The sequence below is a fragment of the Streptacidiphilus anmyonensis genome (assembly GCF_000787855.1).
In the GTDB taxonomy this organism is placed as follows: Bacteria; Actinomycetota; Actinomycetes; order Streptomycetales; family Streptomycetaceae; genus Streptacidiphilus; species Streptacidiphilus anmyonensis.
Map to the genome: position 1 here is coordinate 1 of NZ_BBPQ01000034.1, position 57,437 is coordinate 57,437.

The following is a 57,437-nucleotide window of genomic DNA, read 5'->3' on the forward strand; positions in this document are numbered from 1 at the left end:
CCGGTCTCACCGCCTCCTGACACCCGGAGTGATCAGGTCCCGCCTCTGAGCGGCTCCTGACCGCACCAGTACAGCAAGGCAGCAACCGCAGGGCCCGCCAGGTCTCCACCTGGCGGGCCCTGCCCCATGGGCGGCCCCCGCTGGAGCGGTCCTGGTCGCCCGACGCGGCCGACGGGCAGAGAATGAGCCCGGGGGCACCGCGCAAGGAGGCGACCGTGCCGGTCTGGCACCTGCGGGACTTCCACGACGACGACCTGGACCAGGCGATCCAGCTGTGGGACCAGGGCCGACAGGACGACCTCTCCCTGCCCGTCTTCCCGGTCTCCGAGGTCGTCGCCGCGGCCCGCGGCGGCCAGCCCGCGGTGGTCGCGCTGGTCGGGGACGAGCTGGTGGGCATGGCGGTGGCCCGTGCGGAGGGCGACCGGGGGTGGATCATGATCGTGGCCCGGTCCGCCGCCTGGCGCAACCGCGGTCTGGGCAGCTCCCTGATCGCCCAGATCGAGCAGCGGCTGCGCGCAAAGGGCGTCCGGCGGATCAGCGCGATCCTCACCCCTGGCTCCACCGGCACGACCGCCCTGGAGAACTCCGGCTACCGCACGGTGGACGGTCTGGTCTACTACGAGAAGCTCGAGCATCTCGGCGCGGGGGACGCGGGGCTGCTCGCCGAACTCGGCGGCCGGGTCCTGCCCCGCGGCCTGTGGGAGCAGCTGGCCGGGATGCAGGAGGCCAAGGACACCATCGAGAAGCGGATCGTGCTCCCGCTCGCCGAACCGGACGTGGCCGAGCGCTACGGGGTCCGTCCGCCGAAGGCGGTCATCCTCTTCGGGCCGCCGGGCACCGGGAAGACCAGCTTCGCCAAGGCGGTCGCCTCCCGGCTGGGCTGGCCGTTCGTGGAGCTGTTCCCCTCACGCCTCGCCGCGGACGCGGCCGGGGGGCTCGCCGCCTCGCTGCGCGAGGCATTCGCGGACCTGGCCGAACTCGAAAGCGTGCTGCTCTTCATCGACGAGGTCGAGGAGATCGCAGCCGCCCGTTCCGGCACGGCCGTCGACCCCGGGCACGGCGTCACCAACGAACTGCTGAAGCTCATCCCCGCCTTCCGCGACCACGACAACCGCCTGCTCATCTGCGCGACCAACTCGCTGCGCACCCTCGATCCGGCGTTCCTGCGCCCCGGTCGCTTCGACTACCTCATCCCCGTGGGGCCGCCGGACCCGGCAGCGCGGGAGGCGATCTGGCGCCGCTATCTGGGGCTCGCCGCGGACCGGGTGGACCTCGGCAGGCTGGTCGCGGCCAGCGAGAGGTTCACGCCGGCCGACATCGAGTACGCCGCCCGCAACGGCTCCCAGCGGGCCTTCGAGCGCGAGATCACCCACCGGACCGGCGCGCCCGCGGACACCGAGGACTTCCTGGCCGCGGTCGCCGACACCCGTCCCACCCTCACCGAACAGGCCCTGGCCGGGTTCGGCGAGGACATCGAGCGGCATCTGCGGATCTGACCCACGCCCGGGAAGGGGGAGCGTCAACGGGGCTGCTGTCTACAAGCCCTGAATGCGCGACAGGTGCAACCGGCGAGTACGCCACAGAGTATTGACGGGAGCATGGTGTCCCCGCGATAGTTTCGAGCGGTCTACACCAATCGTGCATCCGCGGTGGGGACGCGGGTACGCCTCAGCCCTTGGAGGCTCCTTGCTCTCACGACGCACGTTCCTCACCGCCGCGGCCACGGCCTCGGCGGCCGCGCTCAGCGCGCCCGCGTGGCTGCCGGGCCTGGCCGCCACCGCGTCCGCCGCGGCCTCGCTGCCCGTCACCCTGCAGAACAACTCCGGTGCGAGCACGGCCGTCTACGCCTACATCTCCGGTGCCGACTCCACCGGATGGCCCGGATTCGTCGGTCCGGACGGGGCCTTCCACCGTCTGCCCAACCCCTCCGCGACCCTCACGCCCGCCCCCGACTACGCCATCGCGCTGGGCGGTTCGGGCACCTCGACCACCGTCACGCTCACCGACTACGTCATCGGCGGCCGGGTCTGGTTCTCCGTGGGCAAGAAGATCCAGTTCTTCGTCAACCCCGGTACCGTCCCGGGGCTCGTCCAGCCCGGGTTCACCACGTCCGACCCCAACTGGCTGACCGACTGGACCTTCTGCGAGTTCACCTACAACAGCACCAACCTCTACGCGAACATCAGCTACGTCGACCTGGTCGCCTCGCCCATCTCCATGCAGACGACCGGCAGTTCGGGAACCCAGACGGTCAGTCCGCTGCCCGCGGGGGCACTCGCCTCCATCGCCTCGGGGCTCGTCGCGCAGCACGCGAGCGACGGCGCGCCCTGGGACACCCTGGTGGCCACCGACAGCTCGGGCGCGGTGCTCCGGGTCATGTCGCCGGTCCACTCCGCCACCGACTTCGGCGGCTACTGGAACGCCTACCTCGACCAGGTGTGGAGCCGCTTCGCCGGCACGCCGCTGACCGTCGACACGCAGTCCTTCGGCACCTTCACCGGCACGGTCTCCGGCGGGGTGCTCACCTTCTCCGGCCTGAACGACGACGGCGTCGCCTTCACCCGTCCCAGCGCCAGCGACATCTTCAGCTGCAACAGCGGCCCGCTGTACAACTCCGGCGGCGACGCCCGGGGCGCGGTGGCCGCGCGGCTGGGAGCGGCGCTGAACCGCAGCACGCTGCTGCTGGCGGGCGGCGAGAACCAGCCGGGCGGCGTCACCGCCTCGCAGTACTACACAGGCGCCGTCACCAACCACTACGCCCGGCTGGTCCACCAGTACGCGTCGATCGGCTACGCCTTCCCGTACGACGACGTCGGCCCCACCGGCAGCGCGCCGGTCGACGGGCACCTCCAGGACTACGCGCCGACCTCCTGGACGATCGCGCTGGGCAGCGGCGTCACCGGATCGGGCGGCAGCGGCGGCGGGGGCGGCGGCGGTGGGACGGGCGTCAGCGCCTACTCCACCATCCAGGCCTCCAGTTACTCCGCGCAGAGCGGAACGGGCACCGAGTCCTGCTCGGACACCGGCGGCGGGCTCGACGTCGGCTGGATCTCCTCCGGCGACTGGCTGCGGTACCAGGGCGTCGACTTCGGCAGCTCCTCACCGCGGCGCGTCCTGGCCCGCCTGGCTTCCGGCGCCGCGGCCGGGGTCAGCGGCGCCGTCCAGTTCCGGCTCGACAGCACCACCGGCCCCGTGATCGCCGAGATCGACATCGCGAACACCGGCGGCTGGCAGAGCTGGCAGACCATCCCGATGAACCTCGGCGGCACCGCCACCGGCGTCCACGACCTCTACCTCACCTTCGGCACCGGCAGCACCAGCGACTTCGTCAACGTCCACTGGTTCAGCTTCTCCGCGACCTGATCGCCTCCAACTCCTCCACCGGGTACGGGGTCTGACGACTCCGGCGCTGGAAGGAGAGGTTGAAGCCGGACATCGCCGCGGCGACCGGCGCGTGCCGCGCCAGGATCGCCGCGACGGTGTCCGGGACCCCCGTGGGCGCTTGCCCTTCCGCGAGGGCGCGCACCAGCGCGTAGCGGCCCTCGCGGTCCTCCCTGCGGTAGCCGTACAGGGCGGTGACGAGCCAGTTCACCAGGTAGGTGGAGGTGTAGCAGCGGTCGTAGGCCCGGTGCCGCTCGAGGAAGGAGGCCTCGTCCGCCGAAAGCTCGAAGGCGGAGGAGAGCGCGAGGCCGTAGTCCGCGAAGTAGAGGCGCCGGCCGTCGGTCAGGATGTTCTCGAAGTGTGCGTCCAGATGGAGCAGCCCGCGCCCGGCCATGAACGAGGCGCCGGCCGCCAGTTCCCGCTCCACCATGGCGCAGGCCCGGTCGGCCGCCTCGTCTCCCGCCTCGACCTGGGCGCCCAGCCACTGGTGCAGGTTCTGCGGGATGTACTCGAGGAACAGCGCGACGCTCGCCGTGGAGTCGCGCAGCGCCTCGATCCGGCGGCGGACCTGCGGTGCGTCGTCCCAGTAGGCGACGGCCCGGTCGACGTCGGCCAACTCGTCGGGCAGCGGCGTCGAGTCCGGCAGGACGCGCCAGTGGTGCATCAGCGGGAAACCCTCGTGGTCGCCGGTGAGCACCCAGTTCGTCGTCATGGCGTGCAGGGCGAGCTCTCGCCAGGCCCCGAAGCCCGGCCCGCCGACGAGGCCGACGCCGTAGTGGCAGAAGACCGGCACATCGAAGAGGTTCGCCGTGGAGCGGACGTGCTCGGGCTGCCGCTCCAGATCGGTGAGGGGCACCCGCTTCACGAAGACCGGGTTTCCGGCGACCTCCAGCAGGGCCGCCTTCCCGCCGATGCCGGCTCCGATCGGCGCGGCCGCGTCGACGAGTGCGTGCAGAGCGCGGTCACTGAGCAGGGCCAGGGCGGTGGAGACGTCGCCGTGGGCGGCCAGGCGCGCCTCGCGCGTCAGGTCGGGGTGCTCCACTGCCGCGGCGTCCACTCGTGCTTCCACTCGTGCTTCCACTCGGGGCCGACCTCGATTCCACGTCCGACGGGTTGGATGGTTGGTGTGCGTGCCGAGCGTAGCGGGGGCTCGCCGGACCCGTTCAAGAAGTGGACGGAGCCGACGAGCGGGCGGGCGGAAGGTGGTCCACCCGCCCCTCACCCCTTACGTCCCATTTATCAGGTATCCGTACCTTGGCCGACCCGTATTGTTCGCGGCGGGCCCGGAGCCGACCGTGGAAGACAGAGGCCGTGTTCCCCCAGATCAGGAGCCCGCATGGATACCACGCTCGCCGTCGGCCCCCGTCACTCCCGGGAGAGGGCCGCGTGCCGGTTCGCAGCCGCGTGCGTCCTGCCGGCCACGGCGGCCTCGGTGCCCGCGCTGCGCCGCCTCACGCGCCACACGGCCCGTCGCTGGGGGCTGCCGGGCGACACCGCCGAGGCGTCCGGTCTCATCGTGACGGAGCTCGTCACCAACGCCGTGCGGCACAGCGGCAGCCCCGACGTGACGCTGCTGCTGTGCGTCGCGCGGGACACGCTGACCCTGCGGGTCAAGGACTCCGGCCGGTGGCGTCCCCGGATCGCACCGCCGGCCGACGGGGACCGCGACGGGGCGGGCGGCACGGCCTGCGGCGGGCGCGGACTGCTGCTGGTGGAGGCGTATGCCGCGAGCTGCCTCGTGCGTCCCTCGGAGGGCGGCACCACGGTGACGGCCGAGCTGCTCTTCCGCCCGCCGACCCTCCCCGGGCGGTCCGACCCGGTGCGGCCGTCCCTCGACTGACCCGTCCGACGCCGGGCGCCGGTGCGGGCAGGAGTGCCACGCGGGCGGCCGTTTGCCGCCGACCCTGGGCGGATCTAGCGTGGTCAGCCAGGGAAGGTGATCGCGTGGCACGTGTGCTCGACCAGGGCGCCGAGGCCGGCGGCGGTGGCTTCGCGTTCGTCGGCCGGCAGCGGGAGCTGGGCCTGCTGCTCGCGGCGGTCCACAACCTGCCCGCGGTGGTCCTGATCGAGGGCGAGGCCGGCATCGGCAAGTCCCGCCTCGCGCACGAGGCCGCGGCGGTCCTGGCGGCCGAGGGCCGACCGGTCCTCACCGGCTTCTGTCATCCGCTGCGCGAGCCCTTTCCGTACGGGCCGGTCGTGGACGCGCTGCGCCGCGCCGGACCCTGGCTCCCCGCCGACGGCGTCGCCCCGACGGCCGGTGCGCTGGCGCCGCTCCTGCCCGATCTGGCCGACCGGCTCCCGCCCCCGCCCCCGCTGCCCGAGGGGGACCAGGCGCGCAGGCACCAACTGGTCATGGCCGTGCACTCCTTCCTCACCGCGCTCGGACCGGCCGTGCTCGTCGTCGAGGACCTGCACTGGGCCGACGAGGCCACCCGCGAACTGCTCCTGCTGCTCGCCCGCGACCTGCCCCGCACGCTCGGGCTCGTGATCACCTACCGGGCCGAGGACCTGCCGCCCGACACCGCCGTCCTCGGCGCGGCCTACCGCAGGCCCCCGGGCACCCACGGCACGGTGATCAGGCTGTCCCGGCTCGCCCGCCGGCACGTCCAGGAGCTGGCGGTCGCGGCCCTCGGCGGCCAGGCCACGGCCGAACTGGGGGCGGCGCTGTTCGAGCGCAGCGAGGGCCTGGCTCTGGTGGCCGAGGAGGACCTGCTCACCCTGCGCGAGCAGGGTCGGCAGCACGCCCTCGGGGACGCCAGGGAGGAGCTGGAGCGGGCGGGCGTGCCCAGGGGACTGCGCGAGGCGGTCACCGAACGCCTCGCGTCCCTCACGGCGGTCGGCGCCGCGATCGTCGACGCGGCCGCCGTGCTCGCGGTCCCGGCGCAAGAGTCGCTGCTGGCCCGGCTCGCCGGTCTCGGCCCGGAGGAGGGCGCCGAAGGGCTCGTCGAGGCGCTGCGGTCGGCCCTGCTGGGGGAGACCGACGGGGCGCGGTACGTCTTCCGGCACGTCCTGGCGCAGCAGGTCGCCTACCAGCACATCCCCGGGCCGCACCGGACCCGGCTGCACCGGCGGGCGGTCGAGGAGCTGGAGCGGCAGACGCCGGTCCCGCTCGTGCAGATCGCCCACCACACCCTCGCGCTCGGCGACCGCGCCGGCTGGCTGCGCCGCGCGGAACAGGCCGTGGCCCAGGCCATCGCCGTGGGGGACGCGGGGACCGCCGCCGGACTGCTGCACCGGATCCTGGAACAGCCGCAGCTCGACGACGACGCGCGCTCCAGGGCCGCCCTCGCGTTGGCCAGGATCGCCGTCATCGGCGCCGACCACACCCGCAACGCCGCCCTGCTGCGCCGCATCCTGGCCGACCCGCGGCTGCCTCCGGCCACCCGCGGCGAGATCCGGCTCGCGCTCGGCCTGCTGATGGTCAACCACGCCGGAGAGCGGACCGGCTACGGCGAGCTCGAACGCTCCGTCGAGGAGCTCCTCGCGGAGCGCCCGGAACGCGCGGCGCGGGCGATGCTCGCGCTGGCCATGCACGAGCGCGACGGCTCCACCCCGCAGGGCTGGGCCTGGCTGGAACGCGCCGAGCAGACGGTCGCCCGAGGCGATGACGACGCGGTGCGGGCCGCGGTGCGGGCGACCCGGCTGAGCATGCTGGCCCGCGAGGGGGATCCGGGCGTGTGGGAGCAGCTCGACCGGTTGCCGCGCGAGGCGGACGACGTCGAGGTGCTGCGGCAGACCACGCGGGCGCTCTACAACCTCGGCGAACTCGCGGTCGAACTCGGCCATGACCGGCGCGGCGCGAGGCTGCTGGCCGAGAGCCGGGAGCTGGCGCACCGCGCGTGGATCCCGCACCTGGAGTGCTACAGCCGCATCGCGCTGCTGCGCCTGGAGGCGCTGGCCGGGCGCTGGGAGGGCCTGGAGGACCGCTTCGCCGCGCTCGGCACGGAGTTCCCCGAGATCGCCATGTTCGGTGAGGAGCAGGCCCTGATGTTCGGCCGGTTGGCGACCGCCCGGGGCCAGCGGGCCCGCGCGCAGGAGCAGTTCGCCACGGCCGTCGAGTGCGGCACGCACGGCTCACAGGTGACGGTGGCCCTGCGCGCCGCCGCCGGGCTCGCCGGGCTGCGGCTGCTCCAGCACGCGCCGGACGACGCGTGGGCCCTCGCGGCTCCCGCCGTGGAGATGCTGCGGCAGGCCGCCGCCTGGGCGAGGGCCACCGGGCTGCTGCCCGTCGCCGTCGAAGCCGCGCTCGGCAGCGGCAGGCGCCGCGTCGCCGAACAGCTCGCCCTGGACGCCGAGCGCGAGCTGGCGAACCGGGACTCGCCCGGCGCGCGCGCCGAACTCGCTTACTCGCTGGGGTTGTTGGCACTTCATGACGGCTCCGGCCGACCGGGCCGCGCTGCCGGGCACTTCGAGGACAGTCACCGCGCCTGGCGGGAGATCGGACGCCCCTACGAGGCCGCCCGCGCGGCCGAAGGCGGCGGACAGGCGCTCGGCGCGGACCGGCCCGAGGAGGCCGCGGGGTGGCTCACGTCGGCCGTCGACGCCTACACCGGCCTGGGCGCGACCGCCGACGCGGCGCGCTGCCAGCAGGCGCTGCGCGACCTCGGCCTGGACCGTCCCGCCGCACGCGGCCGCCGCGGCTACGGCGGACAGCTGTCGCCGCGCGAGCGGCAGGTCGCCGAGCTGCTGGCCACGGGGGCGACGAACCAGGACATCGCCGAGGCTCTGTTCCTGTCGCCGCGCACCATCGAACAGCACGTCGCCAACGTCCTGAAGAAGCTGGGGACCACGCGCAAGGCCGTCGGCACGGCCCTCGCCGGCTCGGACGGCTGACCCCGCGCGAAGGCGCCCGCGACGCCGCGCACGAACGCTCGGGCGGCGCACGACCTTTGGTGCCACCCGGTGCCGGGGTGACGGAGGAGCATTTCGCCTACGCCACCCGCGTAGACGGGCGTGGGTCCGACGGCGGTCCGGCTTCGGTCGCGGGGCCGATGGCGTCGGCACCGTGCGCTTCCGAAGGATCAGGACATGTCAACTCCGCCGCAGGTCAGCCCTGCTGCGCGAAGTGTTGACACGCCGTCAGGTGCATGCAAATCTCAACGCCGTCGTCACGGTGTTTTTGCACAACTCTGGCGTCACGTACACGAGTTCATTGCACCTTCTTCACCTCGACCCGCATGCGTCCGGGGCCACCGCCCCGCCCCTGTTCTCCCGGGAACCCCCGGGGGCCCGGCCGCGACCCGCGTCCGGGACGGTGTCACGAGCTCTAAGGAGAGCACCATGAAGAAGATCACCGTGCGCAAGGCCGGCACCGTCCGGCTCACCTCCGCCGCGTCCGCCTGCTACTGCGGCGGCGGCCCGGTCCTCGCCTGACGAGGAACCGCTCCTTTGTGAGACACCGGTAAGACCGGTCCGGGCCGCGCGCAATGCGGCCCGGACCGGGGCCCGTAGAGCCGACCCGAACAGGTGGCAGGTGGTTGTCCGTGGACGGAACCGCAGTGGATCTGGACAGGCCTTTGAGACTGTACCCCCTCACCTATCTCGAAGAGGGTGAGGAGGTGACGGTCGGCCGGGCCGACATCGACAGCTACGGTCTCTTCCCCGCCGACGGCGCCGCGCTGCTGCGACGACTGGAGGCGGGCGACAGCCCCAACCAGGCCGCAAGCTGGTACCAGGAGCAGTACGGCGAGACCGTCGACATGCTCGAATTCCTGGAAGTCCTGGAGGAGTTCGAACTGCTGGTGCCCGAGGGCGAGCAGGTCGCCGAAGCTCCGGTGATCCGCTGGAGACGCCTGGCGCAGGCGGTCTTCTCCTGGCCCGCCTGGTGCCTGTACGCGGCGGTGACCATCGCCGGCGTCGTCGTCATGGCGGCCGACCCGCACGTCACGCCCCAGTACCAGAACCTGTTCTTCACCACCTCCTCGCTCGTCGCGCTCACCGCCGGGAACGTGCTCGGGCAACTGCCCTGGATCCTGCTGCACGAGGGCGCGCACGCGCTGGCCGGCCGCAGGCTCGGCCTCAACTCCACGCTGCGGATCGGCCGCCGCTTCTACTACCTGGTCTTCCTCACCTCGCTCGACGGCCTGGTCGCCGTGCCGCGCCGCAAGCGCTACCTGCCGATGCTCTCCGGGATGGGCGTCGACGTGGTCGTGGTCTGCGGACTCAGCCTCGCCGCCGCGCCCCTGGTCGGCCACGGCGGCGCGACCGGCCTGCTCGGACGGTTCCTGCTGGCCATGGCCTTCGGCGCGCTGATGCGGCTCGCCTGGCAGTTCTACTTCTTCCTCCGCACCGACCTGTACTTCCTGGCCACGACCGTCCTCGGCTGCAACGACCTGCAGACCGTCTCCCGGCAGTTGCTGCAGAACCGGATCCGGGCGCTGCTCGGCCGCCGCGAGGGCATGGTCGACCCGGAGAGCTGGACCCCGCGCGACCGCAGCGTTGCCCGCTGGTACGTCTGGCTGATGGTGGGCGGCTACACGCTGCTGACGGTGCTGGCGTTCACCGTCATGCTGCCCGCCGCCATCCGCATCACCGAGCTCGCGCTGCACAAGCTGGTGCGGGACACCTCGTTCCTCAACGTCACGGACGTGTGCGTCTTCCTGGTGCTCAACTTCGGCGAGCTCGCCCTGGCGGGGTTCCTCGCGTTCCGCGGCTGGCGACGCCGCCGCGGCGAGCCGGGCTCCACGAGCGCGGCAGCGCCCGCGTCCGTGTGAAGCCCGTCCCCGTCCGGCCACCCTCCGCCGCCCCAGGGAGAATCGCATGAACCAGTCCCCGCCTGCGCACTACTGGCTCCGTGGCGGCCTGCGCCGGGACCGCGGCCGCGCCCTGCTCGACCTCGGCATCTCGCTCGACGCGCCCGGCACGCTCGTCGTCGACGCCCACCGCCGACTGCGCGGACCGTTCACCGCCGCCGGCACCCTGGCCCGCCGCCTGGTGCCGGGAACGCTGCGCCGCGACGCCGACCTGGTGCGCCGCTACGACATCGAACTCCTATCGGCGGCACCGGAGTTGCGCACCTCGGTGCCGAGCTCCCGGGAGACCCTGACCTCGATGGCGATCCCGGCCGAGCGGACCCGCTACTACGCCCGCCTGCGCACCGTCCGGATCGGCAACGGACTGGTCGAGTTCGTCCGCGACGCGGCGGCCGGGGAGGGGCTGCGCCGCGTGGTCGTCGAGCAGGTGGACCAGGCCGACCCGACCGACCTCGAGTTCCTGGCCAACCTGGTGCGCCGGGTCGACCCTGGCCTGCTCCAGGTCGTGGTCTGCATGCCCGGCACGCTGCCGGACGACGAGAACCTGCTCGCGGTGCTGCGCGAACACGCCACGGCGGTGGACGTGCTGCCGGCCTCGGAGGCCACCGTGCTCGACCCGGCCGCGTACGTGATGGGCGACTGCGTCAGCGACGAGCCGGCCGACCTGGCCGCCTACCTCGCCCTCGACCCCGCCGACCGGGCCAGGCTGCACGACCGCCGCGCCGAGCAGATCGAGGCGCTCGACCAGGACTCCCTGCGCATCGGCGCGTTGGCCCACCACCGCGAGCACGGCTCCGACCCGGGCGAGGCCGGGGTACGGGCGGTCTTCCACGCCATGGACCACTGTCTGTGCCTGGGCTTCTACACCGCCTGCGTCGAGTACGGCCTGCGCGGCCTCGCCCTGGTGGACCCCGCCGCCGAACACGACCGCTGGTGGGCCTTCGCCAAGGGGGCCACCCTCGCCCTGTCCATCCTCGGTCGCACCGAGGAAGCGGAACTGATGGACGATCAGGCCCGCTACTTCTCTGTCAAGCCGGGCGTCCACATGAACGCCGCCTACTCGACGGCCATGCTCTACACCCGCCACAACGATCCGGAGCGGCGCGACCAGCGCAAGGCCAAGTCGTGGCTCAACTCCGCCATCGCGACGGCCTCGCTGATCGAGGACCCGCACGAGCGGGCGTTCCAGAGCGCGTTCTACCGCAACGGCCTCGCACTGGTGGAAGTCAACCTCGGCGCGCCCGAGGAGGCGCTGCGCCTGGTCGACGAGTGCATCGAGATGCTGGACCGGCTGCTGCCGCCCGACTCGCACGTGCTGCACCGCTCGGTGCTGAAGAACAACCGCGCCCGCGTCTACCTCGCCCTCGGCCGCCTCGACGACGCCCTGGCCGACTACCAGGTGGTGATCCGCGAGGATCCCAACCACGCCGAGCACTACCTCGAACGCGGCACGATCCTGCGGCGCCTGGGCCGCACCGAGGAGGCGCTGGCCGACTACGCCCGCGCCATGCGCCTCTCCCCGCCCTTCCCGGAGATCTACTACAACCGCGGTGACCTGCGGTTCGGTGAGGGGGACGTCGACGGCGCGCTGGCCGACTTCAGCTACGTGCTGGACCTTCAGCCCGACTTCGTCGACGCCTACGTCAACCGGGCCGGCCTGTACCTGGACGCGGGCGCGCTGGAGGAGGCCCGCGAGGACGCGCTGGCCGGGCTGCGCCAGGACCCGGAGAACCCCTATCTGCACGCCGTCCTCGGCCAGTACCACGTCGAGACCGAGGACCTCGTCGCCGCCCGCGTCGCCTTCGACCGTGCGCTGAAGGCCGATCCCGACCTGGTGACCGCCCTGTCCGGCCGGGCCGGCGTCGCCTACGCGGCGGGCGATCTGGCCCTGGCGGGCGAGGACCTGGCGCGCGCGGTGTCGCAGGACCCGAAGGACGCGGCGCTGCGCTACAACCTCGCCCTCGTCCACCGCGACGCGGGCCGCCGCGAGGAGGCCCTCGCCGAACTGCGCCGCGCGGCCGAACTGGCCCCGGACGACGAGGACATCGCCGAGGAGATCACCGTCCTCGCGGCGGCGTCCTGACCGGGCGGCAGCCCGGACGTCGGAAGGCCGGGGAGTCCGCTCCCCGGCCTTCCGGCGATCCCGCGCAAGGTCACGCGGACGCGCCGACGGCCGGCGCCGTCGCGAACTGGTTGCCGGGGCGCGGCAGTCCGTAGTGCTCCCGCAGCGTGGCCCCCTCGTACTCGGTGCGGAACAGGCCGCGCTCGCGCAGGATCGGCAGCACCTTCGCGACGAACACCTCCAGTCCGGACGGCAGCACCGCGGGCATCACGTTGAACCCGTCGGCCGCGCCGTGCTCGAACCAGTGCGCGATGGTGTCCGCCACCTGCACGGGCGTTCCGGCGAAGGTGCGGTGGCCGCGACCGCCGCCGAGGCGTCCGATGAGTTGACGTACCGTCAGGTGCTCGCGCCGGGCGAGCTCGACGATCAGCGTGTAGCGGCTCTTGGCCCCCTCGACCTCGTCCTCGGCGGGGAGGTCGTCGGGCAGTGGCGCGTCCAGGTCGAGCCGCTCCGGCTCCACCCGCAGCAGTACCGCCAACTGCTCGCGCGCGAACTCCGGCTGGATCAGCCGGTCCAGCTCGGCCTCCAACGCGCGGGCCTCCGCCTCGGTGTCGCCGATCAGCGGGACGATGCCGGGCAGGATCTTGACGTGCTCGGGGTTCCGTCCGAGGGCCCTCGCCCGCTGCTTGACGTCCGCGTAGAACGCCTGACCCTCCGCGAACGTGGGCTGCGCGGTGAACACGGCCTCCGCCCACCGGGCGGCGAACGCCTTGCCGCTCTCCGACGAGCCTGCCTGCACCAGCAGCGGGTAGCCCTGCGGCGAGCGGCGCACGTTCAACGGGCCCTCGACGTTGAAGAAGCGGCCGCGATGCCCGGCGGGACGCACCCGGTCCGCCCGCGCGTGCACGCCGGCGTCCTTGTCCGCGACCAGCGCCTCGTCCGCCCAACTGTCCCAGAGCTTGGTGGACACCTCCAGGAATTCCGCGGCCCGCTCGTAGCGCGTCCGGTGCAGCGGCTGACCGTCCAGGCCGAAGTTGCGCGCGGCCGCGTCGCCCGCGGTGGTGACGATGTTCCAGCCCGCGCGCCCGGCCGAGAGGTGGTCCAGCGAGGCGAACCGCCGGGCCAGGTTGTACGGCTCGTTGTAGCTCGTGGAGGCGGTCGCGATGAGGCCGATGCGCGTCGTGCCGGCCGCGAGGGCGGCGAGCAGCACGGTCGGCTCCAGCCGCGCGGAGGGTCTGCGGCCCGGATCACCCCAGAGCGCCGGGCTGTCGGCGAGGAACAGCGAGTCGAACTTCGCGTCCTCGGCGATGAGCGCCAGTCTCTGGTGGAAGCCGAGGTCGAGGTCGGCCGACGGGTCGGACTCCGGCAGCCGCCAGGACGCCTCGTGGTGGCCGGTGTCGTGGATGAAGAGGTTGAGGTGCAGTCGTCGCTCGCTCATTCGCCGAATGCTGGCAAGCCCCTCGGGAGGGGTCAATGGACCACCGTTACGGCAGCATGCCGGTTGTGCGAAGCCGCCCGAGCGCAGGCCGAAGGGCCGGAACCGTGCAGGTCCGGCCCCTCGGGATGTCCAGGTCAGCGCTCGGGTGTCACTCGCCCGGGACGTAGACGATGCCGCGCAGGGCCTCGCCGGAGACGGCGGTGCGCAGGGTGCGGAAGGCGTCGCCGGACGCGGTGGTCGCGTCGAGGTGGTCGGTCACGCGCACGAGGCGGTTGGGGTCGGCGCCCTCGTCGGTCGCACCGGAGACCGTGGAGGTGACGGCCCAGATGGTGACCGTGCCGTCGCGGTCGACCTTGCCGGTGAGGGTGCGCAGGCCGTCGGTGGCCGGGGCCCACGGCAGGCCGGTGGCGGAGTTGTCGCCGGTCGGGTAGCCGGAGACGTCGTACGGCGTGCCGAGGTTCAGGCCCTGCTGGATGGTGTAGTCCAGCTTCCATGCGCCGTTGCTGAGCACCCACTTCTGCAGGCCCGCGCCGGCCTGGGCGGCGGCGTCGGTGTAGGTGTTCGTGGCCGCGTCGTAGGTGTTGGCGCCGTCGCCCTCGTCGGCGACGTACATGGTGGTGTCGTTGGCGAACCACACGCCGAACGGGAAGGACGTCGTCGACTTCAGCGCGGTGGGGAAGCCCTTGAGGACGCACATGTTCTCCGGCAGGCCGGTGGACTGGAGCGTCGCGGGGTTGTACGACAGCGGCTGGGTCGGCATCGGCGCGCCCGGCACCGGGAGGCCGACGCCGGTCGGGCACGCCTTGCCGGTGGTGTCGATGAAGTAGACGGTGTTGACGCCGTTTCCGCCGCTGCCCTTGGTCAGGTAGACGACGTTGTCGTGGACGGTCAGGCCGCGGAAGTTGGTGTCCTTGCCGACCTTGTCGGCCTTGTCGCCGAGCTGGGTGACGCTGAAGCCGCCGGCCGGGGTCGGCTGGCCGACCTGCTGGAGGCTCTCCGGCAGCACCGAGGGCGTCGTGGTCTGCGCGCCCGCGCCGGCGATCACGCCGACCGGCTCCGGAGCGCCGCCGTTGCCCGCGTTGCCCGCCATGAAGAGCCGGTTGTCGGCGCTGTCGAGGAACGCGGCACGGCCGTTGTTGCCGCTGTAGGCGTTGGTCTCGGTGAAGCCCAGGCGGCCGTTGGGGCGCAGCTCGGCGACCGCGCGGTAGAACGAGGTGCCGACGGGGTTGGTCGGGTCGACGACGCCCGGGGTGTTGGAGTTGGACACGTCAGGGGAGTCGACGGGCGCGACGTAGCCCATGAACGTGAGCGCGTTGCCGGCCGTGGAGAGGTTGAGGCTCAGCTCGGACTTCGAGGGGAAGCTGGTGACCAGGTGGTCGCCGCGGGAGTCGGTCGGCACCTTCAGCTCGCCGGTCGTGTGGCCGGACTGGGTGAGGGAGTCGAGCAGGATCGGCGAGGTGATGCCGAAGCTCGCGTCGACGGACTCGTTGTTGAAGACCTCGGGGTAGCCGCCGTCGGCGACCGCGGTGACGCAGGCGGTGGTGCAGCCGGCCGGCAGCTTGGTGACGCCGGGGACGATCGCGTCCTTGCCGGCGGTGTAGACCGTACGGGAGAGCACGAGGTGGCCCGGGACGAGCACGTGCTGGGGATGGGCGGGGCCGTGGTGCTGCGGCGCGGCGGCCGTGGCGAGGGTGCCGGGGATCAGCAGAAGGCTGGAGATGACGCCGCCGGCGGCGGCGAGGGTCAGGCGAGAGGGCATCGTGACGCTCCTGGGAGTCGTGGGACCTGAGGAAGACGGTGCGTGCGGTGCGTGCTCGTGCGTGAGGAGTGCGTGGTGCGGTGGTGCGCCTGTGCCGGGGAAGGGACGGGGCGTCACTTGCAGGTGCCGCTGCCGGTGTCGCTGTACTGGAGCGCCGTGGAGTCGAACCCGGGGCCGGCCAGCGTGGGCTGGTAGTCCCAGCTGTAGCTGTGGGACTTGAGGGTGAGCTTCATGACGCCGAAGGCGCCGGCCTGCGCGGTGACCACGTTGGGGTTGGCCCAGTTGCCGGGCGTGCCGGCGAGGGTGTCCAGGGCCTCGCCGCCGGAGCCGACGATGAACTCCGGGATGCCGTGGGAGGGGTCGGACTGGCCGGCCGGGTTCATCGGGCGCAGTCGCGCGTAGGCGTGCTCGTGGCCGTTGAGGACGAGCGTGGCGCGGTGCTGGTAGAGGAGCTTCCACCAGGCGTCGGCCGCCGCGCCCTCGACGCCGCCGGCGCCCGGCGCGGACGCGGGCACGGTCGCGGTCGCGGCCGTGGTGGCGCTGAAGGTCGGCTGGTGCCAGTAGGCGATGGTGCAGGGGCGGTCGTTGGCGGCCAGGTCCTTGGCGAGCCACTGGGTCTCCTGGCCGAGGAGGCCGGTGTCCGTGGTGGAGCAGTCGTGCTTGAACTCGTCGGAGTCGCACTCGGCGTTGAGCGAGACGATGTGCCAGTTGCCGAGGTTGTAGGAGTACCAGCCCTGGTTGTCGGCCGTGTCGTCACCGGCCTGGCCCTGGGTGGTCGGCGCGCCGGACTGGTTGTGGCCGTTGAAGTAGCTGAAGTAGCCCGTGCCGTTCTGGCCGGCCTCGTTGTCGCCCTTCTTGGCGTACGAGTAGTACTCGTGGTTGCCGGGCGCCGGACGCTCCAGCATCTTCAGGCCGCCCCAGGCCTGGTCGAAGGACTGCTCGAAGTCGGTCAACTTGCCGACCTGGTACTGCTCGTCGCCCAGCAGCGCGACGGCGTCGGGGTGCATGTCCGTGGCCTGCTTCGCGGTGGCGAACTCGGCGCTCATGCCGCCCAGGGTGGGGCTGCCGCACTTCAGCGCCGTCGGGGTGCCGGCGTTCTCGTCGTCGTCGGGCTCGCAGGCGATGTCGCCGACGGCCGCCAGCGTGTAGACCGCCGGGCTGTGCCGGGCGTACGGCCAGTCGTTGTCGTTGCCCCGGTTGTTGGCCTCGGCGACGGCGGTCCCGGCGACGGCGAGGACGGCCAGGCTGACCGCTGCGGCGGAGATCTTGCGGGCGCGGCTCATGTGCGGTGTGTCCTTCCACGGAAGAAGTGGTCAACGCACGTTAAGCAATCGATCTAACAGTGGATACAAACACGTCCTAACGGCTCGGTGAACTCCTTCGCCCGCACGGCGGTGCCGGTGGGGCGAAGCCCCCGTACCGGGGCGGAGTTGACTGCCTGCGGCAGGTGAAACCCCGAGGTCGGAGGTGCCGCGCAGTGCATAGAATCGCCGGACGTCGGCCTTCCCGGCTCGCGTTCCGCCCCCGCGCGGGCGCAGGCTGGGAGGGCCAGTTCACCGACTCGTGGGGTTGCACCATGCTGACGATGCAGGAAGCTCTGCTCGCCCTCAACGCGTACTGGACGCAGCAGGGCTGCCTAGTCGCCCAGCCGATGAACAGCGAGGTCGGCGCCGGGACGCTGAACCCCGCCACGTTCCTCCGGGTCCAGGGCCCGGAGCCGTGGCGGGTGGCCTATGTGGAGCCCAGCGTGCGCCCCGACGACTCGCGCTACGGGGAGAACCCCAACCGCCTGCAGACGCACACGCAGTTCCAGGTCATCCTCAAGCCCGAGCCCGGCAACGCGCAGGAGCTCTACCTGGGCAGCCTCAAGGCGCTCGGCATCGACATCGAGGCGCACGACGTCCGCTTCGTCGAGGACAACTGGGCCTCGCCCGCCCTCGGCGCCTGGGGCCTGGGCTGGGAGGTGTGGCTCGACGGTCTGGAGATCACCCAGTTCACCTACTTCCAGCAGGCCGGCGGCATCACGCTGGACCCGGTCTCGGTGGAGATCACCTACGGCCTGGAGCGGATCCTGATGGCCCTGCAAGGGGTCAGCCACTTCAAGGACATCGCCTACGCGCCCGGCATCAGCTACGGCGAGGTGTTCGGCCAGGCCGAGTACGAGATGAGCCGCTACTACCTCGACGACGCCGACGTCGACACCAACCGCGAGCTGTTCGAGGCCTACGCCCGTGAGGCCCGGCGCCTGCTCGACCTGCGGCTGCCGGTGCCCGCCTACTCCTACGTCCTCAAGTGCTCGCACACCTTCAACGTGCTCGACGCGCGCGGCGCCATCTCCACCACCGAGCGCGCGCGTTCCTTCGCGCGGATGCGCGCCCTCGCCCACGACGTCGCCGCCCTGTGGGCCGAGCGCCGCGCCGAGCTGGACCACCCGCTGGGCGTCGCCACCGGCGCGGCGGACGACCCCGGTCAGGGCGCCGAGCCGGAGGCCGCCGCGGCGCCCGACCCGAACGCGCTGCGGACCCTGGCGTTCGAGATCGGCTTCGAGGAGCTGCCGCCCGCCGAGGCCGCCCGCGTCGTCGACTCCGTGCGCGAGGCGATCGAGGCCGGTCTCGGCGCGACCCGGCTCGGCCACGGCGCCCTGCACGTCGCCGCCACCCCGCGCCGCGTCGTGGTGACCCTGGAGGGCGTCGAGTCCGCCGAGCCGGACCACGAGCAGACCGTGAAGGGCCCGCGCGTCTCCGCCGCCTACGACGCCGAGGGCGCGCCCACGCCCGCGCTGCTGGGCTTCGCCCGCAGCCAGGACGCCGACCCGGCCGCGCTCGGGCGCGGCGAGTTCGGCGGCCGCGAGCACGTCGTGCTCACCCGCGTCGTGGCCGGCCGCAGCGCCGAGGAGGTGCTGGCGCAGGTGCTGCCCGCCGTCGTCTCCGGGCTGCGGGCCGAGAAGAACATGCGCTGGAACGCCTCCGGTCTGTCCTTCTCCCGGCCGATCCGCTGGATCCTCGCCCTGCTGGGCGAGGAGGTCGTCCCGTTCACGGTCTCCGGCCTCGTCTCCGGCCGCACCACCCGCGTCCACCGCACCGCCGCGCAGCCCGTCGTCGAGGTGGCCAAGGCCGACGGGTTCGTGGAACTGCTCGCCCGCCACGGCATCGTGGCCGACACCGACGCCCGCCGCACCGTCATCCAGGCCGCCGCAGTGCAACTGGCCGCCCAGGTGGGCGGCGTGGTGGACCTGGAGGCCAACCGGGCGCTGGTGGACGAGATCACCAACCTGGTCGAGTTCCCGACCCCGATCCTGGGCACCTTCGACCGCAAGTACCTCGAACTGCCCGACCAGATCCTCACCACGGTCATGCGCAAGCACCAGCGCTACCTCCCGGTCCTCGACGCGGACGGCGCGCTGCTGCCGTACTTCGTCACCGTCGCCAACGGCGCCTGCGACCAGGACGTCGTGCGACGCGGCAACGAGGCCGTGCTGCGCGCCCGTTACGAGGACGCCGCGTTCTTCTGGCGCGCCGACCTCGACACCCCGCTGGAGGCGATGCAGGAGCGGCTCCAACTGCTCACCTTCGAGGACAAGCTGGGGTCGATGGCCGACCGCGCCGAACGCATCGCCTCGACCGCCAACGAGTTCGCCTCCCACGTGCCGATCGGCGCCCGCGACCTGATCACCCTGGAGAGGTCCGCCGGGCTGGTGAAGTTCGACCTCGGCTCGCAGATGGTGACCGAGCTGTCCAGCCTCGCCGGCGTCATGGCCGAGGTCTACGCCCGCAAGGCGGGCCAGCCCGAGGAGGTCGCCCAGGCCCTGTTCGAGACGGAGCTGCCGCGCCACTCCGCCGACAAGCTGCCGCAGTCGACGCCGGGCGCGCTGCTCGCGCTGGCCGACCGGGCCGACCTGCTCGCCGGTCTGCTGCCGCTCGGCGGCGCGCCGACGGGCGGCTCCGATCCCTTCGGTCTGCGCCGCGCCGCGCTCGGGATGGTGAACATCCTGCGCGCCCACCCGGCCCTCGCCCCGCTGACCGTCTCCACCATGCTGCGGATCGCCGCCGAGCGGCAGCCGCTGGAGGTCACCGACGCGAGCCTCGCCGAGGCGCAGCAGTTCGTCGTCCGCCGCTTCGAGCAGCAGCTGCTGGAGAGCGGGCACGCCGTGAACGACGTCCGCGCGGTGCTGCCGCAGGCGGACCGCCCGGTGCCGGCCGCGGGTCGGCTCGCCGAGCTGGAGGCGGCCCACGGCACCGAGGCGTTGGCTCTGGCGACCGCCGCCGTCCAGCGCGTTCTGCGGATCGTCCCGGCCGGGACGCTGCCCGCACCGGACCCGGAGCTGTTCGCTGCCGGGCCGGAGCACGACCTGTACCAGGCTGTCCAGAAGGTCCGGAGCCTGCTGGGCGGCTCGCCCGGCCTGGCGGCGTTCCTGCACGAGAGCGGCCCGCTGGTGCGGGCGATCGACCTCTTCTTCGAGGGCGTCATGGTGATGGACGAGGACCTCGCCGTCCGCGCCAACCGGCTGGCGCTGCTGGCCACCGTCCTGGAGCTGACCGACCCGATCCTCGCCTGGGCCGAGCTGAAGTGACGCCCCGAAGGGGACGGCCAGCGTAGGGCCCGCATAGGAGGGCCCGCACAGGAGGGCCCACATGGGACGGCCCGCCCCCGCTGAGGCGGGGACGGGCCGACCCGGTACCGGGCGCGTCGTCAGGAAGGACGTGCGTCAGGCGGTGTGCGCTCCGGTCGCGCTGCCCGCGAGCCACTGCGACCAGGAGAGGTCGTAGTCCGCGTAGCCGTTGTCGCCCGCGGCCTTGCCGCGCGGCGAGCCGGTGATGGTCACCGGGTCGCCCTGCTTGACGTTGTCGTAGTACCACTCGGCGTTCGCGTACGAGAGGTGCACGCAGCCGTGCGAGCCCTGCCCGTGGCCCGGGTTCGGGTCGCCGGTGGAGTAGTGGACGTAGGTGCCCGAGAACGTCAGGTGGACGTCCCAGGGAAGGTTGAGGTCGTAGTAGTTCGGGTTGTGCGGGTCGCACGTGATGCCCACGCTGCACGAGGTCATCCGCACCCAGCGCTGCTTGTCGATCACGGCCATGGTGCCGTCCCACGACGGGAAGGTCTTGCTGCCCGCGTCGATCGGCATGGTGCGTATCACCTTGCCGTTGCGGGTGATCTTCATGGTGTGACCCGGCGCGGAGACGAAGGTCTCGAAGTCCGCGCCGATGGTGAAGGTGTGCGTGTACGTGCGCGTGCCCGTGCGGCCCTCACCGTCGCCGACGCCGTTCAGTGCGGCGGTGACGGTCACCTTCGTGCCGACCGGCCAGTAGCCCTCGGGCCGCCAGTCGACGCGCTGGCTGCTGAACCAGTGCCAGGCGCCGGTGACCGGCTTCGAGGTGGTCACCTTCATGTGCCGCTCGATCCCGGCTCGCGCCGAGGCCGCGACCGGGTCGGTGAAGACCACCGAGATCGGCATGGCCACACCGACGGTCGCACCGCTCGTCGGCGTGATCGAGTCCAGCAGCATCGGCTTGGCGGCCTGCGGCGCGCTCGCACTCTGGTTCGCCGCCATGGCGGTCCCCCCGTACAGCCCCGCGCCCGCCAGGACCGCACTCGTGACGAGTGCCACCCCGATGCTGCGCTTCTTCAGCCCCACTCTTTGCTCCGCTCATTTCATCAGAAGGGTGTGTGACGAGTGAGAGGACTCTCGAACAGGGCAAATGGTTGCGGTCGAGGCCGCGGGGACTGACGGGGTTCAGGGGATCGAAGCGATTGAGGGGACTCGGGAGACTCAGGCGACTCAGGGTGCTGGATGGGCGGCGAAGAAGGTCCAGAACACGGAGGTGGCGTCCAGCGCCTTGGACGGCGTGTCGAGGCCCAGCGCCCGCTGGATCAGCGGACGGTCGGGTGAGCCCGGCCACTGGTGTCCCGCCCCGGCGACGGTGATCAGCTCCACCGCGCGGCCGTCGGGGCAGGCGGCCGACGAGGTGGTGACCGGCCTCGACGTGGTCGTGGCCGGCGCGGAGCACCGGTTCGTGGCCCGCCAGTCCGCCACGACGTCCGGCACCGGCGGGCCGTCGATGTGCGCCGCGCCCTGTCCCTGACCGCCCTGGTAGGGGATGTTGTGGTCGGCCGTGCCGTGGATGTGCAGCACGGAGAGCGGCGCCGGGTCCGAGCACGCGCCGAGCAGCGTCGCGGAGTCGGCGCCGACCGCCGCGAACAGGTGCGTGTCGCAGGCGAGCCGGTAGGCCATCATGCCGCCGTTGGAGATGCCCGTGACGTAGACCCGGCGCGGGTCCACCGGCACCCTCTGCTCCACGGCGGAGACGACGGCGCTGACGAAGGCCACGTCGTCCGTGCCCTTCCGGCCCGGTGTGCCGCAGCAGCCGCCGCCCGTGTTCCACGCGTGGTCGAGCCCGTCCGGGTACACCACGACGAAGTGCGCGGTGGACGCCTGGTGGTCCCAGCCGTAGTAGCGCTCCGCCTCCGCCGCGCTGCCGAAACCGCCGTGCAGCATCACCACGAGTGGTGCCCGCGCCGGAAGCGAGGCCGGACGGTAGACCCGGTAGTCGCGGCCCAGCCCCCCGACGGTCAGCCGCGCGGTCGAGCTGCCGACCGGCAGCGCGGCCGCGGCCGCGCTGCCCGTCGCGCCGCCGGCCGGGGGTGTGGACCCGTGGGGCGTGCATCCGGCCAGCAGGGCGAGCAGCAGCGCGAGGAGACCCGCGACGGCGACCAGCCGAAGTGGTGTACGCGGCACGGCCACGGCCGGCCTCCCTTCCCCGCCGCCTCGGCGGCGGCGCCTGGACGCAGTGCAGCAGCGGAGTTTGTGGGATCCCTGTGGACCTCGCCCGGCTCCGCCTCGCTCTGCCTCTCTCTGCCTCGCTCCGACCGGCCCGACCCCGCTCTGCCGCGTGGCTCAGCGCGTCATGCGTTCACGCGCTCACGCGTTCACGCGGTCGAGCACGGCTGTGAGCGCGTCCGGCCGTTCGTCCACCGGGAGGTGGGCTACCTGGAGGAACGCGCAGCCGAGCGCCGTCGCGCCGCCGTCGGCGGTCGCGTCGTCGCCGACCATGAGGACGTCGCCGGGCGCGAGGCGCAGCGCCTCGCACGCGGACCGGAAGAGGCCGGGATCGGGCTTCTGCAGGCCGTGCTCGTAGGACAGGACGAAGACGTCGACGAGATGGTCCACGCCGTGGTGGCGGAAGACCGGCCGCAGGTCCCACCCGATGTTGCTCACGACGCCGACCGGCACCTCGCGTCGCCGCAGCTCCTTGAGGACCGCCTCGGTGTCGGGGTACGGGCGCCAGGCGTCGGGGTGCAGGTGCCGGTCGTAGAGCGTGTCGGCCAGGCGCGGGTCCGGCAGCGGACCGGCGAGCGCGGTGAGACCCGTGTACGCGGCGCGGTGCCGCGCCGCGTCGAGGTCGCGTTCCGCCCACAGCCGCCGCAGGTGCTCCGGCACCTGACGAGGGCTCGCGCCGCCGGGCAGCGCCCCGGCGTGCTCCAGCCGCTCGGCGAGCGCGGCCGCCTCGGCCTCGGGCAGGTCGAGCCCGAGCGCGTCGAGCCCCCCGTCGAGCCACGCCCGGGTCGAGGTGATGCGGAAGAGGGTGCCGGAGAAGTCGAAGAGGACGCCCTTGATCATGGCTCCATCCTCGCGGTCGGCCGTGCGCCCGCTCAAGCGGTGCCCGCCTCCCCCCGGTGGGAATTCAGCGGCCGACGGGCGCGCGGTCCACGTAGGGTGACGCGCATCGTGAAGCGGGGGAGGGGCGGGACGTGGCGGACCAGGGCTTTTCGGGGCCGTTCGAGGCTCATCTGACGGTGGGGTGCGACGACACGGCGGAGCTCGCACGGCTGGACGTCTGGGCGGCCCGCGCCGGTCTCAGGGCCACCCACATCGTGCTCGCGCGCGGCCGGACGCCCTCGCAACCGATGCTGACGCTGCGGGGTCGCGGCGCCTTCGACGAGCAGCTCGCCGAGTCGCGCCGGGTCTCTGACGCCCTCGCGCGCGACGGGTTCCACGTACGGCGCGTCAAGCTGGAGGTCTCGCCCTGGGCGGACGGCGTGCCGACCGCCGACGACGAGCAGGCGTGCCGGCTCGCGTCCGCTGGGCTGTACTTCGAGCACCACATCGCCCTGCGACTCGAGCGCGGCAGCGATCTCGGCGCGTTGGCGGTTCTGGTGACCCCGCATCAGGCTCATCTGTCGTGGAACGCCCGGAAGGTCGGCGTCGACGGGGTGGAGCGGCGGTTCGTGACGCAGCGCTGCCACGGGGTCGGCCGGGAGACCGCGGGGGCGCGCCTGGAAATCCTGTTGGCGTCGCTGCGGCGCGCGGGCCACCGTTGGGAGGACGTCGAGCGGGAGTTCGTCGTCCACGACAGCGACGCCGCCGTCGACGACGGCTGGATCGATCCGCCGCAGGGGGAGGGAGACGCGAGATGACCGAGCGGCACCAGGAGCAGCCCATGGACCCGTGGGACCAGCGCCGACTGGACTCGGAGCAGCTCCCGTCGGGGCCCTTGCGCGACGAGGTGCGAGCCGCCCGTCGGCTGCCCCGGACGCTGCGGCCGGTCGAGGATGCCCGGGTCCGGCAACGAGCCTGCTTCGAGCCCGCGTTGAAGCACTACGCCAACGCCTTCCGGGCGGGCGACCCGCAGTTCGAGGACGCGGCGCTCGCTGCCGCCTGGGTGGAGGCGCGGCGCACCGCACTCGACCTGGTGCTGGCAGCGGTCGCCGCCTCGGAGTGGGCCGACTCGCTCGTCCTGCGCGGCAGCGTGCTGCTGCGCGCCTGGTTCGGCGAGGCGGCGCGCGAGCCGGGCGACCTGGACTTCGTCGTCGTCCCGCAGTCGTGGGCCATCGGCGACCCGCGCACGGACGCCATGCTCGACGGCATCGCCCTCGCAGCCCAGCAGTCCGCCGAACGCGCCGGTGGCGCGCTGCGGTTCGACGCCGAGGGCGCGGCCGCCGACGACATCTGGACGTACGAGCGCGTCCCCGGCCGCCGCCTGGTCCTGCCCTGGACGTGCGGCGACCTGCCGGGCGGAGTGGTGCAGCTGGACTTCGTCTTCAACGAGGAGCTCCCGCAGCCGCCCGTCCGGACCCTCGTCCCGGCGCTCTCGCCCGCCTCGGGCTCCCCGGGCACACGGCTCCTGGCGGCCACAGCGGAGCTGTCGTTGGCCTGGAAACTGAAGTGGCTCGTCGGAGACCTCCACCCGCAGGGCAAGGACCTCTACGACGCGGTACTCCTCGCCGAGCGCTGCGCCCTCGACTACGAACTCCTCGGTGCGGCGTTCATCGCCTCCGACCGCGGGGAGTCGGCCGCCCCGACCCGCTTCGAGGACATCGCCGAGCTGGCGGAGGGGATGGCGTACGAGTGGCGGCACTTCACGGCCGAGTACCCGTGGCTGCCCGGTGACCTGGACGCCCTCGTCCACCGTCTGCTCACGGCGCTCGCTCCGACGTTCGCCGGCCTGCCCGCCCAGGGCGAGCCGGAACACCCGCTCCGGGCCCGCTGGGTGGCCTACCGGATCCAGGCCGCCCGCGAGCTGCTGGAGAGCACCGACCTCCCCACCGTCCTCGCCCACCTGGCGTCGGACCCGCTCGCCCCGGGCGTCGACGTCGTGGTCGTCCGCGAACTCCTCGGCCCGGAACACTGCGACATCCAGACGGCGCGGGACCTCCTCTACGCCCACCCCGCCTGGGCCGAGCGCCTCCAGGACCCGCGCTACGCCCGGTGGGCGCAGGAGCGGATCGACCGGCTCTGATCGGCACCGGTGTACGGTGCCGACATGGTGAGTGTTGCGGGGGAGTTTCCGGACGCCCGGTTCTTCGAAGCGCCCGACGGTGAGCGGTTGGCCTATCGGGAGTTGGGGGAGGGGCGGCCGGTTGTCCTGCTCCACGGGCTCACCGCGGACGCGGAGTCGTGGTTCGCGGCCGGAGCCGCCCTCGCGCCCGCGCTCGCGGAGCGCGGGCACCGGGTGATCATGCCGGACTTCCGCGGGCACGGGCGCAGTGCCAAGCCGCAGAGTGTGGAGTCGTATCCGCGGGACGTGCTGACGGATGACGCGCTCGCGCTCGTCGCGCATCTGAAGCTGGACGAGTACGACGTCGGCGGGTACTCGCTCGGCGCGCGGATCACCGTGCGGATGCTGGTACGCGGGGCCACGCCCCGGCGGGCGGTGGTGGGTGGACAGGGCCTGCGTGAGCTCCTGGGCACAGGCGGCGGCGCGGGAAGCGCCCTGCGGCGCGCCCTCGCGGGCGCCGGCACGTTCGAGCCGGGCACCCGCGAGGCCCGCACGGAGCAGTACCTGCGGGCTCGGGGGATGGACCCGGTCGCCCTCCTGCACGTGCTCGACTCGATCGCCGACACCCCTCATGAGGCCGTCGCCCGCCTCGACGGGACCCCGATGCTGGTGGTCATGGGGACCGAGGACGAGCGCCTCGCATCCGCACGGGAACTGGTCGCCCTGCTGCCGTCGACCCGCCTGGTCGAGGTCCCCGGCGACCACGGTACGGCTGCGGTCGCGCCGGAACTCACGCAGGCGTTCGTGGACTTCCTCGCCGCCGCGTAAGACGGGTCGCGGGTCTGAGACGGGCCCGGCCGGCAGCGACCTCACACGCGCGACGTGCGCTACCTGTACGGCGGACGGAAAAGCGTCGAGTCCTGGACAGTCCATGGGACCGGCGGACGGCGGTAACGCTGAACTGCCGCTGTCTCCGGCTCTTGCACGTCGTGTTCGTGCGCGTCGCGCTGGTGCTTCCGCTGATCGGCGCGCACTCTGGCGAGCCGATTCCAGTCGTGAAGCACCCCCGCGCTCTGTGCCTGCTGCCGAAGGCGCTTGCACTCAGCGCAGGGCCCGGGCTGCTCAGCCCCGGGTGACTCGTTCAAGGTTGCCTCGCTCACCGGTTCTCGCCTTTGCCTTGCAGGTCGTCCTACAGGTGTACCGAGAGGGAATCTGGCTACGCGGGGGCATGTCGGGGGGCATTCTGAGGGCGTGGGCGTGATTGGGGACCTGATCCGGGACAGGCGGCTGGCTCTCGGCCTGACACAGCACGAGCTGGCGGCGTTGCTGTGTCAGCAGGACGGCAACGCTGATGGTCAGCCAGGACGCGACGGAGTGAAGCGCTGGGAGTCCGGCAAGGTCGTGCCGGGAAGGCGCTGGATTGCCTCTCTGGCAGTCGTTCTCGACCTGCCCGCCGGGGACTTGTATGCGGCGGCCGGAGACGCGCGCGTGGAGCGCCGAGCCTTCCTCGCTGCCACAGGCATGGCGGCGATCAGCGTCACACGCCGGACCGAGTTGCGGGACATGCTCGCCAGCGTGGCGGGGGGCGATGAGTCGTGGCTCTCGAAGAGCATCGGCCCCTACGACTTCACCGCACAGTGGGCGAACCTCGCCAACCGTGATCAGGGTACTCGGCGGAGGCTTGTCCGCTGGCTGGACGACGGGTCCACTTCGCTGCTCCGAGGCAACTCCCAATCCACGCTCTTCAAGACCCAGCGGCCGGAACTGATCGAGCGGGCGGAGCAGTCGATGAGCCGCGACTGCGAGACACGCGCGCGGTGCCTGCGCTGTTTCACTCGCCGCGCGTTCCGCCTGAGTTGGCCCGCTGCCAGGGGGTACACCGCTGTTTCGGCCCCACGGACGGGGATCCGGGCCCTCGGCGCGCTGCTCAACGACCGGCAGGACGCGTCGAACCGATGGTGTGCGGCTGTCTACCTCGGGGAGGCGGTCAGCGGCGGCTCCCGACCCGCACGGACGCTCTTGGCGGCCGCGCTACGCTCCGAGGACAGCCGGGAGAACCTGCGGGCCATCGGACTTGCGCTGAACGGAGAGCACCCATGGAGTTGATCAGCCTCTCCGCCAGGGGCGACCTGATCGAGGCGCTCACGGCGGAGGCGGAGGCACGCGGGATCAAGGACGCGGCGGTGGTCTCGGTGGTAGGCGCGGTCCGCTCGTTCACGTTGGCCACCATGGACGCTGGGAAGCCGCGCGAAACCGTGCACACCTCCGGCCGGTACGCGGAGCTCTCCGGCAATGGCGAGATCGTCGACGGTGCGCCCAACGTCCACGTCACGTGCGGTCTCGACGGTGGGCGCGCTCTGTCCGGTCACCTTGAATCAGCAGAGATCGGCGGACCTTTCTTTGTGAACGTCTACGTCGTCCGGCTTTGAAGCACCCTCCGACCTATTGGCCGGCCTGCGGCGTCGCGGCCTAGACGCGCAGGTCAGGATTCCTGGTCGGTACCTTCCACCGACGGAAGGCGTCCGTTGCGCCGGATGGCCACGCGGCTTCCTCCTGATCGGCGACGAAGCGCACGACACGCTGCTGGATGTTGCTCAGGTCCCCGACAGACCGCGGTGGTTCGGCGGGATCGCCGGGGAAGACGATCGCGAACAGTGTCCGCGCTGTGTAGTACTTGTCGTGGAACCCTTCGGCACCCGCAGAGTCAGCGAGGCCGGCCAGCATCGCATCGACGGCCCGGAGCGTCGGGGTTTCGGACGCTTCGGCCAGGGCCATCGCCGCGAGGCCGCGGTAGGAGCCGCTCAGAAACGACATCGTCTCGGTCTTCTCGGGCGGGTGGGCCACGACCTGTGTCAGCGCGTCGATGATGGCCGGATTGCTGATGCCGAACCGTGTCAACGCGTAGGCGGAGGCCCAGCGCAGCTCGACGGTCGGACTGTCGAGGTAGCCCTCGATGAAAGCGACGGTCTCCGGCCTGCCGAGCAGACCGAGAGCCAGCACGCCTGTCGCTGCCGCGCCGGGTGAGACCTCGTCGGCGATGAACGCCTTCAGGAGCGGAATCGACGTCGCTGCGAACTCATGGAACCAAGCCAGCAAGTTCGCTGTCTCCGATCGCAGTTCAGGACTGTCGGAGGTCAGCAGGGGGGCGAGTGCCGGGAGTGCCTCCCGGACGGCGTCGTAGGAACGCACCACGGCTTCAGCGTCGATGAGCACTTGCGCGCAGTTCGCCCGGCGCTGTTCGCGCTGGTCGTCGTCCGCCGCCTCGGCGATCCACCGGGCCCAGTCATCGGCTTCACCGTGCAGACTCGCCAGGTAGGCGCGGTCTTCCTCCGGGGCATAGCCGTTGGGAAGAAAGTTGTTGTCCGGTCCGATCGCGATGGCGACCAGCAGACCGACGCATTGATGCCTGTTGGCCGTTCTCGGGTCGAGTGACATCCGCACAAGGAACGGAACGGTGTGCACTGCGGCCTGTGATCGCGTGCCCTGGTGCACGATGCGGTTCGCCAGCTGGGCAATCGGCGGGTACCGGCCCTCCCAGACGCCCGCCTGCATCGCCCGGAGGTGTCCGGGGACGTCGTCGGCCATGCCGTAGGAGTGCTGCAGTCGGTCCCAGGGCACGTCGTCCAGGCCGACGAGGGGGTCGTCATCCGTCACGACGGCAGATCCTGGCACACCCGGTTAGCGTGGGCGGATGCCGATGCATGTGCGGTTCACCCTGATCCCGTGCCGTGATCTTGAAGAACAGCAGCGCTTCTGGTGCGCCGCGTTGAGGGGCAGGCCGGCTGGGAGTGAGCCCTACGCCATGATCGAGTTCCCGGGTGGGGAGGGCGCTTGCGAGCAGCTCCTGTTGACGTCGGCTCCGCCGAACCATGTGGCCGGTGCCGTGCTGCTGTGGCTTCAGCCGACTGACGAGCCGCTTCTCGACGAAGTGAGGCGCCTGGAGGGGATGGGCGCGGTGCTGATCGAGAAGCGTCATCACGGCTGGGGGATCGGTGAGGTCACGATGGCCGATCCGGAGGGCAACGCCTTCATCGTCAGTTCGAGCCTGAAAGAGGAACGGGAAATCCCGGGCCTCATGGATTCCAAGGAATGGACCGCCTGCGATCCTTTCTGGAACGACGCCGAAGAACCCTACGGACGAGTTGATTTCCTCCACGTGGCAAGCATCGAATCCGGGCCGAAGGGCGGCTGACGGTTCCGTTCCCCGGGTTGTGATCGACATTGACCTGTGATTGACCCGGCAGGGGACGGCTGCTGGAATGGAAGGCATGCTCCGCACGACGACGCACCTGGTCACCAGGGCCCACATCGACTTCGGTCGTGTGTGGTCCGCCGCGTGTCGCTGACCGCGCTCGCGCTCCCCGTACCGCGTCCCGTCCGTTCCGTCCCGGAGTACTCCATGTCTGACCGCGCCCTCGGGGCGCCGGTTCGCGTCGACCCGCGCGGACCGCGCTTCGCCGCCGTCCTCACCACGCTCGTCCTTGTCGTGGTCCTCGCCACCGGCAGCGGCCCGCTGCTCGCGGCGCAGGCCGTCGTCTTCGCTCTCGGCGCGGCCCTGGGGCTGCGCTACTCGCCGTACGGGTGGCTCTACCGCCGTCTGGTGCGCCCGCGGCTCGGGCCGCCGCGGGAGCTGGAGGACGAGCGGCCGCCGCGCTTCGCCCAAGCCGTGGGCTTCACCTTCGCCGCCGTCGGCGCGGTCGGCTACCTGTCCGGCGCCACCTGGCTCGGCGTCGCGGCCGCGGCGCTGGCGCTCGCCGCGGCCTTCCTCAACGCCGCGTTCGGCTACTGCCTCGGCTGCGAGGTCTACCTGCTCGCCGTGCGCGGCCGGGCCCGGCTGGGGCAGGCGACGCGATGAGCGACCCGACCGGACTGATCATCGCCGTCGTCGTGCTCGCCGCCGCGACCGTGTTCGGGCTGGTCCGTGCCCGCCGCGACGGCAGGCTGCGCAGCGGCCGCGGGGACGCGGGCCTGCGGCTGTCCTCCGGGGAGCTGGGCGAGTCCCTCGGGGAGCGGGCGACGCTGGTGCAGTTCTCGACGTCCTTCTGCGCCACCTGCCCCGGCACCCGCCGCCTGCTCTCCGACGTCGCCTCCGGGACGCCCGGCGTCCGCCACGTGGAGATCGACGCCGAGGAGCGGCTCGACCTGGTCCGCCGTGCCGAGGTGATGCGCACACCCACCGTCCTGGTCCTCGACCGGGGCGGACGCGTGGTGCGCCGCGCCTCCGGTCCGCCCACGCGGGCCGAGGTGGTCTCCGCGCTGGAACTCGCGACGGCGAGTTGACCGATCCCTCGCCCGCCCTGTGGGGGCCTCGCGGCCCCGCTGCTGCTCGCCCTGAGCACGGCGCCGGCGCCGCCGCCGGCGCCTCCGGCTGCGCACGGACCGGGCTCGTCGACGCCTCGTACTTCGCCTACGCCGACACCTCAGGCTGCTGGGCATGTGCAACGCCACCGCCGGCAACCAGGCGGGCCTCGTCCGTCCGGACGACCAGCGCGTCGGGGCCGAAGACGGGTGCGAGGGCGAGGGCCGTCAGGTCGTCGCCCAGCTCGGCCGCGAAGGCGGGGACGTCGCGGCCGAGGTGGTCGATCACCGCGCGCGGATCGCGCGGGCCGAGCGTCTCCAGGCGGGCGGCGAGCGGGTAGAACGCGCCCTCCTCGTCACGCGCCTCGGTGATGCCGTCGGTCACCAGCAGGAGCGTCTCCCCGGGGTGCAGTGCGCGGACGGTCGTCTGGGAGGCGTCCGCCTCCGGCCCGGTCGGCGTGCCCAGGCCCGGCGTGTCCAGGCCCAGCGCGCCCAGGCCCAGCGGCAGCCGCGCGGGGCAGGCGACCGGCTCGACGCCGGAGTCGCGGATCAGCAGCGGGTCGAGGTGTCCGCGGTTGACGACCGCGACCCGGCCCGTGGCGGGCTGGTGCTCGACCAGGACGGCGGTCACGAACAGCTCGTGGTCGCCCGTCTCGGCGGCGTGCCGGGCGACCTGGCGGTCCAGTTGGGCGGCGAGGGCCGTCAGGTCGGCCGTCTCGTGCGCGGCGGTACGGAACGCACCGAGCACGTCCGCGACGGTGCGCACCGCGTCGAGGCCCTTGCCGCGCACGTCACCGAGCAGGACCCGGGTGCCGAACCGCGTCTCGCACACCTCGTACAGGTCGCCGCCGACCCCCGCGTCGGCCTCGGCCGGGTGGTAGAAACCGGCGGCCCGCAGTGCGCCCGTCCGCCCCGGGACGGGCCGCAGTACGGCACGTTGCAGGGTCTCGGCGACGGTCCGCACCCGCACCAGGTCGCGTGACTGCCGCCGGCGCTGGGCCGCCAGCGCCGCGCCGAGCACGCCGGCCAGGGCGGTGGCGACGTAGACCCAGAGGTGGTGCTGCTCGGTGAGGTGCCCGACCCGGTCGGCGAGGGCCAACTGGAGGCCGAGGGTCACCACCGTCGCCCCGCCCACCACCCATGGGCCGAGGGTGAAGGCCGCGACGACCGGCAGCAGGGTCAGCGGGAAGCCCGCCGCGACCATGTTCGGGGCGGCGGTCTCCAGCACCAGGTCGACGACGAGCAGCAGCACCGGCGCCCAGTGCATCCATCGTGACCGCGCGCCGGGTCCCGGCGGGGCGGGGAACGTGGTGGGGAAGACCGACATGGAGGACCTGCCTCGGAATCGGGGGCGGGCGGGGGTGCCGGGCCGTCGACGGCGCTGTCCGCGACCTCCCTGCCATCGTCGTGCGGCCCGAGCGGAGACAGCACGGGACCAAAGTCCCGATTCGGCGGTTTCGGGCCGCCGACGGCTGTGATCCTCGCGACCCCGCGCCCGGGAGCCGGGCCCGGCGCGGGCGGGAAGAGAGCAAGATCACACGGTGTGGAACAATCGCCGGATGAGCGACGAGACGCGCGACGAGAAGACCGAGATCCGCACCGACGGCGCGCCCGCTCCCGCGTGGCTCTTCTCCCAGGGGGTGCGCAAGGGACCGATCCTCCAGGTCTCCGGCCAGGGGCCGCAGGACCCGGCGACCGGCGCGTACCTGTACCCGGGAGACGTCAAGGCGCAGACCCGGCGCACGCTGGAGAACGTCAAGGCGATCGTCGAGGCGGGCGGCGCGACCGTCGAGGACGTGGTCATGTTCCGCGTCTACCTCACCACCCGCGCCCACTTCGCCGCCATGAACGAGGCGTACGCGGAGTTCATCGCCGAGAACGTCAAGGCCGACGGCGTGAAGCCGTGCCGCACCACCGTCTTCGTCGAACTGCCGCAGGAGCCGATGCTGGTGGAGATCGACGCGATGGCCGTGGTGTGACCGGTCGTGGTGTGATGACGTCATGACGCTCACCGCCGACCAGGTCACCGCCTACCTCGCCCGGATCGGCGCCGGACGCCCCGCGCGGCCGGACGCGGAGGCGCTGCGCGAACTGCACCTGCGGCATCTGCGGGCGGTGCCGTTCGAGAACCTGAGCATCCACCTCGGCGAGCCGATCGTGCTGGAGCCGGACGCGCTGTTCGACAAGGTCGTGGAGCGGGCGCGCGGCGGCTTCTGCTACGAACTGAACGGCCTGTTCGCCGAGTTGCTGGAGGCACTGGGCTACCGGGTGACGCGGCTGGCCGGGCGCTCGCACGGTGAGAACGGTTTCGGCCCGCTCTTCGACCACCTCGCGCTGCGGGTCGCCGACGCCGACGGCGTCGAGTGGCTGGCCGACGTCGCCTACGGGCGCCACACCGACCTCCCGCTCCGCTTCGACCTCGGCGTCGACCAGCTCGATCCGACCGGCGGCTACCGTCTGGACGCCGAGCCGGGACCGGACGGAGCGGACGTCGTGGTCTCCCGGGAGGGCGAGCCGCAGTACCTGCTGGAGCTGCGCCCGCGCACGCTGGCCGACTTCGAGGTCTGCTGCTGGTGGCAGCAGACCTCGCCGACGTCGCACTTCACGCGGAACGTGCTCTGCACGCGCCGCACGGAGACCGGTCGGGTCACGGTCAGCGGACGCACGCTGATCGAGTCCGAGGACTCCGGCGGGCGCACCGAGCGGGAACTGACGGTCGATGAACTGCCCAAGGCCTATGCGCGGTTGTTCGGCTTCGCGCTGGACCGGGTGCCGGACCGTCCGCGGTCCGCAGACTGACGGACGCTCAGTGCGGGCTCCTCAGCCCGCCGCACGCGGGCCGAGGACGGCGGAGTGGGCCGGCGCGGGCACGACCGGGATGCCGCCGCTGACTGCGCGAGTGACGGGCGTGCGCTCGGACATCTCCAGCAGGCGGGCGCGTTGGGCGTCGTCGAGGTCCCCGTCGAGGTCGATGCGCCGGGTGATCCGGTGCGTCCCGTCCGGGCCCTCCTCGTAGGCGGTGTGCACGCGGACCTCGTCCAGGGCCCAGCCCTTGCGCTGTGCGTACATCCGCAACGTCACGGCGGTGCAGGAGCCGAGCGCGGACAGGAGCAGGCCGACGGGCGTGGGGGCGGTGTCGGCGCCGCCGTGGGAGACCGGCTCGTCGGCGGCCAGAGCGTGGCGGCCGACGCGGATGTCGACGTGGTAGTCGGGGCCGCTCAGGGTGGCGACGGCCGCGCCCACCCGGGCGTAGCCGTCCGCTGTGGTCGGCTCGGCGCTCACAGGCCGAACCGCGCGCGCTGGGCCTGGGGGACCAGGTCGACGTACTCGGGGTGCTTGGTGATCCAGCCGCGGATGAAGGGGCAGAAGGGCAGCACCTCCAGGCCCTGCTCGCGGGCGGCGTCCAGGGCGGCGCGGGCGAGCGCGCTGCCGAGGCCCCGGCCCTCGAAGCTCGGGTCGATCTCGGTGTGGATGAACGCGATCTCGTTCCGGAAGCGGTGGTACTCGGCGAAGCCGGCCCTCTCCTCGCCGTCGTAGATCTCGAACCGCGACGCGTCCGGGTTGTCCACCACGCGCTGTGCCATCGTTCCTCCACTCGTCGTCGATCGGTGATCATCGTAGTTGATGCATCAACTTTTTGCGACCCGGGGTGCGACCCGGGGTGCGAGCCCGGGTCCGCCCGGGACGGCGTGTCGGCCGCGGGACGTCGGCGCGGGGGCGTGGCGCGCTGGGATGCTCGGTGGATGTCCACAGCCCCGAGCCGTCCGGTCCCGACCGGCGCCGAGATCGGCGACGGCCACCCGCTCACGGTATCCCTGCTGCTGCTCACCGTCGTCAGCGGCGTCGTCGACGCCGTCAGCTACCTCGGCCTCGGGCACGTCTTCACCGCCAACATGACCGGCAACGTCGTGGTCGTCGGCTTCGCCATCGCCGGAGCACCCGGCTTCTCCGCCGCCGGTTCGCTGACGTCGCTCGGCGCCTTCCTGGTCGGCTCGGCCTGGGCGGGGCGGCTGGCCATCCGGCACCGGCACAGCACGCGCCCGCACTGGTTCCGCACCGCCCTGCTGCTGGAGGCGGCGCTCCAGGTCGGCGCGACCGCCATCGGCTTCGCCGTGGGCGTCCGGAGCAACACGCAACTCGTGCTGATCTCCCTGCTCGGGCTCTCCATGGGCCTGCGCAACGGCACCGTCCGCAAGCTCGCCGTGCCCGACATCTCGACGACGGTGCTCACCATGACCCTCACCGGGATCGCCGCCGACTCCTCCCTCGCGGGCGGCAACAGCACCCGGCTGCGCCGCCGCGTCCTCGCCGTCGCCGCGATGATCGCCGGAGCCGCGCCCGGCGCGGCCCTCGTCCTGCACGGCCACGGCGCGTGGGCGCTGCTGCTCGCCGTGATCATGGTGATCGGCATCGCGCTGGTCTACCGCGAGCACTGACACGCGGACACCGCACCTGGACACCGCACCTGGGCGCCGAACCTGGGCGCCGAACCTGGGCGCCGAACCTGGGCGCCGAACCTGGGCGCCGAACCTGGGCGCCGAACCGCGGCACCGAAGCTGGGCACTGAACCGCGGCGCCGCACCGGGCCGCTGAACCGTCAGCGCCCTGGCACGGCAGGAAGGCGAGCCTCGAACGTCGCGCCCGCCGCGGCCTCCACCGCCGCGAGCGTGCCGCCGTGGTGGTGGGCGATGTCGCGGGCGATCGGCAGGCCCAGGCCCGCGCCTCCCTCGTCGCGGCTGCGGGCGTCGTCGAGGCGGGTGAACCGCTCGAAGATCCGCTCGCGGTCCTCGGCGGCGAGGGCGGCGCCGTCGTTGTGGACGCGCAGGACCACCTCCGCGCCGACCCGCACGACCGTGACGTGCACGGCGGTGCGGGCGTGCCGCTCCGCGTTGTCGAGCAGGTTCGTGACCAGCCGGGTCAGCCACAGGTGGCGGCCGGGCACGACCGCCTCGTCGTCCAGGTCGAGGGTGAACGCCAGCCGCCGTCCGTGCCCTCCGTGCCCTGCGTCCGCTCCGTCGTCTCCGTCGTCTCCGGCGCGTCCGCCGCGTCCGCGGACCGCGACGCGCACCAGTTCGGCGACGTCGATCGGGTCGGCGGGGAGCTCCGTGGGACCGGCGTCGAGACGGGCCAGGAAGAGCAGGTCGGCCGCCAGGTCCTGGAGACGCTCGGCGTCCTGGAGCGCGCCCTCGACGAGTTCGCCGCGGACCAGCGGGTCGGGATGGCCGAGGGCGACCTCCAACTGGGTGCGCAGGACCGCGATCGGGCTGCGCAGCTCGTGGGAGGCGTCGGCGATGAACTGGCGCTGCCGGCGCCCCGCCAGGTCCAGCCGGTCCAGCATCGCGTTCATGGTCCGCGCCAGCCGGGTGATCTCGTCCTCGCCGCGCGGGATCGGCACGCGCCGGTGCAGTTCCTGCTCGCCGATCGCGGCGACCTCGCTGCGGATCGCCTCCACCGGCCGCAGCGCCCGGCCGGTCACCCGCCAGGTGACCAGCGCGACGGTCAGCAGCAGCAGCGGGCAGCCGACGGCGAGGGTGAGCGCGGTCGTGGACACGGCGTCGTCGGCGGCCCCCAGCGAGACGCCGGTGCGGATGACGACCGGTCCTTCGGGGGTCTCCGTGACGACGCTGGTGACCTGCTGGTGCGCCTCGATCCCGAGCGGCTTGAGCCCGCCCACCTCCGTGACGGGCACCGGGACCAGTTCGAGCGCGGGACGTCCCGCCACGTTCTGACTGGCCGCCACCACCCTGCCCTTGCCGTCGACGACCTGGATGAAGTCCGTGCCGTCGCCGAGCGGCACGAGCTTGCCCAGCCGTCCGCCCGCGGCCATTTTGGCCACCACCCCGGCCTGCCCCCGGGCGGTCGCCTCGGCGGTCCCGTGCAGGTTGGCCCGGATCAGGCTCAGCATGGCCAGCGAGGCGACGGTGAGCGCGACCGCCACCACCGTGCACGCGGCCAGCGTCGCCCGGGCCCGCACCGAACGCGGAGTGACGCGGGCACGCACGGCGCGCAGCCGCTGACGGGCCCCGCGGCGGCGGTCACCCGTGAGGACGTCGTCAGCCACCGTCCACCGCCAGCCGGTAGCCGACGCCGCGCACGGTCTGCACCGCCGCCCGCCCGAACGGCGTGTCGATCTTCCGCCGCAGCGCGCTGACGTGGACCTCGACGACGTTCGCGTCGCCGTCGTAGTTCTCGTCCCACACCGCGTCCAGGATGTCCCGCTTGGAGACGACGTCGCCCGCCCGCAGCGCCAGGTGCTCCAGCACGGCGAACTCCCGCGCCGTGAGCCGGACCGGCTCGCCCGCGCGGGCGCAGGTGCGCGCGCCCAGGTCGACGGCCAGGTCGCCGAGGCTCACCAGACGCGGCTGGCGCCCGCCCACCCGGCGGGCCAGCGCGCGCAGCCGGGCGACCAGGACGACGTAGGAGAAGGGCTTGGACAGGAAGTCGTCCGCACCGGTGTCCAGCGCCTCGGCCTCGTCCCACTCGCCGTCCTTGGCGGTCAGCATCAGGATGCCCGCCTGGTAGCCGCCGGCCCGCAGCGTGGCACAGACCCGGTAGCCGTTCAGGCCCGGCAGCATGATGTCGAGCACGACGACGTCGTAGGGGCTGCGCGTGGCCTGCCGCAGTCCGGTGATTCCGTCGTGCGCCACGTCGACGGCGAACCCGTCCGCCTCCAGGCCGCGCTGAAGCGCGGCGGCGAGCCGCCGTTCGTCCTCCACTATCAGTACGCGCACCGGAACAGGGTGACAGCCCGCGCCGGGAGGAAGCTGAAGGGGTCTTCAAGATCTTCAGCGGGCCTTCAGCGTCGCTGCGGGATTCTCAGGCACCGAAGCCCAGGGACGAACCCGAGGACGAAGATGAAGGAGCCGAGATGAGCGATCCGTTCGCACCGGACGCGGTGCCCGCCGAGCCGGACGGACCCGAGGAGAACCACGAGGCCGCCGAGCTCGCGGAGCCGGTCGGACCCCGGCGCGGCCCGGTCCGCCGCGTCGTCACCGGTCGCCGGTCCCGCTGGGTCGTGGGCGGCGTGGCCGCGGTCGTCCTGGTCGGCGGCTCGGCCGCGGTGACCGCCGCTGTGGTGCGCCACGACGGGGGCGGGCGCGTCGCCATCGCGGTCGGGCCGGGCGGCCCTGCTCTGAAGCAGATCATCGCCCAACGCGAGGGCGGTTTCGGCGGCGGCGCGGTGGTCGTCAAGGGCGGCCAGGTCGTGAACGTGCCGGGCGCGGCGATCCCTGCCGTGCCCGGCGTCGCGGTGCCCGACGGGGCCGGAGCAGTCGGCGCGTCGACGGCCCCGGCGCCGCTGCCGTCCCTGCCCGCCGACCAGGCGGTGACCAAGGCGGAGGCCGCCGTCTCCGGCGGCAAGGTCGAGTCGCTGGGCACGCTGCCGGAGCAGGGCGGCGGCACCGCCTGGCAGGTCGTCGTCCTCGGACCCGACGGCGTGCGCCACCTGCTCACCCTCGACGGTACGAGCGGCAGCGTCACGTCCAACACCGTGACGGGCTGAGGGCCGACACCGCGGGACAACGGACGGGCCGTCCGCAGGGAGACCCTGCGGACGGCCCGCCTCACGCGTTCGGCGTCAGCTGTTGAAGATCTGGAACTCCGAGAGCTGACCCGCCGACCAGCCGGTGTTGGCGGTGATGTTGACCCGCCAGTACCGCTGGGTGCTCGCCGGGAAGGTGAGGGTGACGGTGTTGCCGTTCACGTTCGGGTCGAAGGTGTAGGCGGCCGAGCCGACGACGGTGGTGAAGTTGCTGCCGTCGGTGCTGCCCTGGAGCGAGAGCGTCTGGTTGCGCGCGCCCCACGAGGTGCTGTTCGGCAGCTCCAGCACGACCCGGCTCACGCTCTGCGAGGAGCCGAGGTCCACCTGCACCCACTGCGGGAAGCTGCCGTTGGCGCTCTCCCAGTAGCTGGACTGGTTGCCGTCGGTGACGTTGGAGGAGACGTAGTTCTGCGTGTTGCTGGACTCGCTCGTCGCCTTGTTCAGCGCCAGGTTCGTCGGCGCGCTGCTGGTGCCGGTCCCGGTGAGCGCGATCGTCAGCGGGTTGTTCGACGCGTTGCCGTTGACGGTGACGCTGCCGGTCCGGGTTCCCGTCGCGGTCGGCGTGAAGGTGACGTTGACGGTGCAGGAGGCGTTCGCCGCGAGCGAGTTGCCGCAGGTGTTGGTCTGCGCGAAGTCCCCGCTGGTGGTGACCGAGGAGATCGACGCGCTGGCGTTGCCGGTGTTGGTGACCGTCACCGCCTGCGCGGAGCTGGTCGAGCCGACGGTCTGCCCGGCGAAGCTCAGCGAGGTCGGAGCCGCCGCGAGCGTCGCGGCGGAGGAGCCGCCCGCGCTCGGGTAGACCGCGAAGTCGGAGAGCTGGCCCGCCGCCCAGCCGGTGTTGGCGGTGATGTTCACCCGCACGTAGCGGGCGGTGGCGGCGCTGAACGGGATGGTGACGGTGTTGTTGTTGGCGTTCGGGTCGAAGTTGTAGCCCGCCGAGCCGACGAGGGTGCTGAAGGTGGTCCCGTCGTTCGAGCCGAGCACCGAGAGCGTCTCGGTGCGCGCCCCCCACGCGGTGGACGGCGGAAGGCGCAGTACGACCTTGCCGATGCTGTAGCTCTGCCCGAGGTCGACCTGCGCCCACTGCGGGAAGCTGCCGTTGGCGCTCTCCCAGTAGGTCGACGGGTCGGTGTCGGTCAGGTTGGCGGGCACGTACTGGCCGTTGCTGGAGCTCGCCGAGGCGGGCTGCCCGGCGGCGATGTCGGTGCTGCTGTCGATGGCCGTGCCGGTCAGACCCACGCTGGTGGGGCTGTTGTTGGCGTTGCCGGTGACCGTCAGGGTGCCGGTGCGGGTGCCTGCCGCGGTCGGGGTGAAGCCGACGGTGACGGTGCAGGAGGCGCCGACGGCGATCGAGGAGCAGTTGTTGCTCTGGCTGAAGTCACCGGTGACCGCGACGTTCGAGACGGTCGCCGTGCTGGTGCCGGAGTTGGTCAGGGTGACCGTCTTCGTCCCGGAGCTCGCCCCGACGACGGTCTGGCCGAAGCTCAGGCTCGCCGGGTTCGCCCCGAGCACCGGACCGGGCGCGGTGCCGGTCCCGGAGAGGCTGACGGTGTTGGTGACCCCGCCCGCGTTGACGGTCAGGTTGCCGCTGCGACTCCCGGCCGCGGTCGGGGAGAAGGTGACGCCGACCGTGCAGGAGCCGCCCGCCGCGATCGAGTTGCCGCAGGTGTTGGTCTGTGCGAAGTCCCCGGTCGTGGCGATCGAGGACACCGAGGCGGCCGAGGACGTCGGGTTGGAGACCGTGACCGTCTGCGCCGCGCTGGTCGCGCCGGTCGCCACCGAGCCGAAGTTCAGCGCGCTCGGCGACGCCGTGACGCCGGTCTGCGGGTACGGCGGGTAGACCGGGGCCGGCCACCCGTTGCACTGCGTCGGGTTGATGCCGGAGTTGCCGCCGCCGTCGGTGACGGCGAAGCTGCCGCCCTCACAGCTGTAGCTGGGCGCGTTCCCGGCGCCTGCCTGGGCGACGCCGGTCGCGGTCACGTTGGTGAACGAGGCCGCGCCGCCGGTCTGCTCCTGGAGCGCGAAGGTGCCGGTCCCGGCGATGGTGACGGTGTTGAGGTTGACGCCGCTGATCGTGCCCTCGACCCACTGGATCGCCTCGTACGGGCTCTGCTCGATCAGGGTGTTGGAGACGTTGATCGGGCCGGTGATCGCGCCCTGGCTGCCGTCGAACCAGAGCGAGCCGACGCCGAACTGCCAGTTCGGGTCCAGGTCCCCGTTGCGGATCAGGGTGTTGTTGGAGATGGTCGTCGTGCCGACCGGCGTGGAGGAGAACCGCTGGCCGACGTGGATGCCGCCGCCCTGGGTGATGCCGGTGTCCTCGACGAGGTTGCCGGTGACGGTGTTGTCGTGGCCGCCGTAGATCGCGATGCCGTTGGCCAGCATCTGCAACTGGACCGTGTTGTTGGAGATCGTGTCGTTCGCGTCCGCGCCGATGCCGGAGTCGGCCCAGGTGGCGATGCCGTCGTCACCGGTGTTGCGGATGTCGCTGTTGGTCACCTTGGAGTTGGTGACGCCGCCGTGGAAGTTGATGCCGTCGGCGGTGGTGTCGCGGATCCGCATGCCGCTGAAGGTCAGCGAGTCCATCGGCCCGTCCATCCACGCGCCGACCTTGTCGTGCTCGATCCACACGTTGGTCACCGACGAGTTGGACATCGCGCCGCCGATGCCGTTGACCTGGGCGCTGTCGTTGCGGTCCTGCACGTTGCCGAAGATGGCGAAGTTCTGCAGGTGCACGCCTGTGCTCGGGTTGGGCGCGGAGTTGCCGTAGAAGCCGGGCGCGGCGCCGGTGACGGTCGAGTACCACATGCCCGCGCCGGCGATCGTCACGTTGTTGACCGCGATGTGGCCCGGGATGTCGTAGGCGCCCGGCGGGATCCACACGGTGCCGCCCGAACCGGCCGCCGAGATGGCCGCGTTGAACGCGTTCGTGGAGTCGGCCGCGCCGGTCGGGTCGGCGCCCTCGCTGGTGACCGAGACCGAGCCGGCGGGCTGGGTCAGCGCCGCGCCGACGTTCTCGAAGTCGGCGAGGTCGACGGTGTAGGAGGAGGCGTTGTCCCCGGAGTCCACCTGGAGCTTGAAGGTGGTGCCCGCCGGATAGGTGCTGCTGAGCAGCCGGTGCACCTCGTCGTAGAAGTGGTGCGGGTTGCCGCTGCTCGGGGTGTTGGTGAACGGGTAGCTGCCGTAGAACCAGCTGTAGGCGTTGGTGAGGGTGAAGTCGGACTGCTTGACGCCGTTGATGTAGAGCGAGAGCGGCGCGGTGTAGACCGACCCGTCGGAGCTGTCCGGGATCGAGTAGCGGAAGTCGATCGAGTTGGTGGCGACCGGTGTGGTGAAGCTGACGTACTGGCCGCTGCCGTTGCCCGCGAGCGTCACCGCCTTGCGGCCGGATGCCTCGTCGGCGAGCTGGCCCTGGGTGTAACTCGGGCCGATGACGGTGCCGTTGGTGGCGGAGCTCTCGGCCTGGACCTCGGCGTAGGGCAGGCTCGCGCCGCTGCCGCCGGTCGCGACGGGGGTCGCGGCGTAGGCCGCCTGGGCGGCCGGGGTGACGACCCCGGCCGTCACGAGCAGCGCGCCGCCCCCGAGGGCGACGGCTCGTTTCAGCTTGCGTAGGGACCATCCGGACAACGGTTGCTCCTTCGCGGAACGAAGAGGACGTCGGCAGACCGCCGAGCGGGTGGAACCGTAACTTCCGCGAAGCACGCATGCAATATTGAGAACAAGAATTGAGAAAATGTCACGGACTTGCGCAAGAAACCGTCAACTCACGGTCGGGGCAGCCGGTTTGACCGCAAGCGGTGACGGGTCCTTGCCAAGGGGCGGCAAGTCTCTTTCACCCGTGGCCCATCGCCCCGGCGATCGCCATGGCCCGCAGTCGTTCGGCGCGGCGGCGGGCCAGCAGGGCGAAGGCGGCGGCGAGGGCCACCAGTTCCAGATCCGGCCAGGAGCCCGTCGGGACGATCTCCACCTGGGGGCCGCCCCGCCGGGGCAGCCGCAGATCGATGCGGGCCCCACCGCGTACGACCGAGGCCGTGAAGCAGCCGCGCTCGCGGCCCATGACCCAGCCGACCGGCTCGCCGTCCGGCGCGATGCGGCTGCCGCGCGGGTCGTCGTCGGGTGCGGCCAGCCGCAGCACGCCGTCGACGGTCACGCCGCCGGGGCAGGTCCAGTGCCGGTGGTCGTCGACGTGGACCTCGACGGTGCGTCCGTCCACGGTGATCTCGGCGCTGCGCATCCTGCGGCCCGTCCGCAGCGACGCGGCCGACGGGGAGCCGTCGAGGACGAACACCGCGCCGCGCCTGCGCAGGCTCAGGGCGCCCGTCACCGCGCCGCCCACCCGGCCGTGCCGTCGCGCAGCGAGGCGTGCACGCAGGTCACCTGCACGGTCAGGTCGAGGTGCCGGCCCGCCAGGCCGCGCATCGCGGTGACGCCGAAGTCCGTGCGGTCGATCCTGGTCGTCGCCCGGACGTGGAACCCGCTGCCCTCGGCGGAGACCGTGGTGTCCGTGACCGCGAGCCGCACCGGGCGCGACACCCCGCACGCGGTGAGCGTCCCCGCCACCTCCGTCTCGCAGACCCGCTCCGAGACGAAGACGATCCGCGGGTGCCGGTCGGTGTCCAGCAGCTTCGCCGAGCGCACCGTCGCGTCGCGGGAGCCGTTGCCGGTGGCGAAGCCGGCCGCGTCCAGCTCGGCGGTCACGACCGACGCCGCCAGCGGCTCGGCGAGATCGACGGAGCCGGAGCGGATCGCGAAGCTGCCGCGCACCAGGCCGAGGCCGAACAGGTGGCGGGTGGTGAACGTGACCGAGGAGCCGCTCGGGTCGATCACATAGCGCCCCAGGCCGAGCGTCGTCGTCGTGGTCGTCATCGCAGTGCCCTTCTCAGGAGGTCGGTTCGCGAGGCCGTTCCCGCGAGCTCCGCCTCCATTCCACGGCTCCGGCGCGGCCCTGCGGCAGACCCGCCCGTCGGTCGTCCCGGCGACGAACGGCGGGCGGCGCGCGGCGGCATGCGACTTTCGTAGGGTGTCCGCCCGACCAAGGTCGCGACCCGGTGCGCGGTCGGCGTCGCGGCCCGTACCCATGGCCTACCGTGGGCGGCATGACTGACAGGCCGCCGTGGCACCGTCGGCACTGGCTCGCCGTGGACGTGGCCCTCGCCGTCGCCTTCGTCACGCTGGACACCGCCGCCACGCTCGGCGGCGTGAACTGGTGGCCCGCGCATCCGGACACGCTCGCCTGGAGCCTGCTCGTCGTGCAGGCCCTGGCGGTCGCCTCCGTGGTCTTCCGGCGCGTCGCGCCGCTCACGGTGGTCGCCGTGCTCGGGGCGTTCACCCTCACGGTCACGCTGCTGATCTCGCCGTTCCACGCCCTCACCCCCGTGCACAGCACGGCGATCTGGGCCCCCTTCGGCACCGCCCTGGCCGCCTACGGGCCGGTCTACTACCAGCGCGACCGCCGGTCCCGCAGGACCGCGCTGCTCGTGCTCGCCGCGCTCACCCTGGTCGTGATGCGACCGTGGCAGGGCTCCGTCTCCGTCATGACCGTCGGTCTGCTGCGCACCGCGGTCGGGCCGCTGCTGGCGCTGTACTTCGACGCCCGCCACCGGCTGGTCCTCGCGCTCAAGGAGCGCGCCGAGCGGGCGGAACGCGAGCAGCACCTGCTGGCCCGGCAGGCCCGCGCCGAGGAACGGGCCCGGCTGGCGGGGGAGATGCACGACATCGTCACCCACCGGGTCAGTCTCATGGTCCTGCAGGCGGGCGCGATGCAGGTCACCGCCGCCGACGAGCCGACCCGCCGCGCGGCGGAGGAGCTGCGCTCGGCGGGGTGCCAGGTCCTGGACGAACTGCGCGACCTGGTCGGCATCCTGCGGGCCGAGCCCGAGGGCGACTTCACGCCGTCCGTCGAGGGCATCGCCACGCTGGTCGCCGAGTCGGACTCGGTCGGCGTCCCGACCGAGCTCGTCGAGGAGGGAGCGCGGTCCCTCGCCTCGCCCGTCGTCGGGCGCACCGCCTACCGGGTGGTGCGCGAGGCGCTCACCAACGTCCGCAAACACGCGCCCGGCGCCCGCGTCACCGTCCGCGTCGAGTACGGGGAGACACGCGTACGCGTCGTCGTCCGCAACACCCGCCCCGAGGCGGCCACGGTCGGCGGCGCGGCCGCGACGGCGATGGCCGGCACGGGATCCGGTCTCGGCATCGCCCAGTTGCGGCAGCGCATCGAAGTCGTCCAGGGCACGCTGCGCGCGGGCCGCACCCCGGACGGCGGCTTCGAGGTCGAGGCGGTCCTGCCCGCGTACGTTCCGACTCAGCAGATGCCCCAGCAGCAGGTGAGGTGACGGGTGGTCAAGGTCGTAGTGGTCGACGACGAGCCGATGGTGTGCGGGTTCCTGCGCACCATCCTCGGCTCGGCCGAGGACGTCGAGGTCGTCGCGGAGGCGCACGACGGCGCCGCCGGGGTCGAGGCCGTGCGCCGCACCGGCCCCGACGTGGTGCTGATGGACCTGCGCATGCCCGGCATGGACGGGCTGACGGCGATCGGGCACATCAACCGCCTCGCCGACCCGCCGCGCGTCGTCGTGCTGACCACCTTCGACGCCGACCAGTACGTCCTGCGCGCGCTGCGGGCCGGGGCGACGGGCTTCCTGGTCAAGTCGACCCCGCCGCGGGACCTCATCCACCTCGTCCGGGTCGCCGCCGAGGGCCACACCGTCCTGTCCCCGACGGCGGCCCGCCGCCTCATCGCCGCCTCCGACGACGCGGACTCCGCGCGCCGCCGCGCGGGCGCGCTGCTCGCGACGCTGACCGAGCGCGAGACGGAGGTGCTGGCCTGCCTCGGCGAGGGCCTGCCGAACGCCCGGATCGCGGCGCGCCTGCACCTGTCCGAGGCGACGGTGAAGGGCTACGTCTCACGGCTGTTGGACAAGCTCGGGTGCGTCAACCGCACCCAGGCGGGCCTGCTGGCCCACGACGCGGGCCTGGTCGGGCCCTGAGGCACGCTCCTGCGACACGGCCCTGGGACACGCTCCGGGGACACACGGCGGCCCGGGCGTTCCCGGACGCCCGACCCGGCGGCCTCAGCGGACGCCGACGCCGCCCGAGAACGGGCAGGCGTCGGGACGGCCCTCGGCCCACGGGGTCGGACGGTGACGGAAGGCCGGCGTGGCCGACGGGTCGGGCGGATCGTAGTAGCGATGGAAGACCGCCGTCGCCGAACCGGACAGCGGCGGGACGATCCAGCTCCAGTCCGCCGGGACCGTGCGGCCGTGCCGCTCCTCGCGCTCGATGTGGGCCAGGAAGCGCCGGGACTCGCTGTGGTGGTCCGCGATGGTCACCCCGGCCCGCTCGAAGGAGTGCAGCACGGCGAGGTTCAGCTCCACCAGCGCGCGGTCGCGCCAGAGGGTCCGCTCGTCGCGCGTGTCGAGGCCGAAGAGGTCGGCGACGGCGGGCAGGAGGTCGTAGCGGTCGGTGTCGCCGAGGTTGCGGGAGCCGATCTCGGTGCCCATGTACCAGCCGTTGAAGGGCGCCGCGGGGTAGCTGACGCCGCCGATCTCCAGGGTCATGTCGCTGACCGCGGGGACGGCGTGCCAGCGCAGGCCGAGGGCGGCGAAGCCGGAGTGGCCCGGGTGCCCGAGCGGAACCTCCAGCACGGCGTCCTCGGGCAGCTCGTAGAACTCCGGGGCGCTGTGCGGCCGCGTCTGGACCAGCAGCGGCAGCACCTCGAACCGCTCCTCGCCGCCCTTCCAGCCCAACTCGCGCAGGATGCGGGCGTGCTGTGCGCTGCGGGGGTCGTCGGCGTAGCGGACGAGCTGCTCGTTCAGGAGGCGCGCGGCGGGGCGGTCGGGCCGGTCGGGGGCGAAGACGCTGATCACGGGACGGATCCGTCCGCTGTTGGTGGCCAGCCGCAGATGCTGGACGCACTCCTGGGCGATGTCGTCGGGATGGGTGACGTCGCGCAGGTCGCGCACGGTCAGGTTCTGCCAGTAGAGGCGTCCGATGCAACGGGCCGAGTTCCGCCAGGCGACCCGGGCGCCGTAGGCGAGTTCCTCGGGCGTGTGCGTGTACGTGCCGGTGGCGGTCACGGAGGCGGCGATCTCGTGGACCCGCTGGTCCGGGTCGACGTGGCCCGGGTTCTCCCGGGCGAACCGCCGGACGAAGGACTCGGCCGCCCACAGCACCGAGGCACGGTCGCGCGCTGTGGTCACGCGCGGACCTGCTGACGCGGGATCCGGTCGAGCAGCCGAGGCGCCGAGGCCGTCGCGGCGGCCTCTGCCGCCTCCAACACCGGGGAGTCGAACGGGTCGTGACGTAGCCGCTGCGCCGGGACGCCGAGGTCCAGCAGCACCTGGGCCACGCTGGTGACCATCCCGGCCGGGCCCGACACGAAGGCGTCGTGCCGGTAGAACGGGCCGAACTTGCCCAGCACCTCCGGCAGGGTGCCGGTCAGGCCGGGGATGTCCTCGTGGGAGACCGCCGCCCGGACGCTGAGCCAGTGGTTGCGCTGCGCCAGGCGCAGCAGGTCCTCGAAGCCGTAGAGCTCGTCGGCGGTGCGGGCGCCGACGAAGACGTCCATGAAGCGCCGGCTGCCGCCCTGGATCGCCTGCTCGACCAGCGCCTGGATCGGCGCCAGTCCGGTGCCGCCCGCCACGCAGACCAGGTCGCGCTCCATGCGCGGGTCGAGGACCATCTCGCCCTGTGCCGCGCCGAGCCGGAGCGGGTCGCCGATCCTGGCCCGGTGCACGAGCGGACGGCTGACCCGGCCGTCGCGGACGGCCTTCACGTGGAACGTCAGGGTCCCGTCCTCGCGGGGCGCGTTGGCCGGGGAGTAGTGGCGCCACAGCCGCGGCTCCCACGGGGTCTCCACGCTCGCGTACTGCCCGGCGACGAACGGGTAGGCCGTGTCGGGCAGGACGGTGACCTCCGCGATGTCGGGGCCGCGCAGCCGGTGGTCGACGATCCGGGCGTGCCAGACGGCGGGGTTGATCGCCGCGTCGTCCTCGGCCGCCTCGACCATGAGCTGGGCGACCAGTTCGTAGGCCCTGGTCCAGACGTCGGCCAGGCGCGGGGTCCACGCCTCGTCGGCGAAGCGGGCGAGCGTGTCGAGCAGCGCGGCGCCGACGGCGGGGTAGTGGTGGCGCAGAACCTCGAACTTGCGGTGGTCACGGCCGAGGCGGCGGCAGAAGGGCGCGAGGCTCGCCGGATCGTCGGCGAGGTCGATCATCCGCAGCACGCCCTGCAGCAGCCGGGAGCGCTGCACGTCGAGGTTGGCGGGGAAGAGCTGCCGGACCTCGGGGTGACGCTGGAACAGGATGGCGTAGAAGTAGACCGCCATCTCGTCCGCGAGCGGGTTGAGCAGGTCCCGGCTTGCGCGGAGCAGGGCGATCTCGTTCGGGCGCAGGGGTTGGCCCGGGGCGGGCTGTGCGTCGTTCACGAGCGGGCAGATCTTTCGCAGCAGGGGCCTTCGGCGGATATGGACGTCGGAACTCCGCTCAGCGTAGACCGGAAGGTGCGAAAATCGGTCCGAAAAACGCTCATGTGTACGGTTCTGCAAGGGACTTTCACGCCCCGGCTGAGTCGTGCCCACGGTGTGGAGGACTCGGGGTCCTCTGCCCGGTCAGAGACCCGCGTCTCAGAGACCCGCGTCAGCGCCGCGCACAGCCCGCCGCTCAGGTCAGGAAGCGTGCGGCGATGCGGCAGTTGGCGTGGAGGTTGAGTTCGGCCTCGTCCTCGTCCGCTGCCGCCACGGGCGGGGCGGGGGTCGGACGGTGGTACGGCACGTCGGCGGACGCGTCCGTCCGCGGCTTCTCGGCGGTCATCACGTGCTGGCTCACGGCCATCGCCTCCCGGCTGGTCGCGGCACCGTGGTCGGCGCCGCCGTCGGGGTCCATACGACCACCGCCATGGGGGCCGAGCGCCGCCCCTTGACGGGTTTCCTGCACCCGGGCCCGGGACCCTGACGTCCTCTTGACGGACGGCCTGCCTGCCGGGCCTGCCCACGCACCGCGACCGCCCCGTCGGCCGTCGGTCCGACACCCGGGCGTCGCCTGCTGTTCGTCCCAGGGCCGTAGCGTGCCCCGCCGACGCGCTTCCCCGCCGAAGCGCTTCCCGTCGTCGCGCGGACCTCGCGCCGCGTACGTAGCGTCGAAGCGTGCGCGACGCGCGAGACGTGGGTGCGACGTGCGAGACATGGTGAGAGGAGCAGGGAACTGTCCGGTCTGATACGCGCCGCCGACCTGGAGCGCCCCTCCAGGCTGGGGGCCCGGCTCGGCGCCCGCCTGGGCGCGCGCCGTCGACCCGTCGCGCTCGCGGTCGGCGGCTACCTGCTCGTGAGGATCACCGGCGTGCTCGTCCTGTGGCTCTGGGGCGCCGCGCACCACCGGAGCCTCGCGCACCTGCTGGGCCACGAGTGGGACTCGGTCCTCTACGTCGGCATCATCGAGCACGGCTACGACCACGGGTCCCCGCTGCTCAGCAACATGGCGTTCTTCCCGCTCTTCCCGATGTCGGCGCGCGCCCTGACGCTGGTCTCCCCGCTGAGCGCGGCAGGAGCGGCGGTCGTGGTCGCCTGGATCGCGGGCCTCGTCGCCGCCTGGGGCCTGTACGCGGTCGGCAACCTGCTGTACGACCAACGCACCGGGATCGTGCTCGCGGTGCTGTGGGGCGTGCTCCCGCACGCGCTCATCGAGTCGATGGCCTACAGCGAGAGCCTGCTGACGGCGCTGGCCGTGTGGACGCTGTACTGCGTCCTCTCCGAGCGCTGGCTCGCCGCCGGTGTGCTCTGCCTGTTCGCGGGGCTGTCCCGACCGAACGCCGTGGCCCTCGTGCCCGTGGTGTGCCTGGCCGCCCTGCTGGCGATCGTGCGCCGCCGGGGCGGCTGGCAGGCGTGGGCGGCCGTGCTGCTGGCGCCGCTCGGCTGGCTGGGCTACCTCGGCTGGGTCGGGCTCCGGATGCACCGCCTGGACGGCTGGTTCCACATCCAGAAGGCCGGCTGGGGGTCGGCCTTCGACGGCGGCGGCTACACCCTGAGCGAACTCCACACGATCCTGGTCAGACCCGTCCCACTGGACCTCTACCTGGTCACCCTGGTCCTCGGGCTGGCGGTCGTGCTGTTCGTGCTCGGCGTCCTGGACCGACAGCCCTGGCCCCTGCTGCTGTTCAGCGCGCTGCTGCTGGTCCTGGCGCTCGGCGGTTCCGGGTACTACAACGCCAAGGCCCGCTTCTTGATCGCCGCCTTCCCGCTGCTGCTGAAGCCCGCCGTCTCGCTCGCCCGCGCGCGCACCTGCACGGCCGTGGTCGTCCTCGGGTTCCTGACCGTCGTCTCCGCCTACCTGGGCGGCTATCTGCTGCTGGTCTGGACCCACTCCCCGTGAGTGGCCTCCCCGCGAGCCGCCTCACTGTGGGGGCCTGCGGGGGCCAGGTACACGAGGTAGTTCGTGCGGCCGTCGCGGGCGGTGACCGCGTGCCGGGCCCAGCGGCGGGCGTAGGCGGGTACGGCCTCACCCGGATAGAGCAACAGGGCCGTCGGCTGCCGCGGGGCCTCGCGCAGCAGCTGCGCCGTGGTGACATCGGCGTCGTTGCCGCTGGTCTCGACCGCGCGGCAGCCCGTGTAGTAGCCCAGCGGCTCGGCGTCCTCGCCGGTGAGCAGACAGTCGCCGGTCAGCCCCAGCCGCGCGAACTGCGGGACGGCGTAGGGCTGGTCCGCCCGTGAGGCGACCGTGTAGGAGACCTCCTGCGTCAGCTGCTGGTACTGCCCGGCCACCTGCACCGCCAGGGCGATGCCCAGGGCGGCCGTCGTCCAGCGCCGTCGGCGCGGCGAGCCCGTCGTGACCAGCCGGGCGAGCAGGCCCGCCGCCGGGACGAGGAGCAGCGCGTAGGCGGGGAGGAGGAAACGCGGCGCCGAGTAGTCGATCAGGAACAGGTACGGCACGGCCACGGTGAAGCCGCACAGCGCCGGGAGCAGCGCCGCGCCCAGCCGTCCGGCCCGCCGCTCGACCAGGACCCCGCCCACCACCAGGACCGGCAGCAGCAGCCACCACGCGGCCAGCTCCAGCGGCTTGTGGTTCCAGCCCACGTCGCACGGCCGGCACAGGATCGGGCCGTCGACCGAGCGCAGCGCGTCCCCCACCGCCCAGTGCAGGCCCAGACCGCCCTCGTTCAGGCTGGACAGGTGCAGGCGCTCGCCGATGCCGCCGAACCTGGCGTACGCCTCGGCGATCCACTCGGCCGTCCCGGCGAGCAGGCCGCCGACCACCGCGAGCAGCAACGTCAGCCGTCGGCGGTACAGGGCCAGGCCGAGCAACGGCAGCGCGAGGAACAGGGCGTCGCTCGGCCGCATCAGCGCGGCGACGGCGAGCGCCCCCGCCACTCCGAGCAGCGGGCGGCGCGCGGCCGGGCGGCGCAGGGCGTCGAGGAAGCAGCCGACGGCGGCGAGCCCGCCCAGGGCGATCCAGAGGTTGGGCATCGCCTGCGGCCCGTAGTACTCGGTGACCCACAGGGTCGCGAACAGCGCCCCGGCCAGTGCGAGCACCCGCGTGTCCCGCACCCGGCGCCAGGCCAGCAGCGCGAGGAAGAGCCCGAGAGCCGACAGCAGCGACAGGTACACCCGCAGGGCCACCGTCGAATGGGTGACGGCGGCCAGTGGTGCGACCACCAGGGTGATCCCGCGCGAGCGCGGCGCGCTGAAGAACTCCGCGGGCACATGCCCGGAGACCTGGCTGACGTAGATGGTCTCGTCCCAGCCGAGGCCCATCGAGGGCGTCACGAAGGCCAGCTGCGAGACCGCGTACAGGGCCGCGACCAGGGCGAGCCAGAACACCGAGCTGCCGCCGGGCAGCCGGGATCGCAGCGCGCGCAGCGGCGCGGTGCCGGGCGCGGCCGACGCGCGCGTGGACGTGGCGGTGATGGGTGGGCCTCCTTGTGCGTACCGGCTGCACCCCTGTGCACTTTGAGCACTCTACGGCGGCAGTGTGTCCGCTTCAGCTTGGGAGATCCTGTATGCCCCCTGGGCGATGTCCCCTGGGCGGGGCGCCTTGGGTCACGCCAGCAGGACGACGTCGAGCGTGCGCGGTCCGTGCACGCCCTCGACGCGGTCCAGTTCGATGTCGCTGGTCGCGGACGGGCCGGAGATCCAGGTGAGCGGCCTGGTCGGATCGAGGCGCGGCAGCGCCTGCGGCAGGGAGGCGACCACCTGACGAGCGGTGTCGACGACGCAGACGTGGTGGTCGGGGACGAGCGTGAGGACCCGGCGGCCCTGGCCGGGCCCGGCGTCGAGCACCAGGGTGCCCGTCTCGGCGATCGCCAGCCGACAGCCGGTCACCACGCTGTCGACGCCGTCGAGCCGCTGCGCCGTCAGCGGCGCCTCGGCGTCGTCCGGAACCCGTTCGACCCCGTCCGCCTGAGCGAGCCAGCTCGCGGGGAGTCCGGGCGGGACGGCGACGCTGCGGGAGCCGTGATCGGCGAGCAGGCGCGCCAGCAGGCCGGGGAGCTCGGGCTCCGTGCAGCGGTGGACGTGGGCGCGGTAGTCGGCGAGGTTCCCGGCCAGCAGGTCGACGACGGCGGCGTGGTCGTCGACCGGGACGTGCGCGACGCGGTAGTCGCGGACCACCGGCTCCGGCTCGGGCGCGGCGGCGAGGGCGGCCCGGATGCGGTCGAGGATGGCGTCGCGGCTGGTCACGGGGTCGACTCCGGAGTCGTCGGCGGCTGCGGCGTGGTCGGAGGTTGCGACGTGCCAGTGGACTGCGGCGCGGCCGGTGGCTCGGCGCGGTGGCGCTTCCACCAGGTGCGGAAGGGCTCGGCGGGCAGCCGGGGCAGGTCCCGCGCCTGTGTCCAGGCCCCGGCCGGGCCGAGCGGCAGCGTGCGCGGATGCAGGGCCCGGGTGGCCGAGGCCGTGCGCTCGGCGGCGGCCAGTGCGGCGGGGTGCTCGAACAGCCAGGTGGCGGCCCGCATCGCGGCCCGCTCCGCCGCGTGCCCCGGCTGCGCCGCGACCTGCTCGCGCAGATGGACCAGCACCTCCGGGATGTCGATCGCGACCGGGCAGACCTCGTAGCAGGCCCCGCACAGCGAGGAGGCGAAGGGCAGCGAGGCGTCCACCTCGCTGCCGGTGCCCCGCAGCTGGGGCGTGAGGACGGCGCCGATCGGGCCGGGGTAGGGGGAGCCGTAGGCGTGGCCGCCGGCCCGCTCGTAGACCGGGCACACGTTCAGGCACGCGGAGCAGCGGATGCAGCGCAGCACCTGCCGTCCGATCTCGTCCGCGAGCGTGTCGGTGCGGCCGTTGTCGAGCAGCACGAGGTGGAACGCGCGGGGGCCGTCGCCGTCGGCCGCCCCGCCGGGGCCCAGTCCCGTCCACATGGTCGTGTACGGGTTCATCCGTTCGGCGGTGGAGGAGCGGGGCAGGAACTGGAGGAACACCTCCAGGTCCTGCCAGGTCGGCAGGACCTTCTCGATGCCGACGACGGAGATCAGGGTCTGCGGCAGCGTCAGGCACATCCGGCCGTTGCCCTCGGACTCGACCACGACCAGCGTCCCGGTCTCGGCGATCATGAAGTTGGCGCCGGAGACGGCGACCTTGGCGCGCAGGAACTTCTCCCGCAGGTGCAGGCGGGCCGCCTCGGCCAGATCCGCCGGACGGTCCGTCAGCCCCTCGGGCGCGGGCCGACCCCACCGGGCCATCCGCTCGACGAAGATGTCGCGGATCTCGCCCCGGTTGCGGTGGATGGCCGGCACCAGGATGTGCGAGGGCAGGTCGTCGCCGAGCTGGACGATCAGCTCGGCCAGGTCCGTCTCGTAGGCGGTGACGCCCGCCTCGGCGAGGGCCTCGTTGAGGCCGATCTCCTGCGTGGCCATCGACTTGACCTTGACGACCTCCGACTCCCCGGTGGCGCGCACCAGTTCGGCGACGATCCGGTTGGCCTCCGCCGCGTCGGCCGCCCAGTGGACGGTGCCGCCCGCCGAGGTGACGCGCTCCTCCAACTGGAGCAGGTAGACGTCCAGGTGACGCAGCGTCTGGTCCTTGATGCGCCTGCCCGCCTCGCGCAGCGCCGCCCAGTCGTCCAACTCGCCCACCGCGCGGGCGCGTTTGTCGCGGATCGTGTGCGTGGCCCGGCGCAGGTTGGCCCGCAGCCGGGCGTCCTGGGTCGCTGCCTTGGCGGCCTGGGGGAAGGCGGGCATGCCGAGGTAGGCGCTGCTCATGCCGGGCTCCCGGGGCGCCAGGGGGTCGTCTCGGTGGCGGCGAGGATCTCCGCGAGGTGCACCGTCCGCAGCGGCGCGTGCCGGCGTCGGACCATGCCGTCGAGGTGCAGCAGGCAGGAGTTGTCCGCCCCGCACAGCACCTGCGCGCCGGTCGAGAGCGCGGCCGCGACCTTGTCGGCGCCCATCGCCGCCGACACGTCCGGGTTCTTGACGGCGAAGGTGCCGCCGAAGCCGCAGCACTCCTCCGCGCCCGGCAGCTCGAGCAGTTCCAGGTCCTTCACCGCTCGCAGCAGCGCGAGCGGTCGCGTGCCGAGCCCCAGCACCCGCAGGCCGTGGCAGGAGGGGTGGTAGGTCACCCGGTGCGGGAAGTGCGCGCCCACGTCCGTCACGCCGAGCACGTCGACCAGGAACTCCGTCAGCTCCACCACGCGCGGCGCCAACGAGGCTGCCGCTTCGGCGAGTTCCTCGCCGCGGTCTTCGGCTCGGGCCTTCGCGCCGATGCGGGGGTAGTTGTCCCGCACCATCGCCGCGCAGGAGCCGGACGGGGTGACGACGTAGGGGTACGTCTCGAAGACCCGTGCCATCCGCAGCACCAGCGGCTCCGTCAGGAGCCGGTAGCCGGTGTTGAACTGCGGCTGCCCGCAGCAGCTCTGCTGCTCGGGGAAGTCCACCTCCACGCCCAGCCGCTCCAGCAGCCGCACGGTCGCGATGGCGGCGCGCGGCAGGACCGCGTCGTTGACGCAGGTGGCGAACAAGGCGACGCGCACGGCGGCGGTCCTCCCGGCGGTCGGGCGTGCGGGCGGGGTGGTGAGATGCTGACGTCGGTCCTGGACGATACCGCCCGCGGGCCCCGGTCTCAGCCGACCTCAGCGGACCTCGGACCTCAGGACCTGAGGACCTCAGCCGCCGAGCGGTCGGCAGGAGGCCGGGCGGCGCGGATGCTGGTGGCTGCTGGTGGGGAGCATGCGCGCCTCGCAGTTGTCGTTGATCTCCACCTGGATGATCCCGGTGTCGTCGCGGTAGACGGGGTTCCCACTCGGCCCGATGGCTCCGGTCGGGTGAACGATCACGATGTCGTCCCCGCCGTCCCCGTCGCCGGCGGAGAAGGCGAGCTCGAAGCTGCCGTCCTGGTTGGTCATGACCGTCTCCTCAGCGCCGGCGCCCGCCTGGTGCGGTTCGCCGTCCTCGGACCTGCCGGCCCGTACCACCAGTATCGGGCGGATCAGCTGAGGTAGCCGAGCTTGCGCGCCTTGGTGAGGTGGTTCATCACCGTCTTGCCGTTGCGTCCCGTCGCCTCGGCGAGCATCTTCACCGAGGTCGTGGTGTGGGCGGGCCCGCAGGCCCGGTAGGCGCGGGACAGGGCCCGGAGGTAGTCCTCGGTGATGCTGCCGCGGCCCCCCGCGGTGAAGGCCTGCAGCGCCTCCACGGCCTCGTTGAGCTCCCGGATCGCGTCGCCGACGGCGCGTCCGCTCGACTGCGGCCGGGCGAGCTTGATCTCGCGCAGCACGGTGGAGGAGATGCCCTGCTGGTGGACGCGCTGCCCGCGCGCGTTGGTCAGCGCCTCGGCGCCCTCCGCGGGGGTCACGTGGATCTCCACCGGCAGGTGCGACTCGTCCGACCAGACGCAGCGGATCGCCCATCCGCCGATGACCTGGACCTCTTCGATCATGTCCGGATTCTAGTGCCGCGCTCCTCGGGCTCCGCCGGCCTCCGTCCGGTCACCGGCGGGGCGGGGCTGCCGGGGTCTGGTGGTTCCGGGGTTGCCGCGCGCCTCGCGGCACGGAGGCACCGGGTCCGTGTGGGTGGCGCGCCGGCCCCTGCCGGCCTGGGCCCGGTCGGCGCCCGGTGCCGCGGCGGGGCCCCAGCGCGCCTTCCGGTCGCAGGCGGGGCCACTGGCTTGTTCGCATAGCAGCGCGGAGGAGCAGCGGCTCTCAGTGGGACGCGCCGAGCCCCGACGGGCGCAGGAAGTCCTCGGGCGTGAGGCGGCGCAGCTCGCGGCGGACGGCGCGGGGGAGGGTGGGGGGCTCGGCGGGTGGCGCGACCAGCATCACGGGTCCGTGGGCGCGGGCGAGCGCTCTGCGGCGCACCGCGCCGCGCAGCAGGCGGGCCAGCGGGCGGCGGGCGCCCGCGCCCAGGACGAGGAGGTCGTCCGGGTGCTCGGCGAGCTCGGTCAGCGCGTACGCGGCCGGCCCGCGCACCGCCACGCGCTCCACCCTCACGTCGTCCGGGACGCCGTCGACCTCGCCCGTGGCCGTCTCCGTGAACATCTCCGTGGACGCCCCGGTGAACGCCTCCGCGAAGGCCGCGCTCAGCCGCTCGATGGCGGCCCGCTCCCAGATCCGCACCAGATCCGGGTCCGGCGCGAGCCGGTACGCGGCTTCGCCGCCGGGCGGCTCCCATGCCAGCACCGCGACCAGCACGCGTCCGCTCCGCCGGGCCTCCGCGGCGGCCATCCGCAGCGCCGCGGCGCTGCCTGCGGAGCCCGTCACGCCGACGACGACCCGTGCGGGCCTGACGAGCGAGGGGAGTGCGGTCCGTTCCGTGTCCTTCATGACCACCAGTCTTCGCCGGGTCGACCCTCGGCGACAGTGGCAGTAATGACGCTGTGCGGTGAAATCCTGCCAGGGCCTCGCGGGCTCTGCCTCACGGCGCGCCCGCGTCGGCCCCTGCCGCTGCGCCCTCGCCTCAGGAGGTGGTGTTCTTGCCGATCATCCACCAGCGCTGGATGCCCGAACTGTCCATCGTCAGCGGCACGCCGCTCACGTCCGCCTGGGTGGCGGCGAACTGGCTGCTCTCCCAGAGGGGGACCAGCGGCACGTCCGTGGCGACGTCCTTCTGGATCTCCGCGTAGTCGCTCTTGCCGTCCTCGCGGTTGGTGTGCGCCAGGCCCTTGGAGATGAGGGCGGCCGGGGCCGCGTAACCGTTGAAGACGGTGTTGTGGAGGCCGACGAGCGGGTTGATGTAGTCGTCGATGTCGAGGTAGTCGGAGTACCAGGTCAGCGAGTAGGCGTCGAAGGTCGGCTTCTTCAGGATCGCGTTCGAGAGCTTGGCGTAGGTCACGTAGTCGTGCAGGGTGACCTTGAAGAGGCCGTCGGCCTCCAACTGCTGCTTGATCAGGGTGGATTCCCGCTGGATGGCCTGGTCGCCCTTGCTGTAGAACGCGAAGGTGAAGGGCACCGGAAGCGACACCCCGGCCTTCTTGAGCTGCTCGCGGACCGCGGCCGCGTTCATCGGCTGCCGGCCGTAGACGGAGAAGGTGCCGGTCGCGTTCGTGATGCCGCTCGGGACGATCGTGTAGGCCGCGGTGACGGTGTGGTCGAAGGCCTTGTCGACGATCGTGTCACGGTCGATCAGCTCCGCCACCGCCCGCCGCACCGCCGTCTTCGTGAAGACGCCGGAGGCGGTGTTGAGGGCCAGCATGTGGATGCCGCCGCCGGGGCCGGAGTCGACCTGGAGGCCGGTGCCCAGCTGCTGGTTCTGCTGCATCTGGACGACGTCGGAGGCGTTGAGGTCCGCGATGACCGCGTCGACCTCGTGGTCGTCCAGCGCCTTCTTGGTGCCGGTCTGGTCCGCGTAGTATCTGAGGTCGATCCCCGAGTTGCGCGGATCCGTCGCGGAGCCCTTGTAGTTCGGGTTCAGGGAGAGCTTGACCTCGCTCGGGAGCTTGTCGGCCCCGGAGCCGGTGAAGGCGACCGAGTCGATCTTGTAGCGGCCGGAGCCGATGACGCCGGTGTCGTCCGTCGCGGCCTCCTTGTCGGCCGGGATCGTCTTCGGGTCGATGATCGAGGCGGCGCCGGAGCAGAGCCGGGCCGGCATCGTCGCGTCGGGGTACTTCAGGTGGAAGACGACCGTGTTCTCGCCCTGCGTCTCCACGGACTTGATGCTGGTGCTCAGGATCGCCACCGGCCCGTTCGGGTCGTTGATCTTGATGACGCGGTCGATGGAGTACTTGACCGCCGCGGCGTTGAGCGGGTCGCCGTTGGAGAACGTCATGTTCGGGCGCAGCACGCACTTGTACGTCTCGTCGCTGGCGTCGGTGTAGCCGCACGACTGGGCCGCGTCCTCCTGCGGGACGTTCGACCCCGGACGGTAGCTCATCAGGCCCTGGTAGACGTTGTAGTAGACGGTCCACGCGCCGTTGTCATAGGCCTGGGCCGGGTCGAGGGTGGAGTAGGGGTTGGCCGAACCCACCTTGATGACGACGTTCGGGGCGCCCGCAACCGGGCCGGTCGAGTCCGAGGAGCCGCACGCGGTGGTCACCGCGAGCAGGCCTATGCAGCCACTGAGAGCCGCCAGCCGCTTGACTGACATACT

At 72.7% G+C, this 57,437-nt stretch carries 49 protein-coding genes; 22 read left to right on the forward strand and 27 right to left on the reverse strand.

Going from position 1 to position 57,437, the window contains the following annotated elements; all coding sequences use genetic code 11:
* Positions 1-182: 182 nt before the first annotated feature.
* Together TR50_RS25270 and TR50_RS25275 are read left to right on the forward strand one after the other, a co-directional pair.
* A complete protein-coding gene (locus TR50_RS25270; RefSeq protein ID WP_174514859.1) occupies positions 183-1,496 on the forward strand; it encodes an ATP-binding protein in 1,314 nt (437 codons plus the stop codon).
* 190 nt (positions 1,497-1,686) lie between these two features.
* On the forward strand, positions 1,687-3,363 hold the full coding sequence (locus TR50_RS25275; RefSeq protein WP_042426360.1) for a beta-1,3-glucanase family protein: 1,677 nt from the start codon (positions 1,687-1,689) through the stop codon (positions 3,361-3,363).
* On the opposite strand, the gene TR50_RS25280 is transcribed toward TR50_RS25275, so the two are convergent.
* Positions 3,344-4,450, reverse strand: coding sequence for a protein kinase family protein (locus tag TR50_RS25280; protein ID WP_236654584.1), 1,107 nt, complete (start codon positions 4,448-4,450; stop codon positions 3,344-3,346). The genes TR50_RS25275 and TR50_RS25280 overlap by 20 nt on opposite strands.
* A gap of 267 nt (positions 4,451-4,717) precedes the next feature.
* On the opposite strand from TR50_RS25280, the gene TR50_RS25285 reads away from it, so the two are divergent.
* The 4 genes from TR50_RS25285 (at position 4,718) to TR50_RS49825 (ending at position 12,216) form a co-directional block, all read left to right on the forward strand.
* Positions 4,718-5,221: an ATP-binding protein gene (locus TR50_RS25285; RefSeq protein ID WP_042426363.1), complete on the forward strand. Its 504-nt coding sequence runs from the start codon at positions 4,718-4,720 to the stop codon at positions 5,219-5,221.
* A gap of 104 nt (positions 5,222-5,325) precedes the next feature.
* A complete protein-coding gene (locus TR50_RS25290; RefSeq protein WP_236654585.1) occupies positions 5,326-8,214 on the forward strand; it encodes a helix-turn-helix transcriptional regulator in 2,889 nt (962 codons plus the stop codon).
* Between the two features lie 683 nt (positions 8,215-8,897).
* A complete protein-coding gene (locus TR50_RS46975; RefSeq protein ID WP_160311176.1) occupies positions 8,898-10,094 on the forward strand; it encodes a hypothetical protein in 1,197 nt (398 codons plus the stop codon).
* A gap of 46 nt (positions 10,095-10,140) precedes the next feature.
* The gene (locus TR50_RS49825; RefSeq protein WP_052441313.1) at positions 10,141-12,216 is read left to right on the forward strand and encodes a tetratricopeptide repeat protein; all 2,076 of its coding nucleotides are present in this window, start codon (positions 10,141-10,143) and stop codon (positions 12,214-12,216) included.
* A gap of 70 nt (positions 12,217-12,286) precedes the next feature.
* Here TR50_RS49825 and TR50_RS25305 read toward each other — a convergent pair whose 3' ends face one another.
* The 3 genes from TR50_RS25305 to TR50_RS25315 all read right to left on the reverse strand — a co-directional run bounded on the left by TR50_RS25305 (position 12,287) and on the right by TR50_RS25315 (position 16,675).
* Positions 12,287-13,633: an LLM class flavin-dependent oxidoreductase gene (locus TR50_RS25305; protein ID WP_042426368.1), complete on the reverse strand. Its 1,347-nt coding sequence runs from the start codon at positions 13,631-13,633 to the stop codon at positions 12,287-12,289.
* Between the two features lie 148 nt (positions 13,634-13,781).
* The gene (locus TR50_RS25310; RefSeq protein ID WP_042426369.1) at positions 13,782-15,392 is read right to left on the reverse strand and encodes a hypothetical protein; all 1,611 of its coding nucleotides are present in this window, start codon (positions 15,390-15,392) and stop codon (positions 13,782-13,784) included.
* A 113-nt stretch (positions 15,393-15,505) separates the two neighbouring features.
* The gene (locus TR50_RS25315) at positions 15,506-16,675 is read right to left on the reverse strand and encodes a metallophosphoesterase family protein (RefSeq protein WP_042426373.1); all 1,170 of its coding nucleotides are present in this window, start codon (positions 16,673-16,675) and stop codon (positions 15,506-15,508) included.
* 302 nt (positions 16,676-16,977) lie between these two features.
* Between TR50_RS25315 and TR50_RS25320 the strand changes: the two genes are divergently transcribed.
* Positions 16,978-19,962, forward strand: coding sequence for a glycine--tRNA ligase (locus TR50_RS25320; protein ID WP_201776872.1), 2,985 nt, complete (start codon positions 16,978-16,980; stop codon positions 19,960-19,962).
* A 135-nt stretch (positions 19,963-20,097) separates the two neighbouring features.
* Here TR50_RS25320 and TR50_RS25325 read toward each other — a convergent pair whose 3' ends face one another.
* The 3 genes from TR50_RS25325 to TR50_RS25335 all read right to left on the reverse strand — a co-directional run bounded on the left by TR50_RS25325 (position 20,098) and on the right by TR50_RS25335 (position 23,004).
* A complete protein-coding gene (locus TR50_RS25325) occupies positions 20,098-21,024 on the reverse strand; it encodes a L,D-transpeptidase (protein ID WP_042426379.1) in 927 nt (308 codons plus the stop codon).
* Positions 21,025-21,168: 144 nt separating this feature from the next.
* Positions 21,169-22,131: an extracellular catalytic domain type 1 short-chain-length polyhydroxyalkanoate depolymerase gene (locus TR50_RS25330; protein ID WP_201776873.1), complete on the reverse strand. Its 963-nt coding sequence runs from the start codon at positions 22,129-22,131 to the stop codon at positions 21,169-21,171.
* Positions 22,132-22,308: 177 nt separating this feature from the next.
* Positions 22,309-23,004 (reverse strand): HAD family hydrolase, encoded by a 696-nt coding sequence (locus TR50_RS25335; protein WP_152648628.1) that lies wholly within the window; start codon positions 23,002-23,004, stop codon positions 22,309-22,311.
* A 134-nt stretch (positions 23,005-23,138) separates the two neighbouring features.
* Here TR50_RS25335 and TR50_RS25340 point away from each other — a divergent pair, with 134 nt between their 5' ends.
* The 5 genes from TR50_RS25340 (at position 23,139) to TR50_RS25360 (ending at position 27,534) form a co-directional block, all read left to right on the forward strand.
* A complete protein-coding gene (locus TR50_RS25340; protein WP_042426385.1) occupies positions 23,139-23,804 on the forward strand; it encodes a hypothetical protein in 666 nt (221 codons plus the stop codon).
* Positions 23,801-25,126 (forward strand): nucleotidyl transferase AbiEii/AbiGii toxin family protein, encoded by a 1,326-nt coding sequence (locus TR50_RS25345; protein WP_236654586.1) that lies wholly within the window; start codon positions 23,801-23,803, stop codon positions 25,124-25,126. Before TR50_RS25340 ends, TR50_RS25345 begins: the two co-directional genes overlap by 4 nt.
* A 24-nt stretch (positions 25,127-25,150) precedes the next feature.
* Entirely contained in the window at positions 25,151-25,933 is a 783-nt protein-coding gene (locus tag TR50_RS25350; RefSeq protein WP_042426518.1) for an alpha/beta fold hydrolase, read from the forward strand.
* Positions 25,934-26,356: 423 nt separating this feature from the next.
* A complete protein-coding gene (locus TR50_RS42930) occupies positions 26,357-27,211 on the forward strand; it encodes a helix-turn-helix domain-containing protein (protein ID WP_160311177.1) in 855 nt (284 codons plus the stop codon).
* The gene (locus TR50_RS25360) at positions 27,202-27,534 is read left to right on the forward strand and encodes a PCC domain-containing protein (protein ID WP_042426389.1); all 333 of its coding nucleotides are present in this window, start codon (positions 27,202-27,204) and stop codon (positions 27,532-27,534) included. The genes TR50_RS42930 and TR50_RS25360 overlap by 10 nt, the downstream gene beginning before the upstream one ends.
* Positions 27,535-27,574: 40 nt before the next feature.
* Here TR50_RS25360 and TR50_RS25365 read toward each other — a convergent pair whose 3' ends face one another.
* A complete protein-coding gene (locus tag TR50_RS25365) occupies positions 27,575-28,759 on the reverse strand; it encodes a HEAT repeat domain-containing protein (RefSeq protein ID WP_042426392.1) in 1,185 nt (394 codons plus the stop codon).
* Positions 28,760-28,796: 37 nt separating this feature from the next.
* Between TR50_RS25365 and TR50_RS25370 the strand changes: the two genes are divergently transcribed.
* The 3 genes from TR50_RS25370 to TR50_RS25380 all read left to right on the forward strand — a co-directional run bounded on the left by TR50_RS25370 (position 28,797) and on the right by TR50_RS25380 (position 30,385).
* Positions 28,797-29,297: a VOC family protein gene (locus TR50_RS25370; protein WP_042426395.1), complete on the forward strand. Its 501-nt coding sequence runs from the start codon at positions 28,797-28,799 to the stop codon at positions 29,295-29,297.
* Between the two features lie 207 nt (positions 29,298-29,504).
* Positions 29,505-29,960, forward strand: a complete 456-nt coding sequence (locus tag TR50_RS25375) for a DUF4395 domain-containing protein (RefSeq protein ID WP_042426523.1) — start codon at positions 29,505-29,507, stop codon at positions 29,958-29,960.
* Positions 29,957-30,385 (forward strand): TlpA family protein disulfide reductase, encoded by a 429-nt coding sequence (locus TR50_RS25380; protein ID WP_042426397.1) that lies wholly within the window; start codon positions 29,957-29,959, stop codon positions 30,383-30,385. Before TR50_RS25375 ends, TR50_RS25380 begins: the two co-directional genes overlap by 4 nt.
* Before the next feature lie 127 nt (positions 30,386-30,512).
* Here TR50_RS25380 and TR50_RS25385 read toward each other — a convergent pair whose 3' ends face one another.
* Entirely contained in the window at positions 30,513-31,730 is a 1,218-nt protein-coding gene (locus tag TR50_RS25385) for a PP2C family protein-serine/threonine phosphatase (RefSeq protein WP_152648622.1), read from the reverse strand.
* Positions 31,731-31,962: 232 nt separating this feature from the next.
* On the opposite strand from TR50_RS25385, the gene TR50_RS25390 reads away from it, so the two are divergent.
* Together TR50_RS25390 and TR50_RS25395 are read left to right on the forward strand one after the other, a co-directional pair.
* Positions 31,963-32,382, forward strand: coding sequence for a RidA family protein (locus TR50_RS25390; protein WP_042426400.1), 420 nt, complete (start codon positions 31,963-31,965; stop codon positions 32,380-32,382).
* Between the two features lie 22 nt (positions 32,383-32,404).
* Complete coding sequence (locus tag TR50_RS25395; protein WP_042426403.1) at positions 32,405-33,202, forward strand: arylamine N-acetyltransferase family protein; 798 nt, start codon at positions 32,405-32,407, stop codon at positions 33,200-33,202.
* A gap of 21 nt (positions 33,203-33,223) precedes the next feature.
* Here the strand turns inward: TR50_RS25395 and TR50_RS25400 are convergent, their stop codons facing one another.
* Both TR50_RS25400 and TR50_RS25405 read right to left on the reverse strand, forming a co-directional pair.
* Entirely contained in the window at positions 33,224-33,685 is a 462-nt protein-coding gene (locus TR50_RS25400; RefSeq protein WP_201776874.1) for an OsmC family protein, read from the reverse strand.
* Positions 33,682-33,987 carry a GNAT family N-acetyltransferase gene (locus tag TR50_RS25405; RefSeq protein ID WP_042426406.1) on the reverse strand — a complete coding sequence of 102 codons (306 nt, stop codon included), beginning with the start codon at positions 33,985-33,987 and terminating at the stop codon, positions 33,682-33,684. Before TR50_RS25405 ends, TR50_RS25400 begins: the two co-directional genes overlap by 4 nt.
* 159 nt (positions 33,988-34,146) lie before the next feature.
* Here TR50_RS25405 and TR50_RS25410 point away from each other — a divergent pair, with 159 nt between their 5' ends.
* The gene (locus TR50_RS25410; RefSeq protein WP_042426409.1) at positions 34,147-34,839 is read left to right on the forward strand and encodes a YoaK family protein; all 693 of its coding nucleotides are present in this window, start codon (positions 34,147-34,149) and stop codon (positions 34,837-34,839) included.
* A 161-nt stretch (positions 34,840-35,000) separates the two neighbouring features.
* Here TR50_RS25410 and TR50_RS25415 read toward each other — a convergent pair whose 3' ends face one another.
* Together TR50_RS25415 and TR50_RS25420 are read right to left on the reverse strand one after the other, a co-directional pair.
* Entirely contained in the window at positions 35,001-36,464 is a 1,464-nt protein-coding gene (locus TR50_RS25415) for a sensor histidine kinase (RefSeq protein WP_052441316.1), read from the reverse strand.
* On the reverse strand, positions 36,457-37,134 hold the full coding sequence (locus tag TR50_RS25420) for a response regulator transcription factor (RefSeq protein WP_042426412.1): 678 nt from the start codon (positions 37,132-37,134) through the stop codon (positions 36,457-36,459). The genes TR50_RS25415 and TR50_RS25420 overlap by 8 nt, the downstream gene beginning before the upstream one ends.
* Positions 37,135-37,271: 137 nt before the next feature.
* Here TR50_RS25420 and TR50_RS25425 point away from each other — a divergent pair, with 137 nt between their 5' ends.
* Entirely contained in the window at positions 37,272-37,904 is a 633-nt protein-coding gene (locus TR50_RS25425) for a PepSY domain-containing protein (RefSeq protein WP_042426415.1), read from the forward strand.
* Between the two features lie 75 nt (positions 37,905-37,979).
* Here the strand turns inward: TR50_RS25425 and TR50_RS25430 are convergent, their stop codons facing one another.
* From TR50_RS25430 to TR50_RS25440, 3 genes are all read right to left on the reverse strand, one after another.
* Positions 37,980-41,570 carry a choice-of-anchor D domain-containing protein gene (locus TR50_RS25430; RefSeq protein ID WP_042426418.1) on the reverse strand — a complete coding sequence of 1,197 codons (3,591 nt, stop codon included), beginning with the start codon at positions 41,568-41,570 and terminating at the stop codon, positions 37,980-37,982.
* Positions 41,571-41,775: 205 nt separating this feature from the next.
* On the reverse strand, positions 41,776-42,267 hold the full coding sequence (locus TR50_RS25435) for a hypothetical protein (protein WP_152648623.1): 492 nt from the start codon (positions 42,265-42,267) through the stop codon (positions 41,776-41,778).
* Positions 42,264-42,809 (reverse strand): YceI family protein, encoded by a 546-nt coding sequence (locus TR50_RS25440; RefSeq protein ID WP_042426424.1) that lies wholly within the window; start codon positions 42,807-42,809, stop codon positions 42,264-42,266. Before TR50_RS25440 ends, TR50_RS25435 begins: the two co-directional genes overlap by 4 nt.
* Before the next feature lie 230 nt (positions 42,810-43,039).
* Between TR50_RS25440 and TR50_RS25445 the strand changes: the two genes are divergently transcribed.
* On the forward strand, positions 43,040-44,275 hold the full coding sequence (locus TR50_RS25445; RefSeq protein ID WP_042426426.1) for a sensor histidine kinase: 1,236 nt from the start codon (positions 43,040-43,042) through the stop codon (positions 44,273-44,275).
* 3 nt (positions 44,276-44,278) lie between these two features.
* Positions 44,279-44,929, forward strand: a complete 651-nt coding sequence (locus TR50_RS25450; RefSeq protein WP_042426429.1) for a response regulator — start codon at positions 44,279-44,281, stop codon at positions 44,927-44,929.
* A gap of 84 nt (positions 44,930-45,013) precedes the next feature.
* Here the strand turns inward: TR50_RS25450 and TR50_RS25455 are convergent, their stop codons facing one another.
* From TR50_RS25455 to TR50_RS25465, 3 genes are all read right to left on the reverse strand, one after another.
* Entirely contained in the window at positions 45,014-46,141 is a 1,128-nt protein-coding gene (locus TR50_RS25455; protein WP_084700961.1) for a nitric oxide synthase oxygenase, read from the reverse strand.
* Entirely contained in the window at positions 46,138-47,367 is a 1,230-nt protein-coding gene (locus TR50_RS25460) for a globin domain-containing protein (RefSeq protein ID WP_042426432.1), read from the reverse strand. Before TR50_RS25460 ends, TR50_RS25455 begins: the two co-directional genes overlap by 4 nt.
* Before the next feature lie 235 nt (positions 47,368-47,602).
* Positions 47,603-47,824, reverse strand: coding sequence for a hypothetical protein (locus TR50_RS25465; protein ID WP_042426435.1), 222 nt, complete (start codon positions 47,822-47,824; stop codon positions 47,603-47,605).
* A gap of 282 nt (positions 47,825-48,106) precedes the next feature.
* On the opposite strand from TR50_RS25465, the gene TR50_RS25470 reads away from it, so the two are divergent.
* Entirely contained in the window at positions 48,107-49,306 is a 1,200-nt protein-coding gene (locus TR50_RS25470; RefSeq protein ID WP_201776875.1) for a mannosyltransferase family protein, read from the forward strand.
* Here the strand turns inward: TR50_RS25470 and TR50_RS25475 are convergent.
* The 8 genes from TR50_RS25475 to TR50_RS25510 form a co-directional block, all read right to left on the reverse strand.
* On the reverse strand, positions 49,273-50,751 hold the full coding sequence (locus tag TR50_RS25475; RefSeq protein WP_063775145.1) for a hypothetical protein: 1,479 nt from the start codon (positions 50,749-50,751) through the stop codon (positions 49,273-49,275). The genes TR50_RS25470 and TR50_RS25475 overlap by 34 nt on opposite strands.
* 219 nt (positions 50,752-50,970) lie before the next feature.
* Positions 50,971-51,609, reverse strand: coding sequence for a LutC/YkgG family protein (locus tag TR50_RS25480; RefSeq protein WP_042426438.1), 639 nt, complete (start codon positions 51,607-51,609; stop codon positions 50,971-50,973).
* Positions 51,606-53,123, reverse strand: a complete 1,518-nt coding sequence (locus TR50_RS25485) for a lactate utilization protein B (protein ID WP_042426442.1) — start codon at positions 53,121-53,123, stop codon at positions 51,606-51,608. Before TR50_RS25485 ends, TR50_RS25480 begins: the two co-directional genes overlap by 4 nt.
* A complete protein-coding gene (locus tag TR50_RS25490; protein WP_042426444.1) occupies positions 53,120-53,890 on the reverse strand; it encodes a (Fe-S)-binding protein in 771 nt (256 codons plus the stop codon). The genes TR50_RS25485 and TR50_RS25490 overlap by 4 nt, the downstream gene beginning before the upstream one ends.
* Positions 53,891-54,022: 132 nt before the next feature.
* Entirely contained in the window at positions 54,023-54,262 is a 240-nt protein-coding gene (locus tag TR50_RS25495; RefSeq protein WP_042426546.1) for a DUF6296 family protein, read from the reverse strand.
* Between the two features lie 83 nt (positions 54,263-54,345).
* Entirely contained in the window at positions 54,346-54,792 is a 447-nt protein-coding gene (locus TR50_RS25500) for a hypothetical protein (protein ID WP_042426446.1), read from the reverse strand.
* Positions 54,793-55,054: 262 nt separating this feature from the next.
* Positions 55,055-55,675, reverse strand: coding sequence for a universal stress protein (locus TR50_RS25505; RefSeq protein WP_042426549.1), 621 nt, complete (start codon positions 55,673-55,675; stop codon positions 55,055-55,057).
* Positions 55,676-55,808: 133 nt separating this feature from the next.
* The gene (locus TR50_RS25510) at positions 55,809-57,434 is read right to left on the reverse strand and encodes an ABC transporter substrate-binding protein (RefSeq protein WP_042426448.1); all 1,626 of its coding nucleotides are present in this window, start codon (positions 57,432-57,434) and stop codon (positions 55,809-55,811) included.
* Positions 57,435-57,437 lie beyond the last annotated feature (3 nt).

Coding starts and splice junctions, on each gene's coding strand:
- TR50_RS25270 (WP_174514859.1), top strand. CDS start 183: ATGAGCCCGGGGGCACCGCGCAAGGAGGCGACCGTGCCGGTCTGGCAC.
- TR50_RS25285 (WP_042426363.1), top strand. CDS start 4,718: ATGGATACCACGCTCGCCGTCGGCCCCCGTCACTCCCGGGAGAGGGCC.
- TR50_RS49825 (WP_052441313.1), top strand. CDS start 10,141: ATGAACCAGTCCCCGCCTGCGCACTACTGGCTCCGTGGCGGCCTGCGC.
- TR50_RS25305 (WP_042426368.1), bottom strand. CDS start 13,633: ATGAGCGAGCGACGACTGCACCTCAACCTCTTCATCCACGACACCGGC.
- TR50_RS25310 (WP_042426369.1), bottom strand. CDS start 15,392: ATGCCCTCTCGCCTGACCCTCGCCGCCGCCGGCGGCGTCATCTCCAGC.
- TR50_RS25315 (WP_042426373.1), bottom strand. CDS start 16,675: ATGAGCCGCGCCCGCAAGATCTCCGCCGCAGCGGTCAGCCTGGCCGTC.
- TR50_RS25320 (WP_201776872.1), top strand. CDS start 16,978: ATGCAGGAAGCTCTGCTCGCCCTCAACGCGTACTGGACGCAGCAGGGC.
- TR50_RS25345 (WP_236654586.1), top strand. CDS start 23,801: ATGACCGAGCGGCACCAGGAGCAGCCCATGGACCCGTGGGACCAGCGC.
- TR50_RS25350 (WP_042426518.1), top strand. CDS start 25,151: ATGGTGAGTGTTGCGGGGGAGTTTCCGGACGCCCGGTTCTTCGAAGCG.
- TR50_RS25360 (WP_042426389.1), top strand. CDS start 27,202: ATGGAGTTGATCAGCCTCTCCGCCAGGGGCGACCTGATCGAGGCGCTC.
- TR50_RS25370 (WP_042426395.1), top strand. CDS start 28,797: ATGCCGATGCATGTGCGGTTCACCCTGATCCCGTGCCGTGATCTTGAA.
- TR50_RS25375 (WP_042426523.1), top strand. CDS start 29,505: ATGTCTGACCGCGCCCTCGGGGCGCCGGTTCGCGTCGACCCGCGCGGA.
- TR50_RS25380 (WP_042426397.1), top strand. CDS start 29,957: ATGAGCGACCCGACCGGACTGATCATCGCCGTCGTCGTGCTCGCCGCC.
- TR50_RS25385 (WP_152648622.1), bottom strand. CDS start 31,730: ATGTCGGTCTTCCCCACCACGTTCCCCGCCCCGCCGGGACCCGGCGCG.
- TR50_RS25390 (WP_042426400.1), top strand. CDS start 31,963: ATGAGCGACGAGACGCGCGACGAGAAGACCGAGATCCGCACCGACGGC.
- TR50_RS25395 (WP_042426403.1), top strand. CDS start 32,405: ATGACGCTCACCGCCGACCAGGTCACCGCCTACCTCGCCCGGATCGGC.
- TR50_RS25405 (WP_042426406.1), bottom strand. CDS start 33,987: ATGGCACAGCGCGTGGTGGACAACCCGGACGCGTCGCGGTTCGAGATC.
- TR50_RS25410 (WP_042426409.1), top strand. CDS start 34,147: ATGTCCACAGCCCCGAGCCGTCCGGTCCCGACCGGCGCCGAGATCGGC.
- TR50_RS25425 (WP_042426415.1), top strand. CDS start 37,272: ATGAGCGATCCGTTCGCACCGGACGCGGTGCCCGCCGAGCCGGACGGA.
- TR50_RS25440 (WP_042426424.1), bottom strand. CDS start 42,809: ATGACGACCACGACGACGACGCTCGGCCTGGGGCGCTATGTGATCGAC.
- TR50_RS25445 (WP_042426426.1), top strand. CDS start 43,040: ATGACTGACAGGCCGCCGTGGCACCGTCGGCACTGGCTCGCCGTGGAC.
- TR50_RS25465 (WP_042426435.1), bottom strand. CDS start 47,824: ATGGACCCCGACGGCGGCGCCGACCACGGTGCCGCGACCAGCCGGGAG.
- TR50_RS25485 (WP_042426442.1), bottom strand. CDS start 53,123: ATGAGCAGCGCCTACCTCGGCATGCCCGCCTTCCCCCAGGCCGCCAAG.
- TR50_RS25495 (WP_042426546.1), bottom strand. CDS start 54,262: ATGACCAACCAGGACGGCAGCTTCGAGCTCGCCTTCTCCGCCGGCGAC.
- TR50_RS25500 (WP_042426446.1), bottom strand. CDS start 54,792: ATGATCGAAGAGGTCCAGGTCATCGGCGGATGGGCGATCCGCTGCGTC.
- TR50_RS25505 (WP_042426549.1), bottom strand. CDS start 55,675: ATGAAGGACACGGAACGGACCGCACTCCCCTCGCTCGTCAGGCCCGCA.
- TR50_RS25510 (WP_042426448.1), bottom strand. CDS start 57,434: ATGTCAGTCAAGCGGCTGGCGGCTCTCAGTGGCTGCATAGGCCTGCTC.